Annotated in this window: 47 protein-coding genes (1 of these 47 only partly in view); 15 read left to right on the top strand and 32 right to left on the bottom strand. The window is 69.5% G+C overall.

Annotated elements, in window-relative coordinates:
• On the bottom strand, nt 1-408 hold the start of the coding sequence (locus IAI58_RS12600; protein ID WP_207445454.1) for a cytochrome ubiquinol oxidase subunit I. Its footprint begins 1,161 nt before the window's first position; 408 of the gene's 1,569 nt are visible here — the first part of the coding sequence; it begins with the start codon at nt 406-408; the stop codon falls past the left edge of the window.
• An 85-nt stretch (nt 409-493) separates the two neighbouring features.
• On the opposite strand from IAI58_RS12600, the gene cydD reads away from it, so the two are divergent.
• Together cydD and IAI58_RS23295 are read left to right on the top strand one after the other, a co-directional pair.
• Nucleotides 494-2,221 (top strand): thiol reductant ABC exporter subunit CydD, encoded by a 1,728-nt coding sequence (cydD, locus tag IAI58_RS12595; RefSeq protein WP_237182203.1) that lies wholly within the window; start codon nt 494-496, stop codon nt 2,219-2,221.
• A gap of 6 nt (nt 2,222-2,227) precedes the next feature.
• Nucleotides 2,228-3,874, top strand: coding sequence for an amino acid ABC transporter ATP-binding/permease protein (locus tag IAI58_RS23295; RefSeq protein WP_272874766.1), 1,647 nt, complete (start codon nt 2,228-2,230; stop codon nt 3,872-3,874).
• Nucleotides 3,875-3,899: 25 nt separating this feature from the next.
• On the opposite strand, the gene IAI58_RS12585 is transcribed toward IAI58_RS23295, so the two are convergent.
• The 5 genes from IAI58_RS12585 to IAI58_RS12565 all read right to left on the bottom strand — a co-directional run bounded on the left by IAI58_RS12585 (nt 3,900) and on the right by IAI58_RS12565 (nt 10,458).
• Entirely contained in the window at nt 3,900-4,913 is a 1,014-nt protein-coding gene (locus IAI58_RS12585; protein ID WP_207445455.1) for an NAD-dependent epimerase/dehydratase family protein, read from the bottom strand.
• Between the two features lie 5 nt (nt 4,914-4,918).
• Complete coding sequence (locus IAI58_RS12580; protein ID WP_207445456.1) at nt 4,919-7,165, bottom strand: glycosyltransferase family 4 protein; 2,247 nt, start codon at nt 7,163-7,165, stop codon at nt 4,919-4,921.
• A gap of 105 nt (nt 7,166-7,270) precedes the next feature.
• Nucleotides 7,271-8,299, bottom strand: a complete 1,029-nt coding sequence (locus tag IAI58_RS12575) for a potassium channel family protein (RefSeq protein ID WP_207445457.1) — start codon at nt 8,297-8,299, stop codon at nt 7,271-7,273.
• A gap of 51 nt (nt 8,300-8,350) precedes the next feature.
• Nucleotides 8,351-8,857 (bottom strand): cupin domain-containing protein, encoded by a 507-nt coding sequence (locus tag IAI58_RS12570; RefSeq protein ID WP_207445458.1) that lies wholly within the window; start codon nt 8,855-8,857, stop codon nt 8,351-8,353.
• A 38-nt stretch (nt 8,858-8,895) separates the two neighbouring features.
• On the bottom strand, nt 8,896-10,458 hold the full coding sequence (locus IAI58_RS12565) for a D-aminopeptidase (RefSeq protein WP_207445459.1): 1,563 nt from the start codon (nt 10,456-10,458) through the stop codon (nt 8,896-8,898).
• A gap of 215 nt (nt 10,459-10,673) precedes the next feature.
• Between IAI58_RS12565 and IAI58_RS12560 the strand changes: the two genes are divergently transcribed.
• Complete coding sequence (locus tag IAI58_RS12560) at nt 10,674-11,315, top strand: PEP-CTERM sorting domain-containing protein (protein ID WP_207445460.1); 642 nt, start codon at nt 10,674-10,676, stop codon at nt 11,313-11,315.
• Nucleotides 11,316-11,329: 14 nt separating this feature from the next.
• On the opposite strand, the gene IAI58_RS12555 is transcribed toward IAI58_RS12560, so the two are convergent.
• Complete coding sequence (locus tag IAI58_RS12555; RefSeq protein ID WP_207445461.1) at nt 11,330-12,097, bottom strand: tRNA1(Val) (adenine(37)-N6)-methyltransferase; 768 nt, start codon at nt 12,095-12,097, stop codon at nt 11,330-11,332.
• 110 nt (nt 12,098-12,207) lie between these two features.
• Here IAI58_RS12555 and IAI58_RS12550 point away from each other — a divergent pair, with 110 nt between their 5' ends.
• The gene (locus IAI58_RS12550; RefSeq protein ID WP_207445462.1) at nt 12,208-13,227 is read left to right on the top strand and encodes a polyprenyl synthetase family protein; all 1,020 of its coding nucleotides are present in this window, start codon (nt 12,208-12,210) and stop codon (nt 13,225-13,227) included.
• Nucleotides 13,228-13,321: 94 nt separating this feature from the next.
• Here IAI58_RS12550 and IAI58_RS12545 read toward each other — a convergent pair whose 3' ends face one another.
• From IAI58_RS12545 to IAI58_RS12455, 19 genes are all read right to left on the bottom strand, one after another.
• The gene (locus IAI58_RS12545) at nt 13,322-13,981 is read right to left on the bottom strand and encodes a hypothetical protein (RefSeq protein ID WP_207445463.1); all 660 of its coding nucleotides are present in this window, start codon (nt 13,979-13,981) and stop codon (nt 13,322-13,324) included.
• A 50-nt stretch (nt 13,982-14,031) separates the two neighbouring features.
• Complete coding sequence (locus IAI58_RS12540; RefSeq protein WP_207445464.1) at nt 14,032-14,481, bottom strand: hypothetical protein; 450 nt, start codon at nt 14,479-14,481, stop codon at nt 14,032-14,034.
• A gap of 288 nt (nt 14,482-14,769) precedes the next feature.
• Entirely contained in the window at nt 14,770-15,525 is a 756-nt protein-coding gene (locus tag IAI58_RS12535; RefSeq protein ID WP_207445465.1) for an SDR family oxidoreductase, read from the bottom strand.
• A 74-nt stretch (nt 15,526-15,599) separates the two neighbouring features.
• Nucleotides 15,600-16,349 carry an HD-GYP domain-containing protein gene (locus tag IAI58_RS12530; protein WP_207445466.1) on the bottom strand — a complete coding sequence of 250 codons (750 nt, stop codon included), beginning with the start codon at nt 16,347-16,349 and terminating at the stop codon, nt 15,600-15,602.
• The gene (locus IAI58_RS12525; protein WP_207445467.1) at nt 16,349-17,020 is read right to left on the bottom strand and encodes a response regulator transcription factor; all 672 of its coding nucleotides are present in this window, start codon (nt 17,018-17,020) and stop codon (nt 16,349-16,351) included. Before IAI58_RS12525 ends, IAI58_RS12530 begins: the two co-directional genes overlap by 1 nt.
• Nucleotides 17,021-17,131: 111 nt before the next feature.
• Nucleotides 17,132-20,077, bottom strand: a complete 2,946-nt coding sequence (locus tag IAI58_RS12520; RefSeq protein WP_207445468.1) for an ATP-binding protein — start codon at nt 20,075-20,077, stop codon at nt 17,132-17,134.
• Between the two features lie 181 nt (nt 20,078-20,258).
• The gene (locus IAI58_RS12515; protein ID WP_237182204.1) at nt 20,259-21,323 is read right to left on the bottom strand and encodes a family 8 glycosyl hydrolase; all 1,065 of its coding nucleotides are present in this window, start codon (nt 21,321-21,323) and stop codon (nt 20,259-20,261) included.
• Nucleotides 21,324-21,516: 193 nt separating this feature from the next.
• A complete protein-coding gene (gene treY, locus IAI58_RS12510) occupies nt 21,517-24,159 on the bottom strand; it encodes a malto-oligosyltrehalose synthase (RefSeq protein ID WP_207445470.1) in 2,643 nt (880 codons plus the stop codon).
• 82 nt (nt 24,160-24,241) lie between these two features.
• A complete protein-coding gene (malQ, locus tag IAI58_RS12505; protein WP_207445471.1) occupies nt 24,242-26,278 on the bottom strand; it encodes a 4-alpha-glucanotransferase in 2,037 nt (678 codons plus the stop codon).
• Nucleotides 26,275-28,059, bottom strand: a complete 1,785-nt coding sequence (gene treZ / locus IAI58_RS12500; protein WP_207445472.1) for a malto-oligosyltrehalose trehalohydrolase — start codon at nt 28,057-28,059, stop codon at nt 26,275-26,277. The genes malQ and treZ overlap by 4 nt, the downstream gene beginning before the upstream one ends.
• Nucleotides 28,056-30,182 carry a glycogen debranching protein GlgX gene (gene glgX / locus IAI58_RS12495; protein WP_207445473.1) on the bottom strand — a complete coding sequence of 709 codons (2,127 nt, stop codon included), beginning with the start codon at nt 30,180-30,182 and terminating at the stop codon, nt 28,056-28,058. Before glgX ends, treZ begins: the two co-directional genes overlap by 4 nt.
• A 7-nt stretch (nt 30,183-30,189) precedes the next feature.
• Entirely contained in the window at nt 30,190-32,355 is a 2,166-nt protein-coding gene (glgB, locus tag IAI58_RS12490; protein WP_207445474.1) for a 1,4-alpha-glucan branching protein GlgB, read from the bottom strand.
• Nucleotides 32,348-35,650, bottom strand: a complete 3,303-nt coding sequence (gene treS, locus IAI58_RS12485) for a maltose alpha-D-glucosyltransferase (protein WP_237182205.1) — start codon at nt 35,648-35,650, stop codon at nt 32,348-32,350. The genes glgB and treS overlap by 8 nt, the downstream gene beginning before the upstream one ends.
• Before the next feature lie 2 nt (nt 35,651-35,652).
• The gene (locus tag IAI58_RS12480) at nt 35,653-38,751 is read right to left on the bottom strand and encodes an alpha-1,4-glucan--maltose-1-phosphate maltosyltransferase (RefSeq protein WP_237182206.1); all 3,099 of its coding nucleotides are present in this window, start codon (nt 38,749-38,751) and stop codon (nt 35,653-35,655) included.
• 107 nt (nt 38,752-38,858) lie between these two features.
• Entirely contained in the window at nt 38,859-39,500 is a 642-nt protein-coding gene (locus IAI58_RS12475; protein WP_207445475.1) for a PA2169 family four-helix-bundle protein, read from the bottom strand.
• A gap of 169 nt (nt 39,501-39,669) precedes the next feature.
• Nucleotides 39,670-39,954, bottom strand: a complete 285-nt coding sequence (locus IAI58_RS12470) for a hypothetical protein (RefSeq protein ID WP_207445476.1) — start codon at nt 39,952-39,954, stop codon at nt 39,670-39,672.
• 25 nt (nt 39,955-39,979) lie between these two features.
• Nucleotides 39,980-40,189, bottom strand: coding sequence for a hypothetical protein (locus IAI58_RS12465; RefSeq protein WP_207445477.1), 210 nt, complete (start codon nt 40,187-40,189; stop codon nt 39,980-39,982).
• Nucleotides 40,190-40,276: 87 nt separating this feature from the next.
• Entirely contained in the window at nt 40,277-40,579 is a 303-nt protein-coding gene (locus IAI58_RS12460) for a con-10 family general stress protein (protein WP_237182207.1), read from the bottom strand.
• 205 nt (nt 40,580-40,784) lie between these two features.
• Complete coding sequence (locus IAI58_RS12455) at nt 40,785-41,078, bottom strand: hypothetical protein (RefSeq protein WP_207445478.1); 294 nt, start codon at nt 41,076-41,078, stop codon at nt 40,785-40,787.
• 200 nt (nt 41,079-41,278) lie between these two features.
• Between IAI58_RS12455 and IAI58_RS12450 the strand changes: the two genes are divergently transcribed.
• Nucleotides 41,279-41,704, top strand: coding sequence for a PRC-barrel domain-containing protein (locus IAI58_RS12450; RefSeq protein WP_207445479.1), 426 nt, complete (start codon nt 41,279-41,281; stop codon nt 41,702-41,704).
• On the opposite strand, the gene IAI58_RS12445 is transcribed toward IAI58_RS12450, so the two are convergent.
• Complete coding sequence (locus IAI58_RS12445; RefSeq protein WP_208775952.1) at nt 41,665-42,270, bottom strand: sigma-70 family RNA polymerase sigma factor; 606 nt, start codon at nt 42,268-42,270, stop codon at nt 41,665-41,667. The genes IAI58_RS12450 and IAI58_RS12445 overlap by 40 nt on opposite strands.
• Nucleotides 42,271-42,461: 191 nt before the next feature.
• Here IAI58_RS12445 and IAI58_RS12440 point away from each other — a divergent pair, with 191 nt between their 5' ends.
• Nucleotides 42,462-42,662, top strand: a complete 201-nt coding sequence (locus IAI58_RS12440; protein WP_207445481.1) for a hypothetical protein — start codon at nt 42,462-42,464, stop codon at nt 42,660-42,662.
• Nucleotides 42,663-42,681: 19 nt separating this feature from the next.
• Here IAI58_RS12440 and IAI58_RS12435 read toward each other — a convergent pair whose 3' ends face one another.
• Nucleotides 42,682-43,689, bottom strand: a complete 1,008-nt coding sequence (locus IAI58_RS12435) for a sensor histidine kinase (RefSeq protein WP_207445482.1) — start codon at nt 43,687-43,689, stop codon at nt 42,682-42,684.
• A 236-nt stretch (nt 43,690-43,925) separates the two neighbouring features.
• Here IAI58_RS12435 and pstS point away from each other — a divergent pair, with 236 nt between their 5' ends.
• The 6 genes from pstS (at nt 43,926) to phoB (ending at nt 49,226) form a co-directional block, all read left to right on the top strand.
• The gene (gene pstS, locus IAI58_RS12430; RefSeq protein WP_237182229.1) at nt 43,926-44,978 is read left to right on the top strand and encodes a phosphate ABC transporter substrate-binding protein PstS; all 1,053 of its coding nucleotides are present in this window, start codon (nt 43,926-43,928) and stop codon (nt 44,976-44,978) included.
• Nucleotides 44,979-45,066: 88 nt separating this feature from the next.
• Nucleotides 45,067-46,038, top strand: a complete 972-nt coding sequence (gene pstC / locus IAI58_RS12425) for a phosphate ABC transporter permease subunit PstC (RefSeq protein ID WP_207445484.1) — start codon at nt 45,067-45,069, stop codon at nt 46,036-46,038.
• Nucleotides 46,035-46,928 (top strand): phosphate ABC transporter permease PstA, encoded by an 894-nt coding sequence (gene pstA / locus IAI58_RS12420; RefSeq protein ID WP_207445485.1) that lies wholly within the window; start codon nt 46,035-46,037, stop codon nt 46,926-46,928. Before pstC ends, pstA begins: the two co-directional genes overlap by 4 nt.
• A gap of 8 nt (nt 46,929-46,936) precedes the next feature.
• Nucleotides 46,937-47,758: a phosphate ABC transporter ATP-binding protein PstB gene (gene pstB / locus IAI58_RS12415; RefSeq protein WP_207445486.1), complete on the top strand. Its 822-nt coding sequence runs from the start codon at nt 46,937-46,939 to the stop codon at nt 47,756-47,758.
• A 15-nt stretch (nt 47,759-47,773) separates the two neighbouring features.
• Nucleotides 47,774-48,496, top strand: a complete 723-nt coding sequence (phoU, locus tag IAI58_RS12410) for a phosphate signaling complex protein PhoU (RefSeq protein WP_207445487.1) — start codon at nt 47,774-47,776, stop codon at nt 48,494-48,496.
• A 19-nt stretch (nt 48,497-48,515) separates the two neighbouring features.
• The gene (gene phoB, locus IAI58_RS12405; protein ID WP_408906189.1) at nt 48,516-49,226 is read left to right on the top strand and encodes a phosphate regulon transcriptional regulator PhoB; all 711 of its coding nucleotides are present in this window, start codon (nt 48,516-48,518) and stop codon (nt 49,224-49,226) included.
• Nucleotides 49,227-49,279: 53 nt separating this feature from the next.
• Here phoB and IAI58_RS12400 read toward each other — a convergent pair whose 3' ends face one another.
• The 3 genes from IAI58_RS12400 to IAI58_RS12390 form a co-directional block, all read right to left on the bottom strand.
• Nucleotides 49,280-49,666 (bottom strand): DoxX family protein, encoded by a 387-nt coding sequence (locus tag IAI58_RS12400; protein ID WP_207445489.1) that lies wholly within the window; start codon nt 49,664-49,666, stop codon nt 49,280-49,282.
• A 114-nt stretch (nt 49,667-49,780) separates the two neighbouring features.
• Complete coding sequence (locus IAI58_RS12395; protein WP_237182208.1) at nt 49,781-51,535, bottom strand: ABC transporter permease; 1,755 nt, start codon at nt 51,533-51,535, stop codon at nt 49,781-49,783.
• A complete protein-coding gene (locus IAI58_RS12390) occupies nt 51,522-52,547 on the bottom strand; it encodes an ABC transporter substrate-binding protein (RefSeq protein ID WP_237182209.1) in 1,026 nt (341 codons plus the stop codon). The genes IAI58_RS12395 and IAI58_RS12390 overlap by 14 nt, the downstream gene beginning before the upstream one ends.
• Before the next feature lie 177 nt (nt 52,548-52,724).
• On the opposite strand from IAI58_RS12390, the gene IAI58_RS12385 reads away from it, so the two are divergent.
• From IAI58_RS12385 to IAI58_RS12375, 3 genes are read left to right on the top strand one after another with little or no spacing between them, the layout of a single operon-like run.
• Entirely contained in the window at nt 52,725-53,513 is a 789-nt protein-coding gene (locus tag IAI58_RS12385; RefSeq protein ID WP_207445491.1) for an enoyl-CoA hydratase/isomerase family protein, read from the top strand.
• Nucleotides 53,514-53,543: 30 nt separating this feature from the next.
• The gene (ydiJ, locus tag IAI58_RS12380) at nt 53,544-56,591 is read left to right on the top strand and encodes a D-2-hydroxyglutarate dehydrogenase YdiJ (protein ID WP_207445492.1); all 3,048 of its coding nucleotides are present in this window, start codon (nt 53,544-53,546) and stop codon (nt 56,589-56,591) included.
• A 15-nt stretch (nt 56,592-56,606) separates the two neighbouring features.
• Nucleotides 56,607-57,305: a ribonuclease activity regulator RraA gene (locus IAI58_RS12375; RefSeq protein WP_207445493.1), complete on the top strand. Its 699-nt coding sequence runs from the start codon at nt 56,607-56,609 to the stop codon at nt 57,303-57,305.
• 39 nt (nt 57,306-57,344) lie between these two features.
• Here the strand turns inward: IAI58_RS12375 and IAI58_RS12370 are convergent, their stop codons facing one another.
• Nucleotides 57,345-57,614, bottom strand: a complete 270-nt coding sequence (locus IAI58_RS12370) for an HU family DNA-binding protein (RefSeq protein ID WP_120636854.1) — start codon at nt 57,612-57,614, stop codon at nt 57,345-57,347.
• Nucleotides 57,615-57,671 lie beyond the last annotated feature (57 nt).

Raw genomic sequence — 57,671 nt, 5'->3', positions numbered from 1 at the left:
CAGCGCCACCATGAAGGTGGCGAAGAGGTGGCCGAGCTTGCTCAGCCGGTCCCAGCCGAAGAACATCAGCCCGACGAAGGTGGCCTCCAGGAAGAAGGCCATCAGCCCCTCGATCGCGAGGGGGGCGCCGAAGATGTCGCCGACATAGTGCGAGAAGTAGGACCAGTTCGTGCCGAACTGGAACTCCATCGTCAGTCCGGTGGCGACGCCGAGCACGAAGTTGATGCCGAAGATCGTGCCCCAGAACTGCGTGATGGTGCGCCAGATCTGGCGCCCCGTCATCACGTAGACGCTCTCCATGATGACGAGCATGAAGGCGAGCCCCAGGGTCAGGGGCACGAAAAGGAAGTGATACAGCGCTGTCAGCGCGAACTGTAGTCGTGATAGGTCGACGACACCGGGATCCATGGCTTGCTCCGCCGTTGCAGCGCCGCACCGGACAAGGGCGCGGTTTGCTCGGCGCGCTTGTTACGTGCAGTTGCCCGGCACCGCCTTGACCTTGATCAAGGCATTGCGAGGCCGCCGCGCCTATGTCTCCGCCATGTCCCAGCCCACCCCCGACAAGCAGACCACCGCCCGGCGCCGCGCCTGGCTCCGGACCGCATCGCGCGAGGGGGGACGCTGGAACGCCGTGGCTTCCGGCCTGCTCTGCCTGGACGGGCTGGCGGCCATCGGCTTCGCCGCCGCGCTGGCCTATGGGCTGAATGCCCTGGCGGCGGTGCCGGAGCAGGGGCTGGCGCCATTGGTGCCCTGGCTGCTGCTGGGCCTGGGCGCGGCGCTGGCGCGGGGGCTGCTGGGCAAGCTTTCGATCCGCGCCGGGGCGGAGGCCGCGCGGCGCGCCAAGACGGCGCTGCGCCGCCGGGTGGTGGTGGCCAGCCTCGCCATCCCGCCGGGGCAGCGGCCGGCCACCGGCGCCCTGCTGCATGCCTCGGTGGATGAGGTGGAGGCGCTGGACGGCTACCTCGCCCGCTTCCTGCCGGCCCGGCACGCTGCGGCGCTGGTGCCCTTCATCATCCTGCTGGCGGCGGCCTGGGCCAGTCCGGTCAGTGCTGCCATCCTGCTCTTCACGCTGCTGCCCTTCGTCCTGGCATTGGCCCTGGCCGGCGGCGCGGCGGCGGATGCGCAGCGGCGGCAGTTCTCAGCCCTCTCGCGCCTGTCCGAACTCTTCGCCGACCGCGTGCGCGCGCTGCCGGTGCTGCTGGCCTTCGGGGCCGAGGAGCGGGAGGCCGGCCGGCTGGGCCGCGCGGCCGATGAGCTGCGGCGGCGCACCGTGGGCGTGCTCCGCATCGCCTTCCTCTCCTCCGGCGCGCTGGAATTCTTCGCCGCGCTCTCCGTGGCGCTGGTAGCGGTCTATGCCGGCTTCAACCTGCTGGGCCTGCTGCCTTTCCCGGTGCCGGAGAAGCTGGACCTGACCCGCGCCTTTTTCGTGCTGGCGCTGGCGCCGGAATTCTACGCGCCCATGCGCCGCCTGGCCGCCGCCTATCACGAGAAGCAGGCGGCCGAGGTGGCGGCCGACCGGCTGATGGTGCTGGAGGATCTCGCCCGCGCCCCCACTGGCGCGGCGCCGGTCCTGGACCGGGCGCCCGAGATACTCTTCCAGGGCGTGACCGTCCGTTATCCCGGCGAGGACCGGCCGGCCCTGTCCGATTTCAATCTGCATGTCCGCCCTGGGCAGGTGGTGGCGCTGATGGGCCCCAGCGGCGCCGGCAAGAGCACCGTGCTGAACCTGCTGCTGGGCCTGGCGCCGTTGACGGAGGGCGAGGTGCTGGTGGACGGGCTGGCGCTTTCCGAGGCCGGGTCCTTCGCGCCGTCCATTGCCTGGATGGGGCAGGCGCCGCTGATCATCCCCGGCAGCCTGGGCGAGAATATCGCCCTGGCCCGGCGCGACGCACCGCTAGAGGCCTTGGCCGAGGCGGCCGAGCAGGCCGGGCTGGGCGCGCTGCTGCGCGGGAGGCAGGGAGGGCTGGACGCGCGGCTGGATGAGCGCGGCAGCGGGCTTTCGGGTGGCGAGCGGCGGCGGATCGCGCTGGCGCGGGCCCTGCTGAAGCCGGCACCCATCCTGCTGCTGGACGAGCCCACCGCGCACCTGGACGCCGCCGCCGAGGTCGCGCTGATCGAGACGATCCGCCGCGCCGCCTGGGAGGGCCGCCGCACCACCCTGATCGCCACGCATTCCGAACGGCTGGCCGCCATGGCCGATGCCGTCATCCGACTGGATTGACGCCAGATGTCCACGCCGCTTCGCCATATCCTCGCCGCCGAATGCGCGCGCCAGCGGCCGCGCCTGATCCTGGCCGGCCTCTTCGCCGCGCTGGTCTCCATCGCCTCCGTGGTGCTGCTGGGGCTTTCCGGCTGGTTCATCACCGCCGCCGCGCTGGCGGGCCTGGCCGGGCAGGCCGCCGTCATGGCCTTCAACTACATGCTGCCCAGCGCCGTCATCCGCCTGCTGGCCATCATCCGCACCGGTAGCCGCTATGGCGAGCGGCTGGTGGGGCATGACGCGGCGCTGCGGGCGCTGGCGCGGCTGCGCCCGGCGCTGTTCCGGGGGCTGGCGGCTTCGCCCCCCGCCACCGCGCTGGCCCTCTCCACCGGAGAGGCGACGGCGCGGCTGGTGGGCGATGTGGACGCGCTGGAAGCCGACCTGGTGCGGCGCTCCGCCCGCTGGGGGATGCTGGCTTCGCTGCTTTCGGGCGTGGCGCTGCTGCTGCTGGCGGGCGTCGGGCCGGCCCTGGCCGCCGCGCTGGCGCTGGCGCTGGCGGTGGCGGGCGCGTGGCGGCTTTCCCTGCGGCTGGAGGAACGGGGGCGGGAGGCCCAGCGCGCCGCCGGCCGGCTGAAGGACGAGCTGGCCATGCTGCTCTCCGCCGCGCCGGAACTGCGGGCCTATGGGCTGGAGGGATGGGCCGCGGATCGCGCGGCGAGCCGCAGCGGCGACCTGGCCCTGGCGCAGCGGCAAGCGACGGCCGGCTCCGGCTGGTTCGAGCTGCTGCAGGCCGGGATGACCGGCACGGCGGCGGTGGCGGCCCTGGCATTGTCGGACCCGGCCAACCTGCCGATGGCGGCGCTGGCCGCCCTGGGCGCGGCCATGACCGTGGACGGCGCCGCCGGCTTCATCCGCGCGCTGGAGCGTCGGGGCAGCGTGCGGGAGGCCGAGGCACGGCTGGAGACCATGCTGCGGCCGGACGAGGCGGCGGAGCAGGTGCCGGGCCGGACGATGGCCTACCCGCCTTCCATCGGCCTGAAGGCGCCGGCCGCCTTCCTGCGGCCAGGCACGGTGGCGGGGCTGGTCGGCCCTTCCGGCTGCGGCAAGACGAGCCTGCTGGAGACCCTGCTGCATCTGCGCGAACCCAGCCCCGGACAGGTCTGCCTGGGCGGCATGGACCTGGCGGAGTTGCACGCCGGGGCCGCCCGCCGCTGCTTCTCCCTGGCGCCGCAGGACGCGGCGCTGCTGGCGGGCAGCGTGCGGGACAACCTGCTGCTCGCGGCGCCCGAGGCCGACGAGGCGGAGATGTGGCGCGCGCTGCGCGACGTGGCGCTGGAGGAGCGGGTGGCGCGGCTGCCCGGCGGCCTGGACTGCTGGCTGGGCGAGAATGGCGCGCGCCTCTCGGGCGGGGAACGCCGCCGGCTGGTACTGGCCCGCGCCCTGCTGCGCCCCGCGCCCTGGCTGCTGCTGGATGAGCCGACGGAGGGGCTGGATACCGCGACCGAGACGCTGGTCCTGCAACGGCTCCGGGCGCGGCTGGCCAAGGAGGGGCGTGGCGCGCTGATCGTCACGCACCGGGCCGCGGCGCTGGAGATCTGCGACACGGTGGTCCGCTTCGACCCGGCCATGCCCGCCGGCCGGACGGCACAGGCGGAGCTGGTCGGCGCGGGTTGAGCGGGGTCCGCCGGAAGGGAAGCGCCTAGCGGATCTGGTGGTACTGCCGGAACCACTCGACGAAGCGCCGCAGACCTTCCTCCAGCGGCGTGCGGGGCGCGAAGCCGATGGCGGCGCGGAGGGCGGAGACATCGGCCCAGGTGCGCTCCACATCGCCGGGCTGCATCGGCAGGTCGCGCCGGTTCGCCTTGCGGCCCGTCAGCTTCTCCAGGATCGCCAGGAAATCATCCACCTTCACCGGCGTGTCATTGCCGATGTTGAAGATGCGGTGCGGCGTGGCGGGGGCGACGCGGCCGGGTTCGTCAGGCTCGGCGGGCGGGCGCGTGGCCAGGAGGGCGATGGCCTCGACGATCTCGTCGATATAGGTGAAGTCGCGCCAGAGCTGGCCGTGGTTGAAGACCGTGATCGGCGCGCCGGAGAACAGCGCCTTCGTGAAGCTCCAATAGGCCATGTCCGGCCGGCCCAGCGGGCCATAGACCGTGAAGAAGCGCAGGCCCGTGGCGGGGATACGGTAGAGATGGGCATAAGTCTGCGCCATCAGCTCATTCGCGCGCTTGGTGGCGGCGTAGAGGGAGACCGGCTGCTCCACCGCGTCCCGCTCGCTGAAGGGCACCTTGGTATTGGCGCCATAGACCGAGGAGGAGGAGGCATAGACGAGGTGACGCACCGGCGTCTCCCGCGCGGCCTCCAGCACCTCCAGGAAGCCATCGAGATTGGCGGCGGCATAGGCGCGCGGATTCTCGATGGAATAGCGCACGCCGGCCTGTGCCGCGAGATGCACGACATAGTCCGGCTTCGCACCGCGCCAAAGGCCGGAGAGCGCGCCGGCTTCGGAAAGCTCCAGCTGATGGAAGGAGAATTGCGGATTCGGCCGCAGCCCGTCCAGCCGCGCCTGCTTCAGCGCGGGGTCGTAGTAGGGGTTGAGGTTGTCGCAGCCGGTGACGCGCGCGCCCTCGGCCAGCAGGCGGTGGCACAGATGGGCGCCGATGAAGCCCGCCGCTCCGGTGACCAGCACATGCGCACCTGAAAGGGATGTCATCTCGCTCACTCCGGCCTCACGCTTGCGAAGTTCAGGTTTTCCAGGAAGGCCAGCCGGGCGAGGTGGTCGTCCTGCCGGCACAGCATGAAGCCGCGCAGCCCGATGCCGAGGCGCCTGGCCTCGCCCTGCCGCAGAGCGTGGAGCCCTTCGCCGCTGTCGATTTCCGCTTCCAGCACATGGGCGGCGGTGGCGGGCAGGTCGAAGACGCAGGTGGCGCTCTCCTCCGCCCGGAAGGGCAGCGTGAACAGCGTGGCCGGACCCCCGTCGCTGCTGAAGCGCAGCCCGATCTCCATGGCCCGGGCGGGGGCCTCCATCTCCAGGTAGAGGCGCAGCGGCGCGCCGGCGGCCCCGTCCGGCAGCGGCAGGCGCAGGGTGGCGATGCCGGCGGCGCAGGAGACGCCCCAATCCTCCTGCGGGTACCAGCCCGGGCCTTCCCGCACCAGGTCGGCCATCACGGGTTCCAGCGCCAGCTCGGTATTGTCCTGGCGTTGCAGGCCGTAGCGGCGGCCGAGTTCCAGCGCCACGCGGTCCAGCGCCGGCTGCGCCGGGCGGGCGGCCAGAGCACCCAGCGCCTCCAGCGCGTGGTCCCGCACGGCGTCCCAGCTGCGCGGGCGGCCCTTCTGCCGCGCCACTGCCTCCCGCGCCGCGCGGTAGTCTGGGTCCAGCATCAGCCGTTCCAGCGTGGCGGTCAGTTCCGGCAGGCTCTGCGGGGCGAAATAGAGGGCAGCATCGCCACCGGCCTCAGTCAGCGCCGAATGCGCGGGGGTGACGACGATCTTGCCATGCGCCAGCGCCTCAGTGATCGGCAGGCCCCAGCCTTCGTAGTAGCTGTTATAGACGGTGAAGGCGCAGCGGTCGTAGAGCGCGTCCAGCTCCTGATCCGAGACCTGCGGCATCAGCAGCACATGGCCCTGCAGTTCCGGTGCGTTGCGCAGCAGGTTCATCGCCGCCTCGGCATGCCAGCCGGGCTTGCCGACGCAGACCAGCCGCGGCACCGCCTGCGGCCCGTGCTTGCGGATCAGGTTCAGCCAGCCCGTGAAGACCAGCAGGTGGTTCTTGCGGCTCTCCAGCGTGGCCACGAACAGGGCGAAGCTCTCGCCCTCCCGGATCTGGCGCAACGCGGCGAGGCTGGTCTCCGCCGCCGGGCCGGGAGGCGGGAGCAGCCCGCGCGGATCGGCATCCAGCCGCACCACATGGGCAGGCGGGGTGGTGCCGGGCAGCAATGCCTCGATGAAGCGCTCGGTATCGCGGCGCGTATTCTCGGAATTGCAGAGCAGCCCATGGGCATGCAGGCTCAGCGCGCCGAACCAGCGCACATAGTCCTGCACCAGCGGCTTCAGGCAGTGTTCCGGCACGATCAACGGCACGCAGTCATGCACGAAGGGCACGTAGCGCAGCCCGCTCTCCCGCTGCGCCATCCGCAGCACGCGGAAGTAATCCGGCATGCTCCAGGAATTGCCGAGATTGACCAGCAGCGCATCGCGCGGGAACCGCAGCGGCGGCATGTTGTTCACGCGCCGCCGCATGGCGTCGCGCAGCCGCGTCCAGTCGCCATCGGCGGGGTCGGAGCCGGAGGCGGCGAGGTTGCAGAGCCGCAGGAAGCCGTTGCGGTCCACCGCCCGCCAGCAGCGTTCCCGCAGGTCGAAGCAGGCGAGGGTGATGCCCATGCCCGCCGGCGCCCCGGCCAGGGCGCGGGAGACGATGCCGATCTGCACGCGCTGGATGCCCGTGGGCGTGCGGCGGTCGTTGAAGTAGAGAAGGACATCCGTGATGTCGAAGACGAGGTTGATCTGGGTCTTCGCCACAGGCTCGGCCGGCAGGCTCCAGCCAGGTTCGTCGCCCGCCAGCACCGCGCGGTCGGCGGCCTCGACCTCCGGCCCCGTCAGCCATTCGGCGGTGGCATCGGCCTCGCGCCGGGCGTCGCGGTTGCCGGGCGCCATGGCGGCAGCACGGGCATAGGTGCGGGCGGCATCCCGCCAGCGGCCCAGCACCTTCAGGGCATGGCCGATCTGCACCTGCAGGTCGGCATCCTCGGGCGCATGGACCTCGGCATCGCGGTAGCGGGCCAGGGCCTCGGCCACATGGCCGGCTTCCTTCAGGCAATGGCCTTCCTGGACCAGGATCTGCCAGGCATCCGGACGCAGGATCACGAACTGGCGATAAGCCTCGGCCGCCGCCAGCCAGTCGCGCGCGGCGCGGTGGCTGTCCGCCACTTGCAGCAGCGAATCCGGATCTATGAGGGAAGAGGCCATGCCGTGGTCAGCACCCGTTTGCCGGAGGAGCAGGAGCCGACTGGTAGAACAGGGGCGGGACGGGCGCAACGCCGGCCCGGGGCCGCCCAGGGGCGCCCGGCCATCTCATTCCCGGTGGGAGACGATCTCCACGATCGTGTCGCCGGGCTGCAGGCTGCGGATTTCCGGGTCGGAGAAGCTGAAATACCGGTCCTTCCGGTACACCCGCACCCCCAGGCCGGTCTGGATCGCCGTCAATGGCCGGCCGACCTCGTCCGGCGTCACCTGCCGTTCGCGCAGCGAGATGCTGCCGCCGGCGGAGGCCAGGTCCGCGAGGTAGGCGGCGATATGCCGGCCGTTGGTGGAGCCCGCCAGCAGCAGTCCCGCGAAGCTGGCGGGATTGATGACGGTATCCGCGCCGGCCTGCCGGGCCAGTGGCTCGTTGTCCTCGGCGCGGATGACCACGCTGATCGGTACATGCGGCGCCAGCCGGCGGGCCGTCAGCACGATCAGGACCGAGGTATCGTCCCGCCCGGCGGAGACGATCAGCGAGGCGGCGCGGTTGATCTGCACCGCCTCCAGCGTGGCATTGCGGGTGGCGTCGCCCTCCAGCACCGCCAGGCCGCGCGCGGCGGCGGCTTCCAACGCCAGGGTGCGGGGGTCGACGACGACGATGGAATCCGGGGAGGTGCCACGCCGCAGCAGCTCGCTCACGGCCTCCGCCCCGCTGGTGCCATGCCCCGCCACCACGGTATGGCCGCGCAGGTTCCGCTGGATCATGCCCATGCGCCATTTCTCCCAGAGATGTCTCAGAACGAAGTCATAGGCGGTGCCCAGGAAGATCAGCCACAGGAAGAGGCGGATCGGAGTCAGCAGGAGGGCGTCGAAGAGCCGCGCGCGCGTCGTGACCGGGACGATGTCGCCATAGCCCACCGTGGTGATGGTGATCATGGTGAAATAGATGATGTCGGCGAAGCTGACCTCGCCGTCGACATTGTCCCTCAACCCGCTCCGGTCGATCCATTGGATGGCGACGGCGATGGCGATGAGGACCAGCACCAGCAGGATGCGCCAGAGCAGGGATACCCAGACCGGGGCCCGGCTGTTTCGCCGCAGATGCAGGAAAGGGCGGCGGCGGCGCGAGGGGAGAAGCATCGGCTATTCCTACCGCATCCCCGCATGCGCGGGCAGATCCTGTATCCGGCCTCAGCAGGTCCGGGCGGCGCGCCAGATCCTGTCGAGGCCGTCCTGGCGGCCCAGCAGCGGGTCGGCCTCCGGCACCGGCACGGCGGTGATGGCGCGCAGCACCGCCGCGTGCTCGGCCGGGTCGCCGCGGCGGATGTCGTAATCGGCGCCGCCGGGATAGGCGCCGACGACCAGCAGGTCGGGGCTCTGACCCATGTTGCGATGCGCGACCCCGGCGGGGATGACGGCCACATCGCCCGCCCGCAGCGGCACCGTCTGGCCGGAGGGGCCGCCGAAGGCGACCTGCACCTCACCGGCGGCGATGCCGATCACCTCATGCGCGATGCTGTGGAAGTGGTGGTAGTCGAAGATGCCGTCGCGCCAGGCGTTGGACCAGCCATTGGCGGCGAAGGCCCTTTCCATGGCCGCCGCCTCCGGTGGCAGCGCGGCGCGGTAGAGCAGCAGCGGGAGGGGCGAGTTGGGGAAGCGTCCGTCATCGGTGAAGAGCAGCGTCTCGGGCAGGGCCATGCCGGGATAACGCCGTGGCGGCGGGGCGGATGCGGGCGCTAGGCGCGCCGGTAGGTCAGCCCCCGTGCCAGCCAGCAGCCGACCTCCACCTCCGTCACCCGGCCGGCGCCATTCCGGCGGAAGGCCAGGGTCCAGTCGCCGGGCGGGGCGTGATCCAGGGCGCGTGGGCAGGGCAGGGCCCAGAGGTCGGCCGCGATGGGGTCCAGCAACTCCATCCGCCCCTGGCCCAGGAAGCCGGAAAAGGCCCCATAGAGCGCGCCGCCGGCATCCTCGACCGTCAGCTCGGCCTCCAGTTCGGCGCAGCGATAGCGGCCGGCGGCATCCAGCGCCGGGGCGCCGGTGGCGGGGATGAGACGGCTGGACTGGTTCTCCTGCGGGCGCTCCATCCAGAGCCCGTCCCCGGCGGGGCGCAGGCGGGTGCGGGCGGGGCCGGCGGCGGTGCCATTGGCCTGCAGGTCCAGCTTCTCCGGCGAATGGCCGTAGCGCAGCAGAACCTGGCCCTCCGGCAGGGCCTCCACCCGCGCGGAGAGGCCGGTCTCCGGCTCGACATAGGCGCCGGTCCAGGTGGGTGCGGGCAGGCCGGCCGTGGTGGCCGGGGGCAGGTCTTCATCCAGGGCCGCGGCCAGCAACCGCAGCGCCGCCGCATGGGGGTCCGAGAGGTGGTTGAACAGCACCACCACCGAAAGCCGCTCGGAAGGCATATGCAGGCGCTGGCTGCGCCAGCCGCGCAGCGCGCCGCCATGGCCGGTGACGGGCCGGCCCAGCACGGTGCCGCGGCTGAGGCCGAAGCCATAGCTGGCGGGATTGCCATCGGCGAAGGCGGTGGGGGCGGAGAGGCGGTTGTAGAGGCCCTCCGGCTCGTCCCGCGTCGCGTCGATGAAGCGCTCCCAGGCGATCATGTCGTCCAGGCTGGCGCCGATGCCGGCGTCGCCGGTCCAGAGGATGCGGTTCTCGGCGGCACGGAAGCCGCCGGCCTGGCTGCCCTCGTAGCCTTCGGTGCCATCGGGCATCGCGCGGGTATCGGCGGCCAGCAGGGCGGTCTCCATGCCGGCGCGGGCAAAGATCCGCTCGCGCAGCAATTCACCGAAGCCGCGCCCCAGCCGCTCCTGCAGGATGTCGCTGATGAGGCGGAAATTCTGGTTCACATAGGAATAGCGCGTGCCCGGCGCGAAATGCAGGCGGCGTGTGCCGGCAATCAGCCGCGCCGCCTCCGGGTCGCCGAAGGGGGCCTCGACCGGCGAGCCGTGCAGCATGGCGACGGCCCAGTAGTCCCGCAGGCCGGACTGGTTGTGGCAGAGATGCAGCAGGCCGGGCGGGGCATCCTCCAGCAGCGGCAGGCGGGCGCGGAGATCGGCGTCCAGCACCGAGGGATCGGCGAAGCTGTCCAGCAGGAGGCCGCAGGTGAACTGCTTGCTGATGGAGCAGATGCGGAAGAGCGTCCGAGGCGTGAAGGGAATGCGGCGTTCGGCATTGGCCCAACCCCAGCCATGGCGCAGCAGCACCTCGCCCTGCCGCAGCACCGCCACCGCGCCACCCGGACCGGGAAAGGCCTGTGGAAGCGATTGGAGGCAGCGGTCGAGACGCGTGGAGAGGCTGGACATGGCACCCAGTCTCCGGCCCATCAGCAGGGCCGTAAAGAGCTTCGGCGTGACATTCCTGTAAATTTCGCGACGTATATGTAACGTCAAACGAATTTTTACACGTCCCGGAAAATGATGCTGATGATCATCGTTAACGCACTATAAATATTTGATTTTTTAGGCTGGCACGGCTGTTGCTCCAGGCTGCACCACAGTAATTCTGAGTGGAGGTGCCGATGTCTGTCGGTCTGAAGAAAGCCCTTGTTGCCGCGGTCGCTGCTGGAACGTTGAGCCTGGGCACGATCGGTATGGCTGAGGCCGCTGCGGTCCAAACCAGCCGCGCCACCTGGGAGGCAGCCGCCGGCGCCTTCACCGAGACGACGAATTTCAACGGGGATGACTTCACCACCACCTCAAGCCTCTCCCTGCTGGGTAATACGGCGCTTGGCTTCAGCGCCCCGGTGCAAAAGCGCACGGTGGGCACAAGCTGGTCCAGCTGGTCAGGTGGCTATACCGGCACCGTCTTCGCCTATTTTGGCGATACGCTTTCCGTCAATCTCGGTGCCGACCTCACCGGGTTCGGGCTGGAGATCGAGCCGAATGCCTTTGGCATCTATGTCGTCGATGTCCTGCTGGACGATGGCACCAAGATCTCCCAGTCCATCGATGGCATGGGTGGGGCGAAGTTCTTCGGCTGGCTGGGGGATGATGTCCTCGGCTTCACCATCCACGCCGCCGCCGGCGCGAACGGCTTCGCCTTTGGCCGCTTCGTGGAAGGATCGGCCAAGCCGGAGCCGGTGCCGGAGCCGGCCTCGCTGATGCTGTTCAGCATCGCGCTGCTCGGCCTCGGCGTTATCTACGCCAAGCGGCGCCGCTAAGGGCGCGGGCGCGCTTAGGCCTCGCGCATCGCCAGCGGGGCCGCCCCGCGCAGCACGGCCTCGGCATCCCGGGTCCAGCCGGACTCGTCATGAAGCACCAAGCCGGGATGCAGGTGGTCGGGCTGGCGGCCATGCCTGCGCGCCTGCACCAGCACGCGCCGCGCCGGCTGCCCCGCGCGCGGCCAGAGCGGCAGCAGGGAGACGCCGCCGCAGCGGGCACCGCGCAGGGCAATGGCGGCCTCGGCGAAGCGGGCGGCGGGCAGCACGAAGGTCAGAGTGCCTTTATGCGCCAGCGGTGCCGCCAGGGCATCGGCCCAGTCCTCCAGCCCCGGACCGGTGCCGGCATGAGTGGCGCCGGCACGAAGCCGGGTGGGCGGCGCGGTGCCGCCGGGCCAGTAGGGGGGGTTGGCGAAGGCATGGTCCGGGCGCGGCTGGCCGCGCAGCAGGGCGGGGTCGGCGATATCGCCCTCCAGCACCGTTACCCGGTCCGCCCAGCCATTCAGCGCCGCATTATGCCGGGCCAGCTCCGCCAGATCAGGCTCGCGTTCCACCGCCAGCACACGCAGATCAGGCATGCGAGCCAGGAGGCAGAGGAAGACGGCGCCGCTGCCGCAGCCCCCTTCCAGCACCGTCTGCCCGGGCCTGGCGGGGATGGCGGCGGCCAGCAGTACTGCGTCCAGCCCGGCGCGCAGCCCCTGGCGCGGCTGGCACAGCTTCACCCGGCCGCCGAGCAGCGTGTCCTCGGTCGCCTCGCCCGGGGCGATGATCGTCGGCAGCCGCATAGCCTCGGCAACTCCTTGATGTGATTTCAGAAACCAGGCCCTGGACGCTGGCTTGCTGGCGGGGACCCCGCTGGCTATGGTGCCCGCGCAGCGAAGAGGTCAATGCCCGCGTGAGTTCCCCCGCCGTACAAGCCCCGTCCACCACCGGGGAGGATGCGCTGACCGCACTGGTCGCCCTGGTGCGGGAGGATCTGGATGCCTGCAACCGGCAGATCCTGGCGCGGATGCAGAGCCCGGTGCAGCTGATCCCGCAACTGGCCGCGCATCTGATCGCGGCCGGCGGCAAACGCCTGCGGCCCTTGCTGACGCTGGCGGCGGCACGGATGTGCGGCTATCGCGGCGACCGGCATGTGCGGCTCGCCGCCTGCGTCGAGTTCATCCATACCGCCACGCTGCTGCATGACGACGTGGTGGATGAGAGCGACCTGCGGCGCGGGCGGGCCAGCGCCAATGCCGTCTTCGGCAACCAGGCCAGCGTGCTGGTGGGCGATTTCCTGTTCGCCCGCAGCTTCGAGCTGATGGTGGAGGACGGCTCCCTGGAGGTGCTCCGCATCCTCTGCGGTGCCTCCGCCACCATCGCCGAGGGCGAGGTGCTGCAGCTGGTCATCCAGAACGACACCGCCTCGACCGAGGCGCAGTATCTGGACGTGATCGAGGGTAAGACCGCCGCGCTCTTCGCCGCCGCCACGCGCGTCGGCGCCGTGGTGGCCGACCGCCCGCAATGCGAGGCCGAGGCGCTGGACAGCTACGGCCGCAACCTCGGCATCGCCTTCCAGCTGGTGGATGACGCGCTGGATTATTCGGCCGAGCAGGCGACGCTGGGCAAGACGGTGGGCGACGACTTCCGCGAGGGCAAGATCACCCTGCCGGTGCTGCTGGCCTTTCAGCGCGGCGATGCGGAGGAGAAGACCTTCTGGCGCCGCGTGCTGGAGGAGCGTCAGCAGGAGGAGGAAGCGGATCTCCGGCACGCCCTCTCCCTGATGGAGAAGCATGACGCTCTGGCTGATACCATCGCCCGCGCGCGGGAATACGGCGCCACGGCCATCGCCGCGCTACGGGACTTCCCCGACAATGCGGAGAAGCGCGCGCTGGCGGCAGTGGTGGAATTCTGCATCGCCCGCGCGCGGTAGCCCGGGACGGCGATACCGGTCCACACATGAAAAGCCCCGGCACTGGTCCGGGGCTTTCCTGTTTCAGGGGCGGCGGCGGGATGCCGCCGGACCGTCAGACGCGCGGATGCGGGATGCCGCCCGGCGCCAGCGGGTCGCTGATGGAGCCGGCGACAGGAGTGGGGTTACGGGTCACGCTGTCGCGGTCCGTCGCCACGTCATCCTTGTAGCCATCCCAGCCGCTGGCGCGGTAATCGGCCTCGCGGTTGCGGATATCGACCGGGTTGTGCCGCGCCAGGATGCTCTCGGCTTCCGCCGCGCGGGCATCATTGGTCCGCACCGTCACCAGGCTGCCACCCCGGCGCACGCCTTCGGCATAGATGGGGGCATCGGCCTCGCTGACGCCGAGGCCGGTCAGGCTGCCCACCAGGCCTCCCGCCAGCGCGCCGGCACCCGCGCCGGTCAGCGCCGCCACCAGCGCGCCGGCCGCGACGATTGGGCCGATGCCGGGGATGGCGATGGCACCCAGGCCGGCCGCTAGGCCAGCGCCGCCGCCGACCAGGGTGCCCAGCGTGGCGCCGATGCCGGTGCCGGACGTGGTCTTGTCGGCCGCGTCGTGATGCGTGGCGGTCGTATCCGTCAGGCCGGTGTTGTCGGCATTGCTCGCGACGATGCCGAGATCGTCATGTGAGAAGCCAGCCGCTTCCAGATCGCGCACCGCGGCGAGCGCGTGCTCGCGGGTGTCGAACATCCGGGTGATGATCTTGTCCTGCATGGAGTTCTGCCTTTTCTGAAAGGGGTCGCGGGTGGCGGAGCGGGCGCGCCTCAGCGCGCCGCGCTATCCCCGGTGACCACCTTGCCCTGGAAATCGAGGCCGACACTGGCCTCCGTGCCGTTACGCATGGCGCGGCCGCGCCACACGCCCTGGTCGTCCTTCCGCAGCTCCTTCACATCGGTGTAGCCGGCTTCCTCGATGCGGCGGCGCGCCTGGCTCTCGGTGAAGCTGTTGGCGCCGGCGGCGGGGGTCGTCGTGGTCGGCGGGCGGCTGTCGCTGCCGGTGGCGCCGGTATTATTGGTCGTGCCCATCGGCGTGCCGGTGGCCGGCGGGTTCATGCCGGGCGCGGTGGTGGTGCCTGTGCCAGTGCCGGGAGTGGCCGGGGCCATGGTGCCCTGGCTTGGCGCGGCGCCCGTCGTGCCCTGTTGAGACTGCGCCATGGCAGCCGGGGCGACGAGAAGGGCGGCGGCAAGTGCAATGGTCGTCGTGCTGGCTCGCATACTGGTCTCCCTGTTCTTGCCGGCGAATAGAAGCGCCGGATGTGCCAGGGTAATGCTTGGAACCCGCTTGCGTTTTCATCTGAGACGATGGAAAATATTATAAATCTGCTAAGTTGTAGTTTTTGCTGCTCCGCTTCAGCTTGGGTTACCAAGCCTGTCCCAGGCATAGCTCCATGTGGCCTGGCTGCGGGATCTTCAGGCGTCAGGAATGGGGCAGTGCCTGTCTTGCCTGCCCCAATTCCCCTGATGCCGGGGGGAGCGGCTCCCGCGCCCCCCCGTTCCCCGCTCTCAGCCGCGGCCCACGAAGGGCATCTGGGTCGCCATGATCGTCATGAACTGCACATTGGCGTCCAGCGGCAGGGAGGCCATGTGCAGCACGGCCTCACCGACATGGCGCACATTCATGCGCGGCTCCACCATCATCGTGCCATTGGCCTGCGGCACGCCCTTGGACATGCGCTCCGTCATCTCGGTGGCGGCATTGCCGACGTCGATCTGGCCGCAGGCGATGTCCCACTGGCGGCCGTCCAGGCTCAGCGACTTGGTCAGGCCGGTGATGGCATGCTTGGTCGCCGTATAGGGCGCCGAGAAGGGCCGCGGCGCATGGGCGCTGATGGAGCCGTTGTTGATGATGCGGCCGCCGCGCGGGTTCTGGTGCTTCATCATGCGATAGGCCGCCTGGGCGCAGAGGAAGGCGCCGTTCAGGTTGGCGGCCACGGTGCCGAACCAGTCCTCCAGCGCGATCTCGTCGAAATCCACGGCGGGGCTGCCACGGCCCGCATTGTTGAAGAGCAGGTCGCAGCGGCCCCACTTCTGCTGCACGGCCCGGAACAATGCATCGACCGAGGCAGGGTCGCCCACATCGGTCGGCACGGCCAGGCAGCGGGCACCGTCCGGCCCGGCGGCCTCGATGGTGGCCTGCAAGGCATCGGCCCGGCGGCCGGCCAGCGCGACGCTCCAGCCCGCGCCCAGCAGCGCCAGCGCGGCGGCGCGGCCGATGCCGCTGCCGGCGCCCGTGACGACGGCGATCTTGCTTTCAGTCATGTGGTTCTGTCTCCCTATGGCGGTTCCCGCGACAACCTGCGGCGCCGCAGGGGCGCAGGCAAGTCGCGCACCGCCTACCAGGGGCAGGGTGGCAGCCGCAGCGCGTGTTCCAGGCGGTGGGACAGCAGCAATCCCTCTCCCGCGCGGGGCTTCCAGCGGCCGGGGGCGGCATCCAGCCCCAGCTCCTGGCGGAAGGCAGGACCCAGGCCCTGCACCAGCAACTGGGCGAAACGGGGGTCGAACTGGGTGCCGGAGCAGGCTTCCACCTCGGCTAGGGCTTCGGCCACCGTCAGGCGCGGACGATAGGCGCGGCCCGGCTCGATCATGGCGACGAAGGCATCCGCCACGGAGACGGCGCGCGCTAGCGGCGAGAGCATCTTGCCCGGCCGGCCGCTGGGATAGCCGCCGCCGTTCCAGCGCTCATGATGATCCCGCGCGACGAGGATCACCTCCTCCGGGAACCGGAGCGCGGCCAGGGTCTCGGCGCCCGTCACCGGATGGGCGCGGATGGCTTCCAGTTCCGGCCGGCTCAGGCCACGGGGCGCGCTGAGCAGCGAAGCCGGCAGGAAAAGCTTGCCGAGGTCGTGCATCAACCCCGTCGCCACGATCAGCGCCGGGTCCCCCAGCGTCGTGCCGGCGCAACTGGACATGGCCAGCAGCACGGTGGCGACGCGAATGGAGTGATCGGCGCTGGGCGCGTGGTGCCGGCGCAATGCCGCCAGGAGCCGGAGACTCTGGCGGGAGAGATCGCTATCGGCGACCGAAGCGGGGATGTCGGTCTGCGGTATCCGTTCCAGGGTCGGATAGGGAACGGTGGCCGACATTACCATACCAGGCGATAGCCGCGCCCGCGCACCGCGGTGATCTGGATGCGTCCGCCGGAGACCTGTTGCAGCTTCTGCCGCAGGGAGGAAGCGAACTGGTCCACGCCGCGCTGCTGCGGTTGCAGGGCATAGCCCAGTACCTGCTGGGCCACGATCTCGCGGTCTGCCACCCGGTCCGGCGCCTGGAGCATGATGCTCAGCAGCCCGGCCTCGGCCCCCGTCAGGCGGCGTTCCACGCCATCCCGCCCCAGCAGGCGCTGGCGATTGGGGTCCAGCACCACGCCGGCGGCTTCCAGCAACTCGCCGCCGGTCTGCTCCGGTTCATCCAGCCGGCGCAGGACGGCGCGGACACGGGCGGTCATTTCCCGCATCGAGAAAGGCTTGGTCAGGAAGTCATCCGCGCCAAGCTCCAGGCCCAGCACGCGGTCGACCTCCGAGTCCCGGCCGCTGAGGATGACGATGCCGCGGTCCCGGCGGCCGGCCAGCTCCCGGACCATGTTCAGGCCATTGCCGTCCGGCAGTTCGAGGTCGATCAGAACGACGCGGGCGCTGGAGAGGCCGACGGCGCGGGCGGCGCTCATGCTGCCGGCGATCTGCACGGAGAAGCCATCCCGCTCCAGCGCACGGCCGAGGGTCTCGGCCAGGGCTTGGTCGTCCTCGACGAGCAGCAAAGCGGTTCTCCCGCCCGCCTGGCCCGGGAGATGATCCTGGGACGGCAGGGGCATGGCTGCCGAAGGTGCGGACAGGGTGTCCATGAAGGAAATGATAGCGAAGCTGCGCGGTTACACCAACCCCTGCGTGTGCTCCGCCCCAAATTTCAGCGTGATATGTGCGGGCGAGGTATCCAGCAGTTGCCTCAGCTGGTGCGCCAGCACCGCGCCGTTGAGCGGCTTGGCGAGCAGCGGCATGCCGTTCACCTCCTCCATCTCACGCAGGGCATAGCCGGAGATCAGCAGGACACGCATCGCCGGCAGCCGCTGCCGCAGCAATTGCGCCAGGCGTGGGCCACTGATGCCGCCGGGCAGGATGACGTCGGACAGCAGCAGGTCCGGGCGCAGCCCGTCATCCAGTGCCGCCAGCGCCTGGGGGCCGCCTTCCACCGCCGTGACCCGATAGCCCAGCGCGGAGACCTGCCGCGCCAGGGTCTGCCGCAGGGCGGCCTCGTCCTCCACCAGCAGCACGCTTTCATCGCCACGGGGCAGGGGAGGCTCGATGGCCTCGGGCACCGGCTCGGGCGTCCAGGCCTCGGGCAGTATCAGCGCGACATCGGTGCCCTGGCCGGGGATGCTGGTCAGCTGCAGGAGCCCCCGATTCTCCCGCGCGAAGCTGTTCACGCTGACCAGGCCCAGGCCCGCGCCATGATCGGCGCCCTTGGTGGAGAAGAAGGGCTCCAGCGCGTGTGCCATCACCTCCGGCGTCATGCCGGTTCCGGTATCGCTGACGGTCAGGCGCAGGAAGCGGCCGGGCCGTGCGTCCGGCACCTCCAGTAGCGCCCCCGCATCCAGCTCCACCGCCTCCAGCGTCAGCGTCAGCGTGCCGCCGTCCGGCATGGCATCGCGGGCATTGACGGCAAGATTGATGATGGCGTTCTCGGCCTGCTCGGGAACCAGGCGCAGGCGGGGAAGATCCTGCTGCATCTTCCGGACATCCAGGCGCACCTTGGCGCCGAGCAGCCGCCGCAGCAGCGGCATCAGGCGGTCCACCAGCTCCTCCGGCGCCACCTCGCGCGGCGTCACCTCCGGCTGATGGCCGGCGAAGGCCAGAAGCTGGCGCACAAGCGTGCGGCCGCGCTCGGCCGCGTCGCGGATCAGCACGGCGGCATGGCGGGCGCCGGGGTCGTGCTCCAGGTCCTCCTCCAGCATCTCGGCATTGCCGGCGACGACGGTGAGGAGGTTGTTGAAGTCGTGCGCGACACTGCCGGCCAGCCGGCCCACGGTCTCCATCCGCTGGCTCTGTCGCATCCGATACTGGTTGCGGCGGGCTTCCGTCACCTCCCGGAAGAAGACGGCCACGCCGTCGGCGGCGGGGAAGGCATAAGCCTCGAACCACCGCTGCGGCGCCTCCAGGTGCTGCTCAAACTCCAGCGGCTGGCCGCGCGAGGCGACGGTCTGCAGGTTTTCGAAGACCTCCAGTTCCGTCAGCTCGGGGTAGAGGTCCCAGATGGGCTGGCTGAGGACCTCCTCCCGCGTGCGCCCGGCCAGCCGCAGCGCGGCGGTATTGGCGTAGGTGATGCACCAGCTGGCGTCGAGCGCCACGAAACCGTCGCTGACGGCCTCCAGCAGGCGTTCCACCCGCTCCCGCGCGCTGCCGGCTTCCTCGGCGGCGCGATGGGCGGCGGCGATCAGCCCGCGGTTGCGGATGGCGATCTCCGCCAGCCGGGCGAATTGCGCCAGCATCGCCTCTTCATCGGCCTGGAAGCCTGCCTCGTCGCCCGGCGCGGCGGCCACGGATAGCGCGCCCAGGGGCTGTCCCTGCTCGTCCCGCAGGCCGATGCAGGCGCGGGCGGGCAGCCCGTCGGCGCCGGCGGGCCAGATGCGCGGCGCCGCCTCGGCGGCACGTTCGCGGTCGGTGGCCCAGCGCTCCAGCCTGTCCAGCATCGGGGCGGACAGTCCATGGCGTGGCGCGAGATTGATGACCTGCTGCTTGCTGGATTGTTCCTGCCGGTCGCCGTCATGCAGGGTGACGCAGGCGAAGGGGGCGCGCAGCGCCTCCCGCGTCAATTGGCTGACATGGCTGAGCAGGGCTGGCAATTCCGAGACGGCGGCGATGCCGGCGGAGCCGCGCGCCAGCTGTTCCAGACGCGTCGTCGCGGCGGCCTGGGCATCGAGGCGGCGCCGCGCCTCGCGTCCGACCAGCAGCATGCCGAGGCCGGCGGCGGCGATGGCCAGCAGGGTCAGGCTGCCGCCCATCCAGGCGCGGCGGGTCCATTGCACCATGGCGCTGTCGTCGCCCCGGCCGAAGGCGACAACCGCAGGGTAGCCCGGCACCGGCCGCCAAGCGGTGAAGCGGCGCTGGTTATCGATGGGGGAGACGACCCGGCCGTTCCAGCCCTGGTGGGGCTGCGGCCCGAGGGCGACGGTGGCGGCGTCTCGGAAGTCCTGGCCCACAGCCTCCGGCGGGGCGGCCGGGATGCGTGTCACCAGCCGGCCATCCTGGTCCAGGAGAGCGACGATGTGGTCGGCGCCCAGGTCCAGCTGGGCATAGAGCCCTTCCAGCAGCCGCAGCGGCAGCAGGGCCAGGACGACGCGGTCGTCGGGAAGAAGCTGCGTCAATGGCAGGACCGGCCCGTTGACACTGCGGAGTGGGGTGCCCAGCGTCAGTTGCCGCGACGCCGCCACCGCTGTCACCGCGCCGTGCTGGAGGCCGGCCAGCCGCCTGTGCCCGGCGGCGGTGGCGAATTCGATGCTGCCATCCGGCCTCAGCACCGCCAGCACCACGCCGTCCTGTAACGCGCTTTCCCGCGTCGCGAGGGCCAGGGAGACATCATCCGGCGGTGCCTGGCTGGCCATGAGCTGCGCGAGGCCCAGCACCGCCCGGTCCAGCCCACCCAGCAGCGCGCTGGCCTGGACGGCCATGGTATCGGCGAGCAGTCCGACCTCGCGCAGGGCCTGGCGTTCTGTCGCGGCGCGGTCCATGGCCAGGGACACGGTCACACCGCCGGCCAGAAGCAGCGCCGCCAAGCCGAGGGCGGCCGGGCCGAAGCGGCGGGAGAGAGAGGTGCTGCCCAACCAGCCTCGCCGGGCACCACGCCGTGCCGCCCAAGGCTGAATCATGGCGGCGGAATGTCTGACAGAGGGAGCCGTTCGTCGGCGGCGGCTGGCATTACGATCCTGACGATAAAGCCTTTGCTGCGGTTTTTGACGCCGGGGCGGCCATTCCACAAGGCGGGCGTGATACGCGGCCCTCCGCTCAACTGGTCAGCGGGAGCCGTTCCTCCAGGGCGATATGGGAGAGGACGGTCAGCGCCGCTGCGTAATAGTCCTGCGCCTCCGCCACACCCGGCAGGGCCACTGGCCCCGGGGTGGTCGCCGCCGCCAGACGGGCGATGGCGCGATGTGCCGTGCCGAGCGGATAGGGGGCTGGCCTGTCGCCTAAAAACTCGGTCCAGGCGGGCTGATAGGGATGGGCCGGCGTGGTCCAGAAATCGACGGCGGCGCGGGCCGCGGGCTCCAGTGACAGTCCTCCCCAGGCCAGGAAGAGCGGCACGCGCATGGCGTCATAGGAAAAGCGCGGCGCCCAGCCCGGCGCCGGGGAAGGGGGGCCGCCGTGCCGGGACAGGCGCAGCCAGTCCGCCGGCAGGCCCCAGCGGCCGAAGCGCGCATCCCGCAGCAGCGTCAGCCCATCCTCGTAGAGGTTCATCCAGGGGCCGCCCGACCGAGCGGTCCCGGCGAGGTCGGCGAGGGCGGGAAAGACATAGTAGGATGGGTTCACGACGACGGCGTCGCGATGCTCGAAGCCGAAGGAGGCTGGCAGCAGCAGGGTGCGGCCATCCACCTGGCGGACGCAGAGCCGGGCCAGGTCGGCGCAGATGGCGGAGGAAAGCTGCCGCAATTCCGGCCTTTGCCAACGGCGCGCCGCACGGGCCAGTGCCCAGGCGATGAAAAGGTCGCCGTCGCTGGCATTGTTGGTGTCCTCGACTGCTATCACGCGGTTGGGCACCCAGCGCCAGGCGTAGAGCGAGTCGCCGGAGCGGCGCAGGTTCCGCTGGGTCCAGGTCAGGAGGCGGTCGAAGGTGGCGCGGTCGTCATGCGCTTCCGCCATCAACATGGCCCAGCCCTGGCCCTCGGAATGGGAGATACCGCCGTTGCCGGTATCCACGACGCGGCCATTGGCTGCCACGAAGCGTTCGCGGAAGGCGATCCATTCGCCCAGGCACGGCCCCCGTCCCACGGTGGCGACATTCGTGCTGGGCAACTCCGCATGACCCGGCGTGCGGGCGGTGCTCCAGACCGCTGCCGCAGTCAGTCCCGCCAATCCCCGCCTCGTAAACCTGCCCACCATCGGATGGTCCTAATTAAGCGGTGTCGAAGGTTTCCGTTTCAGCTTCGCATATGTCAGGAAGATTTACACCCGTTCTGCACGGTTAGCGTGCAAAGCTTAATGAAGCACATGCTGTTTTCAGCCAAGATGTTTTGATTGTAGAAGCACTTCTTTCACAATTACGTGATCATGCGCCGCGGCGGAGCACCAGCAGAGGTAGCTCCTCCTCCCAGGATTCGAGGCCGAGGCTTTCTCCGGCATCGACCCGGCGACCGCTGAAGACGCAATGCCATTGCTCCCCGGCCCGCATCAGCGGCAGCCAGGTGCCGGCCCAGCTTCCCTTCGGGAAGGCAGGAGTGCCGGCACCGCCGAGCAGTGTGGCCGAACGCAGCGGCACCGCCATCAGCAACTGCCGACCCTCATGCTCCCGCAGGAAGGCGAGCACGGAGTCGGCGCGGGGCCCCACTGCCTCCAGCGGCTTGTAGCTGCCGTGGTGGAACAGTTCCGGCCATTCCGCCCGCAGCCGCAGCAACCGGTGGATGACGGCCTGCTTCACGCGCCCGTCCCGCCACTGTGGCAGCAGGGCAGCAGGGCTGGCATCGGTGTGCAGCGATGCCATGCGCGCCCCGAAATCGACGGGGCGGCGGTTGTCCGGGTCTACCAGGCTTTCATCCCAGTACTCGGTGCCCTGGTAGAGGTCCGGCACGCCCGGCGCGGTCAGGCGCAGCGCCACCTGCGCCAGACCTTTCACCGCCGCCGCGGGGGCGATGCGCTCTGCGAAGCCGGCGATGCCGCGCAACAGCTGTGGGGACGTCGTGATATCCAGCACCCCTTCCAGGAAGGTACGGGAAGCCGCCTCATATTCCTCGTCCGGCATGGACCAGCTTGAGCGGCGCTTCTCCTCCCGTATCGCTTTCTGCTGCCAGCCGGCCAGCCGCCCGATCCAGTCCTCGATACCCGCCCGGTCCTCCGGGTTGAGGTCCAGCGGCCAGGAGGCGGCCAGCATCTGGAAGAGCATGGCGGCATCGCCATCCTCGGGCGCCGGGCCGCTTTCCAGGAGGCGGCGCAGCGGGGTGCTGGCACCCATCCAGCCGCGCAGGGTGGCGGCCCATTCATCCGCGATCTCCGAGAGCGCGGCTAGGCGCATCCGCACGTCTTCGCCGCGCTTGTGGTCATGCGTGGCGGTCGCCAGCAGCGCGCCGGGGTGCTGTTCCAGCCGCCGGTGGCAGGCGGCGTGGAAGCTGTTGGGTGGGAGCGAGAACTGGCCGGGATGCGAGCCGACCTCGTTGCGGGAAAGCAGGCGGCCGTAGCGGTAGAAGGCGGTATCCTCGACCGATTTCGCGGCGGTGGGAGAGGAAAGCTGCTGGAAGCGCGTGCGGGCCACCAGCCGCAAACGGCGCTGCTCCGGCGGCAGGTGGCGCAGCGGCTCCTCGGCCAGCCAGAGATGCAGCAGCTCCAGCACGGGGTGGTCGGAGAGCGGCAGGTTGGCGCGTGCCGCGCCGATGGCGCGCAGCATGACCGTGGCATCCTGCGAGGTCGGGCGGCTGGCGCGGGCATAGATGCGGTAGACCGGGAAGTGGACCAGGATCTCGGTCAGCACCCGCCGGATGGTGGCCAGTGGCACGTCGCGCGTCATGATGCCGGCGCGCGCGATGCGGTGCAGGGCGCGGGCGCAGGCTTCCCGCTCGGCGGCCAGGTTGTCGCGCAGGATCTGCCGGCGTGCCAGGCGTTCCTCGGCCGGGAAGTCGCGCCCGCTGCCGGAGACGTCCCGCCAGAGCTGGGAGAGCGTGGCCTCGCCGGCAGGGTCGTGCAGCAGAGCGGAGACCTGATCCATGAAGTCGTAGCCGGTGGTGCCATCCACCTTCCAGTCGGCTGGCAGGGCCTCCCCGGGCGCCAGGATCTTCTCGACGACGATACAGGGCTCGACCCGCGGCGCCTCGGGCGGGCGATGGCGGGCCGCCGCGGCCATGCGGCGGCGCAGCTTGCGGCAATAGGCGCCGGGCTGGGACAGGCCATCCACATGGTCGATGCGGAGGCCGTCGATCAGCCCCTCCGCGTAAAGGCGCAGGATGACCTCGTGGGTTTCGTCGAAGACTTCGGGCACCTCGGCCCGCACCCCGGCGAGGCTTGTGACATCAAAGAAGCGGCGCCAGTTGATCTCCTCCGAAGCGAGCTTCCAGTGCGCCAGCCGGAAGTGCTGCCGCTCCAGCAGTTCATGCAACCTGGCGCGGCCGGATTCGCTGGAGGGATCGAAGGATTCGAGATCTGCGAGCGTCGCTTCCACATCCTCAGGACGGATGGGGAAGAGATTGTCGAAATAGTCCACGGCGAGGCCGGTCGGCCCCTTGCGGACCAGCTTCAACTCACCCTCCGTCAGTGCCTCCCCATATGGGCGGCCGAGGAAGGGGGCGAGCATCTTGCCGCGCAGTTCCGGGTCGTCGGACTGCCAGTCGATATCGAAGAACTGCGCGTAACGGCCCTCCGGGCCATGGGCCATGACATCCAGCCAGACCGGATTGTCGTCGCCGCCCACGCCCATATGGTTGGGGACGATATCCAGCAGCAGGCCCATGCCATGCTGCCGCAGCGCCGCCACCAGCCGCCGCAGGGCGGGCTCGCCCCCCAGTTCGGGATTCACATGCCGGTGGTCCGTGGTGTCGTAGCCATGCGTGGACCCGGCGCGGGCCTGCAGGATGGGCGAGGCATAAAGATGGCTGATGCCGAGTGAGGCCAGATAGGGCACCACCGGAATGGCATCATCCAGCGTGAAGCCTGAATGGAACTGCAGCCTCGCCGTCGAGCGCGGGATGCTAGTTATGGGCTGCGTCATGCCGGGACAAACTCCTCACCGCTGCTGCATGACGCGCCGTTGCTGCGCGGGTTGCAACGAAACGGTGTAAAGGCACGGCGCGCTACTCCGCGCGCCGGGCCCGGGCCAGGCCGCGCAGGCGGCGCTCCACCGCCGGGTCGGCCAGCATCCGGTCCACCGGCTGCGGGAAGCGGCGCCGCCAGTTGGGATGCTGGTCGGTGGTGCCGGGCAGGTTGGGCTGTTCCACCGCCGCCAGGGCATCCTCCAGCGGCAGCAGGGCCAGCTGGCAGGCGGCGCGGCCGATATGCGCGGCGGCGGCATCGGCTACCGTGGCGCCATCCTCCTTCTCCGGTAGCTCGCCCTGCGCCACGCCAGAGGCGCGGAAGGCGGACCATAGCGCGCGGCGCTCAGCCTGCCGGTTCTCCTCCTTCTCCAGCGGCTTCAGGTCCAGCTTCCGCCGCCACTCCATGTCGCGCCCCTCCCACCAGCCGGCGACGGTGGCGAGGTCGTGGGTGGAGGTCATGGAGACGGCGCCGGTTGTCCATTTCTGCGGCGCGGTGAAGCGCTTGCCCTGCTTCTCGAACCACAGCACGCGCATGCCGGCGAGGCCCGCCTTCTCCAGCCGGGGCCGGAACCCGGCGGGAACGGTGCCGAGATCCTCGCCGATGACGATGCCCTGGTTCAGGTGTGACTCCAGCGCCACCAGCCGCAGCATGTCCTCCAGCGGGTAGCGCAGATAGGCGCCGTCGCGGGGGCTGGCGCCCCCTGGCACCAGCCAGAGGCGGCGCAGGCCCAGCACATGGTCCAGCCGCACGCCGCCGGCATTGCGGAAGGCGGCGGCCAGCATTTCCCGGAACCCCGCGAAGCCGGACATGCGGAGCCCCTGTGGCGAGAAGCTGGTGATGCCCCAGCCCTGGCCGCGCGCGTTGAAGAGGTCCGGCGGCGCGCCGATCTCGACCTGCTGCAGGATCTCCGCCTGGCGGCTCCAGGCATCGCTGCCGCCGCCATCGACACCGACGGCGAGGTCGGCGATCAGGCCGATCCGCATGCCGCCCTGGCGCGCGGCGCGCTGCGCGGCGGCGAGGCCGCGATCGGCCAGCCATTGCAGGAAGGCGTGGTACTCGACCTCCGCCGCGTTCTCCTCGGCGAAGCTGGCAACGGCGGGGCTTTCGGGGTCGCGCAGCGCGGCCGGCCATTCGCGCCAGTGCCAGCGGCCATCGGCGAATTGCCGGGCGTGCAGCGCCTCGAAGACGGCGTGGCGTTGCAGGGAGGCGCCGCCCTCCGCCCGGAAGGCATCGAAAGCCTCGCGCGAGGACTGCGGCGCGCTGCGGGTGAAGGCTTCATAGGCATCGCGCAGCAGGGCGATCCGGGCGCGGGCGGTGGCGGGCCAGTCCACCAGCTCCAGCGCCTCCAGCCGCTCCAGTTCGGCGGCCAGCTCGGGCGGGGGGGCAAAGGGCTCGCCCAGGATGTCGCCGCGCGCCGCGTGCCGCACATCCAGCCGGGCGCGGGAGGAAGGGGCATAGGGGCTGAAGCGGCTCGGATCGGCCGAGAACTGCGCATGCACCGGGCTGATGGCGATGGCATCGGCCCCCAGCGCGGCCGCGGGACCGGCGAGGCCCTCCAACGCGGCATAGTCGCCCACGCCCTGGGGCGTGCCGCGCCGCAGGGAATAGATCTGCGCCGTTAGTCCCCAGGCGCGGCCTTCCGGGCAGGCGTCGGTGATGCGGTGGCCATGCTCGGGGGCCACCGCCAGCACCAGCTGCCGCGCGCCGCATTCCAGGGTGTAGTAGCCGGGCGTGGTGGGCGCGGTGATGCGGGCGCCGCCCGGCATGGCTTCGGCCTCGCCCTCGGCGCCGGTGCCATCGGCGGCTTCGATGCGGTAGCGGCCGGGGGCGATCCTCAGCGTGACGGGCGCGCCGGCCTCGGCCGTGACCAGGGGCGGGCGCAGCCCGCGCGTGGCCTGGCGATGCGCGGCCAGGCTTTCCTTCACCTGCGCGTCACTGGCGGCGGGCAGGCCCAGCGCGCCCAGCAGCACGCGCAGCGCATCGGGCTCCACCGTCATTGGCTTGCCGGCGGCATCGCGCCATTCGGCCATCAGCCCGGCGGCGCGCGCCAGGCTTCGCAGCGCGGCGTCACTCACCACAGGGTCTCGGCGATGCGGGTTTCGGTGGCCAGCCAGGCAATGGCGCCGAAGCCGCCCAGGCCCCTGGCTTCCAGCGCGGCCGCCAGCCCGCCGCGCGATTCGGCCAGCAGGGTGCCGGGGCCGGTGGGGCAGGGGACGGAATCCGGGCCGAACTGCGCGGCGATGGTCAGCACCGCGCCATCGCCCAGGCGCCACTGCACCCGCACGCCTCTCTCGCCCAGCGTCTCGGCGGCGAGCGAGGTGGTGCCATCCAGCCGCTGCGCCAGCCGCTCCCGCCGCTGGCGCAGCAGGGCGGCGACGAATTCCTCGACCTCGACGTGCCGGGGGTCCATGCGCTCGGCCGGGTCGGGGCGGCTCATGGTGAAGGTGGCGGGGTCGTTGGGGTCCGGGATCTTCTCCCGCCGCGCCGGGTCGGCGAAGGCGGGGAAGCGGGCGAATTCCTTCCGGCGCCCCTCCCGCACGGCTTCCGCCAGCCCATCATCGGTGAAGCCGGTGAAGAAGAGGAAGGGGCGCTTGCTGGCCCATTCGTCGCCCATGAAGAGCATGGGGATCTGCGGCGAGAGCAGCAGCAGCAGCAGCGCCGCCCGCACGCCCTCGGGCGGGGCAATCTGGGCGATGCGCTCGCCCATGGCGCGGTTGCCAACCTGGTCATGCGTCTGAAGCGCGTTGACGAAGGCGCTGGGCGGCAGATGGGCGCTGGGCTTGCCGCGCTGGTGGCCGAGATTCTTCGAGATCTGCCCCTGGTAGACGAAGCCGGAGGAGAGCGCGCGGGCCAGCTTGTCCGCCGTATCCTCGGCATAGTCGATGTAATAGGCGTCGTGCTCGCCGGTCAGCAGGACGTGCAGGCAATGGTGGAGGTCGTCGTTCCACTGCGCGTCGAAATGTGCTTCCAGCAGCATGGCGTCGTTGCGCTCGTTCTCCAGCACCAGATGCACATGGCGGCCCGCGGTGGCCTCGCGGATGCGGGCGGAGAGCTCGGGCAGGAAGCTGTCATCCTCGATGGCATGCACGGCATCCAGCCGCAGCCCATCGAAGCGGTATTCCGCCAGCCAGTAGAGCGCGTTCTCGATGAAGAAGTCGCGCACCTCGCGGCGGGTGAAGTCGATCGACTGGCCCCAGGGATTGGCCTTGTCCTGGTGGAAGAAGGCGGGGGCGATCGCGCCCCAGTAGTTACCGGAGGGGCCGAAGTGGTTGTAGACGACATCGAGCATGACCGAGAGGCCATGGCCATGCGCCGCGTCCACCAGTGCCTTCAGGTCGTCCGGCGTGCCGTAGGTCTCGTCCGGCGCATAGGGCAGCACGCCGTCATAGCCCCAGTTCCGCAGGCCGGCGAAGGCATTCACCGGCATCAGCTCGACGGTATTGACGCCCAGCGCCGCCAGCCGCGGCAGGTCGTCGATGATGCCGCGGAAACCGCCATAGAGACCGGCATGCAATTCATAGATGACGGCGCGCGGCCAGGGCTGGCCCTTCCAGTCCGGCTGCTGCCACTGATAGGCGCCGTGGTCCACCACCAAACTCCAGCCATCCACGTCGCCATGCTGGGCGCGGGAGGCAGGGTCCGGAACTTCCATCCCATCACCCAGGCGATAGCGGTAGCGGGCGCCGGGCGGGGCCTCGGCCTCCGCCTCCCACCAGCCATCCGCGCCCCGGTGCATGGGGATGTCGTCCTGCCCCTGACGCAGCAGCGTCAGGCTGTCCTGGCCAGGCGCCCAGAGGCGGAATCGGGCCTTGCCGCCGCCGGTGGGGATGGCCCCGAAGGAGAAGCTGGTGGTCATGCCGGGTCCGCATCCTCTTGCCCGACGAAGGCCACCAGCAGCCGGGCGGACTGCCGCTCCACACGCTCCGTCGCGCGTTGGACAACGCGCGCCTGGGCCTTGGGTTCCGCGCTGTCCAGCACCATCCGCCAGTGCGTGCCGCCGGGCAGTGCCGGCCGGGGCAGCGTGAAGAGGCGCGCCTCGGGCGAGCCGTTTACCAGCAGCAGCGTGACCTCCACGCCGCCCTCGACGGCGGCGGCGCGGCGCATGGCCAGCACGCGCCCTTCCGCGTCGCCCCAGACTTCCGGGCGCATGGCCGCCCCATGCTCGTCGAACCAGGCGAGATCGGCGACGCCGGGCAGCGGCATGTCCTGGCCGTGCAGGAAGCGGGCGCTACGCAGGGTGGGATGCGCGCGGCGCAGCGCGGCGGCCCGGGCGAAGAACTGCGAGAGCTCGATGCCGTCCTCGCTCGCCGCCATGCTCCAGTCAAACCAGGAGATGTCATTGTCCTGGCAATAGGCATTGTTGTTGCCCTGCTGCGTCCGGCCGAACTCATCCCCACCCAGCAGCATGGGCGTGCCGTGGCTGACCAGCAGCGTCATCAGCATGGCGCGCTTGATCCGCTCCCGCTGCGCCAGGATGACGATATCCCGGGTCGGGCCCTCCACGCCCCAGTTGGCGGAGAAATCCTCGTCATGGCCGTCGCGGTTGTGCTCGCCGTTGCGCAGGTTGTTCTTCTCGGTGAAGGAGACGAGGTCCTGCAGCGTAAAGCCGTCATGCGAGGAGACGAAGTTGATGCTGGCCCAGGGCCGGCGACGGCGGCGGTCGAACAGTTCGGATGAGCCGGCGAGGCGGGCGGCAAGATCGGGCCGCGCGCCGGCATCACCGCGCCAGAAACGGCGGATGTCGTCGCGGAAGCGATCGTTCCATTCCGAGAAGCCGGGCGGGTGGTTGCCGAGCTGATAGCCGCCCGGGCCGATATCCCAGGGCTCGGTGATGAGCTTCAGCCGCGACAGCACGGGGTCCTGCCGGATGGCGTCGAAGAAGCCGGAGCCGGGATCGAAGCCCGTGCCCTCCCGTCCCAGGGTGGTGCCGAGATCGAAGCGGAAGCCGTCGACGCGGAAGGAGGTGGCCCAATAGCGCAAGCTGTCCATCACCATCTGCAGCACCCGGGGGTGCGAGAGGTTGACGGTATTGCCGCAGCCGGTCTCGTCGATATAGCGCCGCTCGTCGCCGGGCCGCAGGCGGTAGTAGCTGGCATTGTCGATGCCGCGCCAGGAGAGGGTGGGGCCCATCTCATCGGCTTCGCAGGTGTGGTTGTAGACAACGTCCAGGATCACCTCCAGGCCCGCGGCATGCAGGCGGCGGATGGCGACGCGGATCTCATCCGTCGAGCCCTGGGAGAGGTAGCGTGGCTCCGGCGCGAAATAGGAGAGGGGGGAATAGCCCCAGTAGTTCCTCAGGCCCTTCTCCACCAGGAAACGGTCCTGCAGGAACGCCTGCACCGGCAGCAGTTCCACCGCCGTGACGCCGAGCTTCTGGAGGTGCTCGATGACCCGCGGGTCGGCCAGTGCCGCGAAGGTGCCGCGCTCCCGCGGCGCCAGGTCGTCGCGCAACACCGTGAGGCCGCGCAGATGCGTCTCGTAGATCAGCGTGCGGTCCCAGGGCACGGCGGGCGGGCGGTCGTCGCCCCAGTTGAAGGCGTCGTCCGTGACGATGGCCTTGGGCATGGCTGCCGCGGAATCCCGCCGGTCAAAGCTGAGGTCGGTGCGGCCGGTATGCGCGCGGTAGCCGTTGAGCGCATCCGTCCAGCGCAGGCTGCCCTGCAACTGCCGGGCGTAGGGGTCGAGCAGCAGCTTGTTGGGATTGAAGCGGTGCCCATGTTCCGGCCGGTACGGACCATAGGCGCGGTAGCCATAGATCAGGCCGGGCCGCACCTCCGGCAGATAGCCGTGGAAGACCTCGTCCGTGCATTCCGGAAGTTCGAGCCGCGCGACCTCCTTCCGGCCGGCGGCATCGAAGACGCAGAGTTCGACTTTCTCCGCATGGGCGGAGAAGAGGGCGAAATTCACCCCCAACCCGTCCCAGGTGGCCCCAAGTGGATCGGGCCTTCCCGGCAGAAGCCGGTCAGCAAGCAATGGCAAAACCGAATTACCCCGCAGGCGTCAGGATGATCGTGGCCAGCGGCGGCAGGGTCAGGGTCAGGGACGCCGGATGGCCATGGGAGGCTTCCTCGGCCCCCCGCACCAGGCCGCCATTGCCCAGATTGCTGCCACCGTAGATGGCGGCGTCGGAGTTGAAGATCTCCTTCCACTCGCCCGCCACGGGCACGCCGACGGTATAGCCTTCCCGCGGGACCGGCGTGAAGTTGCAGACCACCAGCACCGGCGTCTCGCCCTCCTCGCCCATGCGGATATAGGCGAAGACGCTGTTGGCGGCGTCATCGATGACCGACCAGGCGAAGCCTTCCGGCGAGCTGTCCCGCTGATACAGGGCGGGGATCTGCCGGTAGAGCCGGTTGAGGTCGCGCACCAGGCGCTGCACGCCGGCATGGCGCGGGTCGTCCAGCAGGTACCAGTCGAGGCCGCGGTCGTGGTTCCATTCCCGCTCCTGCGCGATCTCTCCGCCCATGAAGAGCAGCTTCTTGCCGGGATGGGTCCACATGAAGCCGAAATAGGCGCGGAGATTGGCGAATTTCTGCCATTCGTCGCCCGGCATCTTGCCGAGCAGGGAGCCTTTCCCGTGTACCACCTCGTCATGTGACAGCGGGAGCATGAACTTCTCGGAGAAGGCATAGACCAGGCCGAAGGTCATCTCGCCATGGTGGTGGCGGCGATAGAGCGGGTCGGTCTGCATGTAGTGGAGCGTGTCGTGCATCCACCCCATGTTCCATTTGAAGTCGAAGCCGAGCCCGCCCTCATCCGCCTTGCGGGTGACGCCCGGGAAGGCAGTGCTCTCCTCCGCGATCAGCAGGCGGTCCGGGCAGCGCTGCTGGATGACGCGGGAGAGTTCCTGCAGGAAGGCGATGCTCTCCAGATTCTCGCGCCCGCCATAGATGTTGGGCACCCATTCGCCTTCGTTGCGGCTGTAGTCGCGGTAGAGCATCGACGCCACGGCGTCGACGCGCAGCCCGTCCACGCCGTAGCGTTCCAGCCAGTGCAGCGCGCTGCCGATCAGCAGGTTCCGCACCTCCCGCCGGCCAAGATTGTAGATGAGGGTGTTCCAGTCCCTGTGGAAGCCTTCCTTCGGGTCGGAATGCTCGTAGAGCGGCGTGCCGTCGAACATGGCGAGGCCGTGCTGGTCGGACGGGAAATGCGCCGGCACCCAGTCCAGGATGACCCCGAGCCCCGCCTCATGGCAGCGCTGCACCATGCGGGCGAAATGCTCGGGGGGGCCGAAGGGCGCATGCGGCGCGAACTGCCCCAGCGGCTGGTAGCCCCAGGAGCCGCCGAAGGGATGCGCCATGATCGGCAGGAACTCGAGATGGGTGAAGCCCATCTCCACGGCATAGGGGATAAGCTTGTCGCCCAGCTCCTCCCACCCCAGCGCCATGTTGCCGTCGCCGCGCGCCCAGGATGAGGCGTGCACCTCATAGACCGAGATAGGCTCGACGACATGGTTGACCGGCCGGCTGCGGCGCGGCGGCACTGGGATGGCAGCGACATCGGCCACCACGGAGGCGGTGGCGGGCGGCGGTTCCACCTGCCAGGCGAAGGGGTCGGATTTCAGCGGCAGCAGATTGCCCTGCGGGCCCAGCAGCTCGTATTTGTAGACGGCGCCAGGGGCGAGGCGGGGGATGAACAATTCCCAGATCCCGGCCTCATACCGCTTCCGCATGGGGTTGCGGCGGCCGTCCCAGGAGTTGAAATCGCCGACCACCGAGACGCGCCGCGCATTCGGCGCCCAGACCGCGAAGCGGACGCCGGGGGCGCCGTCGATGGTCATGGGCTGGGCGCCAAGGCAGCTGGCGATATCCTGGTGCGTGCCTTCACTGAGCAGATAGAGGTCGAAGTCGCTTAGCAGCAGCCCGAAGGAATACGGGTCCTCCGTCTCCTGGATCTCGCCATTGCCCCAGTCGATGCGCAGCACATAGGGCCCGGGCGGGATCATGCCGGCGAAGAGCCCGGCCTCATGCACCGGGCGCAGCGTGGTGACCTGGTCGCCGCTGACGGCCTGCACGCCCATGGCACCGGGCATCATCACGCGCAGCTCCCGGCCATGCCCGGTCTCCTGCGGGCCCAGCACGGAAAAGGGGTCGCCATGGCGCGCCTCGACCAGGGCGGAAATGGCACCGGGGTCGAGATGCTGATCAGCCATGGTGAGCGTCCCTTTCGATGATACGGCGTCCCAGATCTTCCAGCCCTTGCAGCGGAATGCCGATCCAGCTTGGCCGGTTCGCGATCTCGTAGCAGACCTCGTACGCTGCTTTCTCGATCAGGAACAGGTGGAGCAGCGCGGATTCCGCCTCCGGCTGTGCCCAGCGCCGCGGCGCCGCGTCATGCACGGCGCGATAGGCCTCCAGGAATTCCTGGGCGGCACGGGTGCGGAAATTCTCCAGCATCGGCCCGCGCCGCTCCGCGGCAGCGCCGGAGGTGGCCGCCTGGCCTGTGCTGGCCGTCGCTACCGCGTAGTCGATGGAACGCAGCAGCCCAGCGACATCCCGCAGAGGAGAGGTCTTGGCGCGCCGCTGCTCCAGCGTCTTGGCGGGCTCGCCCTCGAAGTCGATGATATAGGCGTCGCCCTGCACCACCAGGACCTGGCCCAGATGGAAGTCGCCATGGATACGGGTGCGCAGCGCGCCGGGCGCGGCGGCTGCCAACCCGTCCAGCGCCGCCATCAGCTTTTCGCCGTTGCTGGCCAGCCAGGCGGCGCGGGCGGTATCCTCCTCCCGCTCCCAGGATCTGATCCGCGACAGGCCCTGAAGCGCCGCGGCGAGTTGCCTGCGCGCGCTCTCGGCCCAGCCGGAGACCTCCTCCTGCCCGGCCAGTTGCGGCGCGAAGGCATCGTCCTCCGAATCCTCGGCGAGCACGGCATGCATCTCGGCCAGGCGGCGGCCCAGCGCGGCCGCGAAGACGCTGTAGCCGGAGAAGGTGTCCTTCTGCTCCTCGGCCGAGGCCTCGGTCAGCGCCATGGACTCCACGGCGCGGTGCAGGAAGTTCAGGGTCCAGCCCCAGCCGTCGCCCTGGTTCCGCACGAAGCCCTGCACCACCACCAGGGTGCGCGGCGTGCCGTCCGGCGTGACGCGCACCACCTCGCCCAGCAGCGGCGCCGTCTGGGCGAAGCCGCGCTCGGTCAGGTAGCGGGTCATCTCCGTCTCCGGATTGATGCCCTCCGTCACGCGCCGCACCAGCTTCAGCACCGCGTTCTCGCCCAAGATCAGGGAGGAATTGGACTGCTCGGCGGAGAGACGGCGGATCTCCGCATCGCCTGGGATGGAGGAGAGGTCGAATTGCGAGGTCGGCAGGAAGCGGATCTCGCCCTGCTCCAGCGGGATGACCCTGCTTTCAGCCAGGTCGCGCAGCACGGCGAAGGGCATGGCATCCAGCGCGAAGGCGTCCGTCAGCAGGCCGATGCGGCGGCCGCGGCGGATGCGCGCCAGGGCGAGCTGCTGCGGCAGGGCCGCGCTGCTCTCATCTTCCCAGACCACGCCGAGGGGAAGGAAGTAGCGCGCGCGGCCGTCGCCGGCGGCGGCTTCCACCTCGGCCAGTATCATGTCGGCGGTTTCGGTCTTCAGCACTTCGGCGAAGGTCAGGACCGGTGCGGCATCGCTGCCCTTGCCGGAATACCAGCGTCGGCGGCCGAGATACTGCGGCAGGGCGTCATGCTCCAGCACGCGGCGGGGGGCGGGGGCCAGCACCTCCGTTAGACTGTTCCTCATGACGAGGGTGGAGAGTTCGGACATCGGCTCTGGGGCCGGTGTATGCCAGGTGGGCAAGGCAGCCTCCGTCGCCAAAAGGAACCAATAAAAGCCGTAATGCGGCAGCGTCAGCAGGTAGGTGAGCTGCCCGATCGGCGGGAAGGACGCGCCACCGATCAACTCCACCGGCACGCGGCCGGCGAAGGCCGAGAGGTCCAGCTCCACCGCCTGGGCGGTGCGGGAGAGGTTGCAGACGCAGAGGATGGTCTCGCCCTCGTATTCGCGGAGGAAGGCGAGGATCTTGCGGTTGCCGGGATAGAGATAGCCGAAGCTGCCGCGGCCGAAGGCCTTGTGGCGCTTTCGAACCGCCAGCATGCGCCGCATCCAGTTCAGCGGGGAATGCTGGTCGATGGCCTGCGCTTCGACATTGACCGCCTGGTAGCCGTAGATCGGGTCCATGATGGCGGGCAGCACCAGCGCCGCCGGATCGGCGCGGGAGAAGCCGCCATTGCGGTCGGGCGACCATTGCATGGGCGTGCGCACGCCGTCGCGGTCGCCGAGATGGATGTTGTCACCCATGCCGATCTCGTCCCCGTAGTAGATGACGGGCGTGCCGGGCATGGAGAGCAGCAGGCTGTTCATCAGCTCGATCCGCCGCCGGTCGCGCTCCAGCAGCGGCGCCAAGCGGCGACGGATGCCGAGATTGATGCGCGCGCGGCGGTCGGAGGCATAGGTCTCCCAGAGATAGTCACGTTCCTTGTCCGTCACCATCTCGAGCGTCAACTCGTCATGGTTCCGCAGGAAGATGGCCCACTGGCAGTTCTCAGGAATGGCCGGAGTCTGGCGCAGGATGTCCGTGATGGGGAAGCGGTCCTCCTGCGCCATCGCCATGTACATGCGCGGCATCAGGGGAAAGTGGAAGGCCATGTGGCATTCGTCGCCGTCGCCGAAATACTGCTGGGTATCCTCCGGCCATTGATTGGCCTCGGCCAGCAGCATGCGGTCCTTGGAATGCTCGTCCAGCGCCGCGCGGATGCGCTTCAGGATGACATGCGTGCCCGGCAGGTTCTCGTTATTGGTGCCGTCGCGCTCGATCAGATAGGGGATGGCATCCAGCCGCAGCCCGTCGATGCCGAGATCCAGCCAGAAGCGCATGACATTCAGCACTTCCTCCAGCACCGCCGGGTTGTCGAAGTTCAGGTCCGGCTGGTGGCTGTAGAAGCGATGCCAGAAATAGGCCTGGGCCACCGGGTCCCAGGTCCAGTTGGATTTCTCGGTGTCCAGGAAGATGATGCGCGTGCCTTCGTATTTCTGGTCGGTGTCGGACCAGACGTAGAAGTCGCGTTCCGGCGTTCCCGGCAGGGCGTTGCGGGCGCGCTGGAACCAGGGGTGCTGGTCGGAAGTGTGGTTGATGACCAGCTCGGTGATGACACGGATGCCGCGCGCATGCGCCTCCTCGATCAGGAGGCGGACATCATCCATCGTCCCGTATTCCGGGTGGACGGAGGTGTAGTCGGCGATGTCGTAGCCGTCGTCCCGGCGGGGCGAGGGGTAGAAGGGCAGCATCCAGATGGCATCGACGCCGAGTTCGGCGATATAGTCCAGCTTCTCGATCAGCCCGGGAATATCTCCGACGCCATCGTTGTTCTTGTCGAAGAAGGACTTGATGTGCAGCTGGTAGATGACCGCGTCCTTGTACCAGAGCGGATCTTCCGGCATGGCGTCGGTGACGGTGAGGATATTGGCGTCGGGCATGGTCAGGCCTTGTCGGCGGCGCGCAGGCGCCAGATGGCGAAGGGCAGTCCGGAATTGGGGTCGAGGCGGAGGTGGCGGTGTGTGCCTTCCCAGCGCTCCTCGTCGAAGCCGCCAGGCATCAGGTTCTCGACCGCCAGCGGGGCGCCGCCGGGCAGGCCCATCGCCCATTGCGGCAGTTCCATCCAGGTCTCCACCGCGTTGCGGGGGTCCATGGAGATGGCCACCAGCATGGCGTTCTCTCCCTCAGCCGTCTGCTTCACGAACAGCAGGATGTTCTCGTGCTGCGAGTTCAGGAAGGTGGTGCCGAGATGCGTGTGCAGCGCCGGATTTTCCCGGCGGATGCGGTTGAGCTCCGTGATCTCGGCCTTGATGTTGCCGGGGCGGTCGTAGTCCCAGACCTTGATCTCGTACTTCTCGCTGTCGAGGTACTCTTCCTTGCCCGGCTTTACCGGTGTGGCCTCGCACAGCTCGAAACCGTTATAGACGCCCCAGAGGCCGGAGAGCGTCGCGGCCAGCGCGGCGCGGATCAGGTGGCCGGGGCGGCCGGTCTGCTGCAGGAATTCCGGATTGATGTCCGGCGTGTTGACGAAGAAATGCGGGCGGAAGAAATCGCGCACCGGGGGCTGGTTCAGCTCCTGCAGATACTGCTGCAACTCCCACCGTGCGTTGCGCCAGGTGAAATAGGTATAGGACTGGCTGAAGCCGACTTTGGCCAGGCGATACATCACCTTGGGCCGCGTGAAGGCTTCCGAGAGGAAGACCACTTCCGGCGCGCGGGCACGCACCTCGCCGATCATCCATTCCCAGAAGGGCAGGGGCTTGGTGTGCGGGTTGTCCACGCGGAAGAGCTTCACGCCCTCCTTCACCCAGAAAAGCACGACATCGCGCAGCGCGATCCACAGCGCCGGCATGGAGGCGGGCTTGTAGAAATCGACGTTGACGATGTCTTCGTATTTCTTCGGTGGATTCTCGGCGTAGCGGATGGAGCCGTCCGGGCGCCAGTCGAACCAGTCCGGGTGGTCCTTCAGCCAGGGATGGTCCGGGGAGCACTGGATGGCGAAATCCAGCGCCAGTTCCATTCCGTTATCGGCCGCCGCCTTCACCAGCGCGCGGAAATCCTCCAGCGTGCCGAGTTCCGGGTGCAGCGCGTCATGGCCGCCGTCTTCGGAGCCGATGGCATAGGGGCTGCCTGGATCGCTGGGCTCCGCCGTCAGGCTGTTGTTGCGGCCCTTGCGGTTCTTCTGGCCGATCGGGTGGATCGGCGGGAAATAGAGCACGTCGAAGCCCATAGCGCGGATGGAGGGCAGGCGGGCGATCACGTCATGAAAGGTGCCGTGACGATCCGGGTCTCCGCTCTGCGAGCGTGGGAAGATTTCATACCAGGATGCGAATCCGGCCTCGCGGCGTTCCACCTCCAGCGGCAGCGGGGGCTCCTGGCGCACGCGGAAGGGACGCGCATCGGCGGCGCGCATGGCGGCGACGGTGCGCGGCAGGGTGAACAGCGCCACCGCCTGGTCATGCGTCGCGCCGGGCTCGTTCTCCAGCACCATGGCGAGGTCGCCGCCCTGGTCCGCCAGGCGCCCCGCGGCGGCCCGCAGCAGTTCCATTCCTTCCTGACGCTCCAGCGAGACATCGATGCCGGCGGCATGCTTCTTCGTGATCTCATCCACGAAGGCGGCATAGACATCGACCCAGGCTTCCACCGTGTAGAGGTGGCGGCCGATACGGTCGGGGACGAAGCTGGCCTGCCAGACATCGTTGCCGGCGGCCGTCATCGGAACCTCGCGCCAGGCATCCTCATCCGCGGGACGCCACAGCAGCCGGACGGCGATCTTGGTATGGCCGTCGGTGAAGACATCCGCTGTAACCGTCACCGCCTGTCCAACCGCCCGCTTCACGGCGAAGCGACCGGCATCCACGGCGGGGGCGATGTTCTCGATGGCGATACGCGGGGCCTCGGTCGCGTCCTCCGCGGCGGCGGTACCTTCCGGAAGTGGCAGGCGCACGGGCGAGGATTCATGAATGGGCACGATGCGAACCTCCGCGGGAGCCAGGAGCATACGGCCCCCGGTATCGAGCAGATCAGGCGGTAGGGTGCCGGGCCGGGACAGGAGCCCCAGTGTCTGGCTGGCTGCCAGCGGCCGCGGCCGGGTGAGGGAGGCATTGGCCACCACCAGGGCGCGGCCGGCCGCGCCCTGGCGCAGCAGCGCGACCGGCGCATGCGGCGCCGAGAGCAGGCGGCTGACCGTTCCCTGGGTGACTGCCGCAGACATGCGGCGTTCCTCGTTGGCGTGCCGGACCGCCTCGGTCAGATCGAGGCGCGGGGCGGTGCCCTCGGCGGGAAGCCGTGAGCCTCGGTGCACGTCGCCGACCTCCATCCCCGCCGGCAGAAGCCAGCCGGCGCCGGAAAAGGCGGCGAGACGTATGGCCCGGCGCAGTCCGCTCATGGCTTCCCGGCGGTCGCTCCAGCGGTTGGCCAGACGCTGGCCGCCCGGTAGTTCCGCCAGGGCCAGCAGAGGCAGACCGGCGGTCCATTCGGCGGCGCCCTGCTCCAGGACATCGGCCCATGGCAGCAGAGGTGCGGCGGCATCGAAGCCGGCTTCGGCCAGTCCCAGCTGGGGGCCGCTGACGCAGGCCACCAGCAACGCCTCGGGGCTGGCACCTTTCACGGCGGCCACGAGATTGTGAAGCACCTCGGGGCCGGTCCAGTCGGGCAGAAGGCAGAGAAAGCCTTCCACACCCTCCCCGGCAGCCTGGATCATCCGGCTTTCCCAGGTTTCCAGCCAGCGCTGCGCGTCGGGCGAGGCAGCCGGGCGGTGCAGTCCGGGGAAGCGCGGGTCAGGCGGCGCGGTGGGATCGGCGGCCCGCACCTCCGTCATCGGCATGGCCAGCAGCAGCCGTAGCCCGTGGCGCCGCGCCAGCCCGCTCATCCCGGGCAAGGGGTGGTCCAGGCAGAGGCTGTCGAAGCCCAGTTCCTTCGCCCGCCCGGCTGCCTGTTCCAGCATGGCGGGATCGGCGGGGGCGATGTGATAGATGGCGCCCGGCAGCAGCGGCGGGCGGGCAGGTGCGGCACCCCCGGCCTGGGTTTGCGGCGGCGTCATGTCCGGCACAGCCGGGCCGGGGAGGGACGGCAGCCATAGGGAATGGTCACGCTGATCCTCGTTTGCTCGCCATTATCTCTGGTGCGGCACGGCCCGGGGCTGGGCGTTCAGCGGCGTGGGCGCAGCAACCGGGCCGTCAGCGCCGAAACCGCCGTGACGACCACCGCCGAGAGGATCGGGTTGCTGGTGATGGGCCTGGTCAGCCGGTCGAAACGCGCCATGAAGGAAGTCCCGGCGGCGTGGGCGGGGGCTTCGTCTTCCTCCAGCATCGCTTCGTAGCGGTCGCCCGTGGCGCGCACCTGGCGGAAATGACGCTTCAGAAGCTGGCGCGCATCGGACGGCAGTTCTTCGGACAGCGCGTCGGCATAGGCGCTTTCCAGGATGGATTCACCACGCACCACCTCGCGCAGCACACGGGCGCGGCCACGGCCGAAGAGCTTGCCCTGCAGGTCCAGCACCACGCGATGCACGCCGCCGAGGGTGCTGCCCTCAGGCTGAGGCGTCACGCCGAGGCGCGTCAGAAGCTCGTCCAGCTCCTCCGCCATGTTGGCGCGTTTCTCAGCGAGTTCCGTGAACTCGATGCGGAGGAAACGATCGGAAGTCTGGCGGCGGCCGGTGTCATAGCCGCGCTGGCTGTCATGCAGATGCGCACCAAGCATTGCCAGAACTGCCTGCCGGCCGCTGGGGATGCCCTGTTCCATCCGCTTCTCTAGGCCAGAGACGATGGAGGCCGTCTTGGAATCCGTCATGGCGCTGTTCCCCTCGCTTCCTGGTCACGTCGGTCGCCGCGGCAGCTGCCGGCCGTGGCCCTGGCTGGGACAACGACGCAGAAGCGAAATCGTTGACGCGGCCGGAGCAGAAAAGCGGGGGCGTAACAGGGAGTGGCGCGCCGGCGGGGGCGAAGCCGCCGGAGTGGGATCAGTGGCGCGGCTTGTGAAGGATATCGGCCCGGCCGTACTGGCCCTCGGGCAGATCCTCATTGGCATCGGCGGGCACGGGCTTGTCGATCGGCTCGTTGCGCTCGGGGGTCTCGGGCGGCTGCGGCGTCGGCTCCGAAGGAGCCTCGGCCCGCTCGGGCGAGGAGCCCGAGGCGGGCTGGCCGGGCGGTCGCTTCACTTCCGGCGGATCGACACGGTCGTTCGGGCGCGCTTCGTTGGTATCCTGGCGGATGCCGGAAGGCGGGTTGTCGTTCACGGGCTTCATGGGTGGTTTCCTGGCTTGCCGGCCATCAGCCGGCGGCGAGGCGCAGCTTAGGCGGTCCGGACTGACCGGCCGGTGGCTGGCGCGGGAGATTGTCCACGTCCAGCACGGAGCGGGCCTCATTAGCCGGTGTACGGCGCATGAGGCGTTCGGCCAGCGCGGCGCGCAATGCGTAGGAAGGACTTTCTGCCTCGCCGCGCAGGGTCACGGATTTCGGCAGGCACGCGGAAGCCAACATTACCCTCAGATTCCCCCGATCGACCGCCGGGGGCCTACGGCCACCCGGCGCACTCAAAGCGAATGGGCCGGCGGCTGGCCCTGTTTTCTATTCAGCCGGCTTGTCGGCCGATGCGCGCAGGGCCTTCTGTTCCCGATTGCCCTGTGTGGCCTGGCCGCCTTTGCGCCCGGCCTGTGCCGCGAGTTCCCGATTACGGGAAAAGGAGCGGGATTCGGCCTGCACGCTTTGGCCGCCCTTCCGGCCTGCTTCAGCCGCTAGGGCCGGATCCTGAGCGAAACTACGCTTCGAGGCCGGCACGCTCTGGCCACCCTTCGAGGCGATGTCGCGCTGCTTCTCCCGGTCCATCGAAGCAAATCCTTGCTTGCCGCCGCCGCTACGGGTTGAAGCCATGATGATGGTCCTTTCCTGCTATTCCCCCGGCCGGAAGGCGGCCTGGTATTGGATAAACCGGTCGATCAAGGCCAAGTTCCCGCCATAAAACCACTTCCGGCCTGCCGTTCCGCGTTTCGTTCCCCCGAAAGCGGCATGACGGCCTGCCGTATCCCGGAACGCGGACGCGGCCATTGGGTTGCGGCCGGCGCAAAATTTTCTGCGGTCAGGTCCAGACTGCGACGAGGATCATCGCGACGACCGCCAGCGCCAGGGAAATGATGAGCACCCAGCGGACATGGCCCAGCGTCTTGCCCTGCCGCGCGTCGGTCGCGCTGATGGGCCGTTCCGGCATCGGGGCATGACGGTCCGTGGTGCGGGGCTGGACGGCGCCTTCCCGCGTGGTGGCATTGGGCCCGATGCCTTCCTGCGGCGCGCTGCGCGGCGCCTCGCTGGCCGGGTCGGGATTTGGGGTGCCGGCCGCTGGGGTGCCACTGGCCGGAACACGGGTGTCGGACATCGGTCGCATCCTCTCTGTGAATGAGGGGCTTTCCCTCGCGCGGGGTGCCCGGAGGGCGGCGTGTTGCCACCTGCTGCCAGGAAGAAGCCTGCCGCCCTGGTGAAGTTTCACCCGGCTCGCGGGGAAGCGGGGCGCGGAACTCCGGTTGCCTCCAGCGGTTTCTTCTCCGTGCATCGCTTGGGATGTAGGAGGATGCGCTGATGAGCACGAACCGGCCCCAGGGTTACATGCCCGCCGACGGGTCGGCCCCTTTGGCCCGCGACGAGACTCTGTCCCTGATCTCCGCCGACAAGGTTGGGGGTACCCCAGTGTTCGGTGCAGATGGTCATCGCCTCGGCACCATCGAGACGCTGATGATCGACAAGATCAGTGGCAGGGTGGAATACGCCGTCCTGTCCTTCGGCGGCATTCTCGGCATCGGGGCACGGCATTACCCGCTATCCTGGCAGCACCTGCACTACGACGATGCGCTGGGCGGCTACATCATCCCGCTGGTCGAGCAGCAGCTGTGCGAGGCGCCTTCCTTCGATCCGGGGGAAGCGGTGGATCTGGCGGACACCGCCTGGGGCGAAAGGGTCCACAGCTACTACGGGCCCTCGGTCTCCGGCACCCGGGTCGGGTTCTGAGGGTCGAGCTGCGCCGGCTCCAGCCGCCGGCGTTCCTCGGATGCGGGGGTGCGGTGGAAGCGCTCCCGCTTCGTCCCGGATTCCGATTCCTGCTCCAGCAGGTGGTAGAGCGCCATGCGCGCGCGGTGGACACGGCTTTTCACGGTGCCAACGGCGCAGTCGAGCACTTTCGCGACATCCTCGTAAGGCAGGCCTGAGCTGGCCACGAGGGTGAGGATGGAGCGGTGGTCTTCCGGAAGCTTGTGAAAGATCCGCTGGAAATCTGCCAGTTCCAGTCCTTCCTCCTGCCTGGCGGAGGTGGGAAGCTGCTCCATCTCCGCGTCGTCCATGTCACGGGTCTGGCGCCGCTTGGCGACGAACTCGTTCAGGAAGCGGTTGCGGAGGATGGTGAAGGCCCAGGCCTTGAAATTGGTGCCCGGCTGGAAGCGATCGGCCGAATGCATGATGCGGACCACGGTATCCTGCACCAGGTCATCCGCGTCGTGCCGGTTGCGGGTGAGTGACCGTGCATAGGCGCGGAGATCGGGGAGGCAGGCAACGATGTCGTTCTCTATCCAACTCGTCACAGGCCTGCTTTCCGCCACGGATATTGTTGAATTGGTGCTGTTACGAACGTCCGCTGATCGAGGGAGTTGCTGGCGCAGGCTGGTGCGAGGCCGTCAGGGCAGTGCCTGCAACCCCGTCTGATGCCGGATGTTGCCTTGAACGAAGACGGCCTGACAGGCAGGCCGCGCCAGCGGAATCAGGGAGTGCAGAGATGAGCGCCAACAAGCCGGGCAGCCAGCCAGGAACCCGAGGGCGGCAGGATGGCAAGCCCACCGAGGGCGATGCCGACCGGACCAAGGAGAGCGTCCTGGAGAAGTCGCTGGAGGATAGCTTCCCCGCCAGCGACCCGCCCTCCACCGGCAGCCCGAACAGCAGCATCGGCTGGGAGACGCCGGACGAGAAGAAGGACTGACGCCGTGCCCGCCGCGCCCTCAGTGAGAGAGTGTGGCGGGGAAGCGGATCTCGAAACAGGTGGGGTGCTCGGCGACCGCCAGCTCCCCTTCCAGCTGCTGGGCGCAGGAGCTCACCAGCAACATGCCGAAGCCGCGGTTCAGCACCGTATCCCGGTTCTCGATGCCCTGGCCGTCATCGCTGACGGCCAGGATGATTTCGTCACCATCCCGCCGCAGGATGACGCGCACCACCCCCGCCCGGCCGGCCGGAAAAGCATGCCGCAGGGCGTTGGAGACGAGTTCGGAGATCGCCAGCCCCAGGGGCAATGCGTATTCGCCGGGAAGCTCGATGCTCTCGGCTTCCACGACGATGCGGATATCGGCGCCGTCGATCTGCGCCTCACCCAGCCGGCCGCAGAGCTCACGGATGTAGCGGCTGAGCTCGACATGGCCGATATCACGGTTGCGATAGAGGCTCTCCTGCAGGGCCGACATGCCCTGGATACGCAAGACCGTCATGTTCAGGATCCGGCTGGCGATATCGTTACCAGCCTTCCGGGCCTGGAGGCGCAGGAGGCTGCCGACCAGCTGGAAGTTGTTCTTCACCCGGTGCGTCAGCTCATGCTGCAGCAGCTCCTGGCGCTTCATCTCGGCCCCGACTTCCTCCCGCATCAGGGCAAGCTCCTTCTCCTGGGCATCCCCCCGCGCCAGAAGAGCCCGCCCCGCCCGGCCGAGCAGGAGGCCGGTGGCGGCCAGCAGCAGCAGTACCGTCAGCCCCGGCGCCATGGCCAGCGGCGGGTTCAGCCCGCGGCCGGCGAGGCGCATGGCGTCGATGCCGGCGGCCAACAGCACCAGCAGCCCACCGGCGATGCCGCCGAAGCAGGAGGCCAGCACCGCCGCCGGCGCATAGAGTATGGGGGCCAGCGTGTCCGGCATGAGGGGCAGGGCGGCGCGGCAGGCCAGCGTCACTGCCAACATGCCCAGCGTCAGTACCAACCCACCCCGCATCGGCGACAGCCGCAGCGCCCGTTCCAGCCAGCCTTGCAAAAACGCTCCCATTTTCCGGTTGGCCACCGCCGACACGCGGCACCGGCGGCATTGCTGCGGTTGTTTCAGCAAAAGCGTGGCGCGCCGGCAAGCCCGGCCCAGGAGGGCGGGCTGTCATGATAGCTTCATCGAATTGCAATATAACGGTCGCTGGGGGCCCTTAGAAGGCCACCAGTCCGGAAGCCCAGTCCCGCGCCCCGCCGTGGACGCTGCCCGGCCGAGATGAACGGAGAGACCTGGTGAGCAACCGCCTTCTTGCCCTGGCCGCCGGCCTTGTGATCACCATCAGCATGACTTCCTCCGGCCATGCCCAACAGGCGACTATCACTGGTGCAGGCGCCAGCTTCCCGAATCCTCTCTACCAGAAATGGGCGGAGGCGGCGAAGGAGGGGACAGGTATCCAGCTCAACTACCAGTCCGTGGGTTCGGGCGCCGGCCAGTCGCAGATCCGGAACCGCACTGTCGATTTCGGCGCCTCCGACGCGCCCATGACGGCGGAGCAGCTTCAGGAAACGAAGCTGATGCAGTTCCCCTCCACCATGGGCAGCATTGTCGCGATCGTGAACATTCCGGGGGTGGAGAGCAACAGCCTGCGCCTGACCGGCGAGCTTCTCTCGGACATCTACCTCGGCAAGATCACCAAGTGGAACGACCCGAGGCTGGCGGAGCTGAACCCCGGCGTCCCGCTGCCGAACCTGGCCATTGCCCCGGTCTACCGGGCCGACGGTTCCGGCACGACCTTCGTCTGGGTCTCCTACCTCTCGGCCGTCTCGCCCGACTTCCAGAAGCGGGTGGGCGTGGGCACCTCGGTCCGGTGGCCGACCGGCGCGGGCGCGCGCGGCAATGAGGGCGTCGCCGGCACGGTCCGCAATGTTCGCGGCGCCATCGGCTATGTCGAATACGCCTACGCGCATAGCAACAACCTCGTCACCACCCAGCTGCGTAACAAGGCCGGCCAGTTCGTGACGCCGACGCCCGAGAGCTTCCAGGCCGCCGCCGCCAATGCCGACTGGAGCGTGCCGGACTTCGCGGCCACGGTGGTCGATACCCATGGCGAACAGTCCTGGCCGATCGTCACGCCGACCTTCATCCTGGTGCCGACCGATCCAAGGGACGCCACGCGCGCCCAGAACGTGATGAAGTTCTTCGACTGGGCGTATAAGAACGGTGACCAGATCGCGGCCTCGCTGGACTATGTCCCGCTGCCGGAAGCGGTGGAGAACGCGGTGCGCGCCGCCTGGGCCGAGCGGATCAGGGCGGATGGCAAGCCGGTCTGGCCGGCGAACTGAACCGAGCCTTCCCAGGACGGTTTCAGGGCGGACGGGGACCGGTTAGGTTGCCCGCCCGCCCGAACATGAACGAACCGGAGCCCCAGCCTTGCAGCAGGCCGCAACCCTGACCGCCGCGCCACTGGCGCGCGGCACCCGCCGCTCCGGCGCGCTGGGCGATGTTATCTTCGCCGCCGCCTGCAAGGGGGCGGGCATCTTTGTCCTGCTGCTGCTCGGCGCCATCATCGCCGGGCTCTTCATCGGCGGCTGGGATGCCTTCCGGACCTTCGGGCCCGCCTTCATCACCGGCACCGACTGGGACCCCGTGCAGGAGGTCTTCGGCGCCGGCGTCTCCATCTACGGCACCGTCGTCACCGCCGTCCTGGCGCTGGTCATGGCCGTGCCCGTGGCCTTCGGCATCGCCTTCTACCTGACCGAGCTGGCGCCCGTCTGGCTGCGCGGCCCGGTGGGCACGGCGGTGGAGCTGCTGGCGGCGGTGCCCTCCATCATCTATGGCATGTGGGGCTTCTTCCTGATCGTCCCCTTCATGTCGATGCACTTCCAGCCGGCGCTGATCGACACGGTGGGCGAATGGCCCGTGATCGGCGCGCTCTTCTCCGGCCCCCCCTTCGGCACCGGCATCTTCACCGCCTCCCTGATCCTGGCGATCATGGTCCTGCCCTTCATCGCCGCCGTAATGCGCGACGTCTTCAACACCGTACCGCCGGTCTACAAGGAGAGCGCCTATGGCCTGGGCTGCACGACCTGGGAGGTCGTGCGCAACGTGGTGCTGCCCTATACCCGCGTCTCCGTGGTCGGCGGCATCATGCTGGGCCTGGGGCGCGCGCTGGGCGAGACCATGGCGGTGACCTTCGTCATCGGCAATGCCAACCGCATCTCCACCAGCCTCTTCGGCCCGGGCAATACCATTGCCTCCCTGATCGCTCTGGAGTTCGGCGAGGCGACGATGGGCAGCCTGAAGCTCTCGGCCCTGCTGGGCCTGGGCTTCATCCTCTTCGTCATCTCCTTCATCGTGCTGGCGCTCTCGCGCCTGCTGCTGCGCCAGAGGGTGGCGAAATGAGCACCACCATGCACGCCCATCCCGTGCCCGGCCGGCCCAAGGACCCGCGTGCCTCGGCCGCGCTGGGCCGCCGCCGCCGCCGCGTCGACATGGCCATCCGCCTCGCCTGCTTCGCCGCCACGGCGGTCGGGCTGATCTTTCTGGTCTCCATCCTCGGCACGCTGCTGGTGAAGGGCTCCTCCGCCTTCTCCCTGCATGTCTTCACCGATGTCACGCGCCCGCCGGGCTCCAATGGCGGGCTGCTGAACGCCATCATCGGCAGCCTGATCCAGACCTTCATCGGGACCGCGATCGGCACGCCCATCGGGCTGCTGGTCGGCACCTACCTGGCGGAATACGCCAAGGGCTCGGCGCTGGGCCATGCGGTCCGCTTCGTCTCGGACATCCTGCTCTCGGCGCCCTCCATCCTCATCGGCCTCTTCGTCTATCAGCTGCTGGTGGTGCCCTTCGGCGGCTTCTCCGGCTGGGCGGGCGGCGTGGCGCTGGCCATCATCGTCATCCCCATCGTGGTCCGCACCACCGAGGACATGCTGCGCCTGCTGCCGGACACCCTGCGGGAGGCCGTGATCGGCCTGGGCGCGCCGAAGTGGAAGATGGTCACCCTGGTCTGCTGGCGCGCCGCCGCCTCGGGCATCATGACCGGCGTGTTGCTGGCGGTGGCCCGCGTGGCCGGTGAAACGGCGCCGCTGCTCTTCACCTCCCTCGGCAACCTCAACTGGTCAGTGAACCTCTCGGCGCCGATGTCCAGCCTGCCGCTGACCATCTACGCCTATGCGGGCTCCCCCTACGAGGACTGGATCGCGCTGGCCTGGGCCGGTGCGCTCATCATCACGCTCGGCGTGCTCGGGCTCAATATCGCGGCGCGCAGCCTGCTGCGCCGCCGGAAGTGAGGCACAACATGGACAGCACCACGACCCGCCCGGCGGCACCCACCATCACCGCGGCACGGCCGGCCGAAGCACTGGCCGAGGCCCGGCTGCAGGTTCGCGACCTGGATTTCTACTACGGCGCCAACAAGGCTTTGAAGGGGATCAACCTGGACCTGCCGGCGCGCCAGGTGACGGGCATGATCGGGCCCTCCGGCTGCGGCAAATCCACCCTGCTGCGGGTGCTGAACCGGATGTACAGCCTCTATCCCGGGCAGCGCGCCACGGGGCAGGTGCTGATGGACGGGCAGAACATCCTGGACGAAAGCATCGACATCAATGCCCTGCGCTCCCGCATCGGCATGGTGTTCCAGAAGCCGACACCCTTCCCGATGACGATCTACGAGAACATCGCCTTCGGCATCCGCCTGCATGAAAGCCTCTCGAAGTCCGAGATGGATGAACGGGTGGAATGGGCGCTGACCCGCGCCGCCATCTGGGGCGAGGTGAAGGACCGGCTGAACACCTCGGCCATGGGGCTGTCGGGCGGCCAGCAGCAGCGCCTCTGCATCGCCCGCACCATTGCCGTACGGCCGGAGGTGATCCTGCTGGATGAGCCGACCTCGGCTCTGGACCCCATCAGCACGATGCGGATCGAGGAGCTGATCGACGAGTTGAAGCGTGATTTCACCATCGTCATCGTCACCCACAACATGCAGCAGGCGGCGCGCTGCGCCGACCAGGTGGCCTTCTTCTACCTGGGCGAGCTGGTGGAGGTGGCGCCGGCGGAGCAGATGTTCACCGCGCCCCAGCAGCAGCGCACCCAGGACTACATCACCGGCCGGTTTGGCTGAGCCAGGAGACGGGACATGCCCAGCGAACAGTCCGAGCATATCGTGCGCTCCTATGAGGAGCAGCTGAAGAAGCTGCGGGAGATGGTGGCCCGCATGGGTGGGCTGGCCGAGCGCCAGGTGGCCGACTCCGCCTATGCGCTGATCCGCCGCGACACCGAGCTGGCGAAGCAGGTGATCGGCCGCGACGGCGAGATCGACCAGCTGGAGCGCGACATCGAGAACTTCTGCGTCCGGCTGCTGGCGCTGCGCCAGCCCATGGCGGGCGACCTGCGCTTCATCATCGCGGCCATGAAGGTCTCCAACGCCATCGAGCGGATCGGCGACTATGCCCGCAACTGCGCCAAGCGCGCCGTGGTGATCAGCCAGCAGCCGCAGATCGGCGGCTTCGGCGGCTTCCAGTATATGGCGCAGCTGGTGCAGCAGAACCTGAAGGAGGCGATCGACAGCCTGGTGAATCAGGATGCCGTCGCGGCCGAGAGGGTCTGGGCGGCCGATGCCAATGTGGACGAAGTCTATAACGGCATCTTCCGCGAGCTGCTGACGCATATGATGGAGGACCCGCGCAACATCACCTCCGCCACCCACCTGCTGTTCGTCGCGAAGAATTACGAGCGCATCGGCGACCACGCGACGAATATCGCGGAGACGGTCTACTACGCCGTGCGCGGCGGCGTGTTGCCGGAAGAAAGGCCGAAGGGCGATACCTCGCCCTTCGCCGTGGTCCCTCCGCGGGTCTGAGGCCGCAGCCATGGCGGAGATGAACCCTGCCGCGGCAGGCCGGCCAACCATCCTGGTGGTTGAGGACGAGGCCCCGCTGCTGACCCTGCTGCGCTACAACCTGGAAAAGCAGGGCTTCCGGGTCGAGGAGGCGACGGACGGGCAGGAGGCGCTGCTGCGCGTGGCCGAGGCCCCGCCCGACCTGATCCTGCTGGACTGGATGCTGCCGGCGATCTCCGGCCTCGAGGTCTGCCGCCAGCTGCGCCGGAAGGCGCCGACGCGGGACCTGCCGATCATCATGGTGACGGCCCGCACCGAGGACCAGGACGCCGTGCGCGCCCTGGACATGGGTGCCGACGACTATATCGCCAAGCCCTTCGTGATGGACGCGCTGATGGCGCGGATCCGGGCGCTGCTGCGGCGTTCCGCCGGGGTGGGGGCTAGGGGCGTGCTGGCCTGGCGGGACATCGCCATGGACCAGGACGCGCACCGCGTCACGCGCGCCGGGCGGGCGCTGCATCTGGGGCCGACGGAATACCGGTTGCTGGAATTCTTCCTGCAGCATCCCGGCCGCGTCTTCTCGCGGGAGCAGCTTCTGGACGGTGTCTGGGGCCGGGACATCCATGTGGAGCCCCGCACCGTGGACGTGCATATCCGCCGCCTGCGGAAGGTCGTGAATGGCGAGGGCGAGCTGGACGTGATCCGCACGGTACGCAGCGCCGGCTACGCGCTGGATGTGGAGCCGCATTGACCGCGGCTTCCCGGAGCGGAACGGGAAAGGGGGCCTCGCGGCCCCCTTTTTCGTCAGCGCCGGTTGATGGCAAAACTGCCCGGCCCGGCGGCGGCCAGGTAGAGGAAGACGAAGCAGTACAGGATCGCCGCGTCGCCGCCGTTCAGTAGCGGATAGAAGTTGCGGGGCGCATGGGCCATGAAATAGGCGAAGGCCATCTCGCCGGAGAGGATGAAGGCGACTGGGCGGGTATAGAGGCCCAGCAGTACCATCACGCCGCCGACCGCCTCCAGCACGCCGGCGACCCAGTAGAGCGTGAACATCGCCGGCAGCCCGCTTCCGGGCGGGGCGGGAAAGCCGAAGAGCTTCTGCGTGCCATGCTCGATGAAGAGCAGCGCTGCGACGATACGCAGCAGGGCCAGGGCATGTGGCGCCAGGCCGGCCGGGGTGAAAGATGCCATTGCTTGGGTCCTCGTGAGGATCAGGGGAGCCGGCCGGATTCCCCGCCCTGGCTTCGAATGGAAGAATGAGCCGCTGGTGTTTGTTATGGAACCGAATCGGAAGTCACGCTCGCGTCATGGACGCCAGGGCAGGGTTCCCGGCGGCAGGCGGCGGCCAAGCAGGCTGGCCAGCCCCATCAGCCCGGCCACCAGCAGCAGCGAGAGGCAGGAGACGGCGGCGGCCTGGGGCGATTGCCCGCCATCCTGCAGGTTGAAGATCAGCACGCCGAGCGTCTGCGTGCCCGGCCCGTGCAGCAGGCTGCTGACCGTCACCTCGTTCACCGCCAGCAGCATCACCAGCAGGGCGCCGGCGGCCAGGGCCGGCGCCAGGGGCGGCAGGTGGATGGCCCGCAGCCGCAGCAGCAACCCGGCGCCGAGGCCTCGCGCCGCCTCCTCCAGCGCCGGGTCCAGCCGCGCGGCAGCGGCGGCCACCGGGCGGAGCGCCAGGGTCTGGAAGCGTGCCAGATAGGCGAAGAGGATCAGCCCCAGCGTGCCATAGATCACCCCGCCTCCGGGCAGGCCGAGCACCAGCAGGATGGCGGCCACGGCCGTGCAGGCGCCGGGCAGGGCATAGGCCAGATCGGTCGCCATGGCTGTGGCGCGCACGGCGCGGTGCCGTAGCGCCAGCGCCACCGGCAGGGCGGCCAGCGACAGCACGATGGCCGCCGTGCCGGAGAGCAGCAGCGAATTGCCCAGCGCCGCGAGGGTATGCGCGCCGGGTGCCAGAGCGGCGGAGAAGTGTCGCAAGGTCAGGCTCTCCGCCGTCAGCGCCATGCCCATGGCGGGCACCAGGGCGGAGACCAGCAGCGAGGCCATCGGCCAGGCCAGCACCGCCGCCAGATAGAGGCCGAGCGGCAGCAGCAGCAGCCGGTCCAGGCCCGTGGCGGGCAGGGGGTCGAAGGCGCGGCCGGATTTCCAGCCGCCGCTGCGGCCGGCCAGGATCTGGGCCAGGAGCCCCGGCAGGGTCAGCGCCGCCAGCAGCAGGGAGAGAGCAGCAACCTCGGACAGCGCCGCCGGCCCGGTGGCCGAGAGCCGCTGCCAGATCAGCACCGTCAGCAGCGGGTAGCGGCCGGGGATGCCCAGCAGCGCGGCGATGCCGAAATTGCCGAGCGCGGAGATGAAGGCGAGCCCGGCGCCGGCGAGCAGCCCGGGCAGCAGCAGCGGCCAGATGGCCATGCGGAGCGCCCGCCCTGGGCTCGCGCCCAGGCCCCGCGCGGCGGAGAGCACCTCGCCCGGCAGGCGGCGCACCAGGGCGGCGAGCGCCAGGAAGACCAGAGGTGCCCCCTGCACGCCCAGCAGCAGGATGATGCCACCCGGCCCATAGAAGGGGTTCTGCGAACCCAGCGGCGGCGCCAGCCCCAGCGAGACCAGCAGGGGAGAGGCAGGGCCACTGGCCTGGATGAAGGCAAGGGCCATGATCTGCGGCGGCACCAGCAGCGGCAGGATGCAGAGGAAGATGAGCGTCCGCCGCGCCGGCACTTCCCGCAGCAGCAGCAGCCCCGCCTGGGCGCCGCCGATGGCCGTGGCCAGCAGCGCCGCGCCGCCGGCCACCAGCAGGCTACGCCCGGCGGCCTGCCAGATAGTGGCATCCTGCGTCAGGGTGGCGAGCGCCGGCCCGGCGGCCTCGGCCAGCAGGCGGGCTGTGGGGGCCAGGCCGACCGCCGCCAGCCAGGCGATGGCCAGCAGTGCCAGCAGGGGCGGCGGGGTCAGCCGGAAAAAGCGCGAGCTTGGCCGTGGCCCGGCGTCGCCGCGCCCGGGCACGGGGGCCGCCGGCACCGCCGGCAGCGGAGCGACGGCGGCCGGGGCTTCGCGGAGGCTACTGTCCGACAAGCTGGTTGAAGCGGCGCAGCGTCTCATCCGCCTCCGCCGCCGCGCGTGCATTATCGAGCGGGAGCAGCTTCACGCTCTTCGGGTCCGGGAAGCCGGGGGGCGGCGCCACATTCGGGTCGGCGGGCAGGAAGCCCTGGCTGGACGCCAATTCCTGACCTTCCTTCGACAGCAGGAACGAGATGAAAGCGGCGGCGGCCTGCGGGTTGCGGCTGTTCTTCAGGATGGCCGCGGGTTCCGTGATGGCGGAGACGCCATCCTCGGGAAAGATGAAGCGCACGGGCGCGCCCTTCGCGGCCTCGCGGATCGGCATGTAGTCCACGACGATGCCGAAGGCGCGCTCGCCCCCCGCCACGGCCTGCATGACGGCGCCATTGCCACCGCGCGGCTGGATGCCAGACCTGGCCAGCTTCTCCAGATAGTCCCAGCCCAGCCCGGCATTCTGCACCAGCGCCTGGATATGGATGACGGCGGCCCCGGAGACGGCGGGGGAGGGCATGGCCGTCAGGTTGCGCGCCTCGGGCCGCAGCAGGTCCGCCCAGGTCTTCGGCGTGAAGGGCGCGCGACTATTCATCACGATGCCCGTGGTCATCAGCTTGGTGCCGAAAAAGGTGCGGTCGGGGTCGTGCACGGCGGCGGGGGTGGCGCCGGTCTGCACCTCCGGGCTTGGCCGCAGCAGGCCTTCCTTCTTCAGCCCCTCGAAGGTCAGGCTGTCTGCCAGCAATAGGACATCAGCGCGCGGGCTGCCGGCGGCGATCTCGGCCCGCAGGCGGGGCAGGATCTGGCCAGTGCCGCCGCGGATCCAGTCCACCGTCACGCCCGGGTGGCGCTTGCGGAAGGCCTCCACGGTCGCCGCCGCGTCGGGCTCGAGCTGGCTGGTGTAGAGCACCAGGCTACCGGAGAGCGGTGCCTGCTGGGCTTGTCCCGTGGCCGGCAGCGCGGCCGTGGCGATGAGGGAGGCACCCAGGAGCAGGAAACTGGAGCGGCGCATGAGGTCGTGATCCCAGCCTGTCATGATTCCGGCGTCTCACTAGCGGGCAAGGGCCCCCAAGGGCAGGGGGCGAAGATGAAGATTCCATGATTGTAGACCATGGCAGAGTTCATGGCGCCGGATTTACAGCAGCCTGAGCCGATCCTATAGCGGAGAGGCGGCTGGCCCCGCCGGCCCCAGCAACAGCGAGGGAGAGGGCAAGTGGACGGCCAGGACGATATTCTGTTCGAGACGCTGGAGGGCGGCATCCGCCGCGTCACCTTCAACCGCCCCCAGGCACGCAATGCCTTCACCTTCGCCATGTATGAGCGGCTGGCCGCCTTCTGCGATGAGGTGGCGGAGGACAGGTCGGTCCGCGCCATCATCCTGACGGGTGCGGGGGAGAAGGCTTTCGCCTCCGGCACCGACATCAACCAGTTCCGCGCCTTCAAGACGCCCGAGGACGCGATTCAGTATGAAGAGCGGATCGGCCGGATCGTGTCGCGGCTGGAGGCCTGCCCGAAGCCGATCATCGCCGCCATCGCCGGCGCCTGCACTGGCGGCGGTGGGGCCATCGCGGCCTCCTGCGACATCCGTATCGGCGCCTCCAACGCGAAGTTCGGCTTCCCGATCGCGCGGACGCTGGGCAACATCCTTTCCATGGGGGCCTTCTCGCGCTTGGTGGCCCTGGTCGGGCCCTCCCGCGTCAAGGAAATGATCTTCACCGCCCGGCTGATCGAGGCCGAGGAAGCGAAGCAGATCGGCCTATTGCACGAGGTGGTGCCCGAAGTGGCGGACCTGCCCGCCCGGGCCGAGGCCCTGGCCCGCACCATCGCCGCCAATGCGCCCCTGACGCTGCGCGCCACCAAGGAGGCGATCGCCCGCCTGCGGCCGCAGATCAGCTCGGAGGAAGGGCGTGACCTGATCCTGATGTGCTACATGAGCCAGGATTTCCGTGAAGGCATGGACGCCTTCCTCAACAAGCGAAAGCCGGAGTGGAAGGGCGAATAGCCCGCCCTCCTGCCCCGAGAAGGCCGCCTGATGATTCCCCGACTTGGCCAACTGCCCGAGCCCGCCGCACCGACCGTCGCCTTTCTGGATGAGTTGCGGCTGCGGGGTTTCACCGGCGACATCGACACCGCCTTCGGCGGCCGGCTGGTCATGGCGACAGATAACTCGATCTACCAGCGCCAGCCGCAGGCCGTGGTCTATCCGCGGGATGTGGAGGATCTGCGGCGGATCGCCCGCGTCTCGGGCGATCCGCGTTTCGCGGGCGTGGCCTTCGCGCCGCGCGGCGGCGGCACCGGCACCAATGGCCAGTCGCTGACGGATGACATCGTCGTCGATGTCTCCCGCCACATGAACCGGCTGTTGGAGGTGAATGTGGAGGAGGGCTGGGTGCGCGCCGAGCCCGGCCTGGTGAAGGATGCGCTGAACGCCGCCATCCGGCAGCACAACCTCTTCTTCGCGCCAGAATGTTCCACCAGCAACCGCGCCACCATCGGCGGCATGGTCAGCACCGATGCCTGTGGCCAGGGCTCCTGCCTCTATGGCAAGACGCGGGACCATGTGCTGGCGCTGGATGTTGTGCTGCTGGACGGCACGCTCTGGCATTCGGCGCCGATGGACGAGACGGCGCTGCGGCAGGCGGCGGCGCGGCACGACATGGTGGGCGCCATCCACCGGGTGGTGGACGGTATCGCGCGGGAGCAGGCGCAGTTGATCGCCGAGCGCTTCCCGCCGCTGAACCGTTGCCTGACCGGCTATGACCTCGCGCATATCCGGGACGGGCAGGGGCGGTTCGACCTGAACTCCGTGCTCTGCGGCTCGGAAGGCACGCTGGCGATGATCGCCGAAGTGAAGCTGCGCGTGCTGCCGATCCCGAAACATTCCGCGCTGATCAACCTGCGTTACGACAGCTTCGATGCCGCGCTGCGCGATGCGCGGCGGCTGATGGTGCTGGGCGCAGCGTCGGTCGAGACCATCGATTCCAAGGTGCTGGGCCTGGCGCGCGGCGACGTGGTCTGGGAGGGCGTGCGCGACTTCTTCCCCGACGATCCGGAAGGCGCGGCCCCCGGCATCAACCTGATCGAGTTCGTCGGCGAGAGCACCGGGGAGGTGCAGGCGAAGCTGGCGGTGGTGGAGGGGCGGCTGGCCGATGAAGGCCGCAGCATGGGACGCCGCGGCCACACGGTTGCCTGGGATGCGGCGAACGAGCGCATCCAGTCCATGCGGAAGAAGGCCGTGGGCCTGCTGGGCAACATGCAGGGCGATGCCCGCCCCATCCCCTTCGTCGAGGACACCGCCGTCCCGCCGGAGAACCTGGCCGACTATATCGCCGAGTTCCGCGCGGCGCTGGACCGTCGCGGGCTGGCCTATGGCATGTTCGGCCATGTCGACGCAGGCGTGCTGCATGTGCGGCCGGCGATCGACATGAAGGCCGAGGGCGCGGAGCGGATGATCCGCGAGATTTCCGACGAGGTCTTCGCGCTGACCCGGAAATACAACGGCCTGCTCTGGGGCGAGCATGGCAAGGGCGTGCGGTCGGAATATGTGCCGGAGGTCTTCGGCCCGCTTTATGAATCCCTGCAGGCCATTAAGGCCGCCTTCGACCCGCGCAACCAACTGAACCCCGGCAAGATCGCCGCGCCGGATGGCGAGGCGCTGCTGGCCATCGACAAGGTGCCGACGCGCGGGCAACTGGACCGCACCATCCCCGCCGCCACGCGCGCCGCCTATGACGAGGCGCTGCACTGCAACGGCAATGGCGCCTGCTTCAACTACGACCCCGACGACGCCATGTGCCCCTCCTTCAAGGCGACGGGGGACCGGCGGCATTCGCCCAAGGGGCGCGCCTCGCTGTTCCGGGAATGGCTGCGGCGGCTGTCCGATGCGGGGGTGGACCCGGTGGCGGAGGCGCGGCGGATGCGTGCGGCCTCCCCCTGGGCCGGCGCCTTCACGCGCTTCGTCAATTCCCGCGATGGGGAGCAGGATTTCTCCCACGAGGTGAAGGACGCCATGGATGGCTGCCTCGCCTGCAAGTCCTGCTCCGGTCAGTGCCCCATCAAGGTGGATGTGCCGACCTTCCGCGCGAAGTTCCTGGAGCTGTACCACACGCGCTATGCGCGGCCGCTGAAGGACCACCTGATCGGCCGGTTGGAGACGATGCTGCCGCTGGGCGCGCGCTTCCACCGCGTGGCCAATGCGGTGATGGGCAGCAGCTTCGGCCGGGCCGCCGCGCGCCGGGTCGGGCTGGTGGATGCCCCGCTGTTTTCTGGCATCGACCTCTGGGCCGAGGCCACGAAGCGCGGCGTGCGGCGTGCGACGCCGGTGGACCTGCGCGCGATTCCCGCCGCCGACCGTGACCGGCACGTCGTGATCGTGCAGGACGCCTTCACGAGTTATTTTGAAACCGGTCTGGTGCTGGACCTGCTGGACGCGCTGCTGGCGATGGGCTTCACGCCCTGGCTGGCGCCCTACCGCCCCAACGGCAAGCCCTTGCATGTGCATGGCTTCCTCGGCCGCTTCGGGCGCCAGGCGGCGGAGAATGCGGTGATGCTGCGCGCGCTGGCCGATACCGGCGTGGAGCTGGTGGGGCTCGATCCCTCCATGACCCTGACCTACCGTGCCGAATATGTCGGCGCGCTCGGCGCGGAAGCGCCGAAGGTCAGGCTGCCGCAGGAATGGCTGGCCACCCGCCTCGCCTTGCTGCCGCGCCTGCCGGAGGCCGAACCGCTGCTGCTGCTGCCGCATTGCACCGAGCGCACGAATGCGGTGGCCAGCCTGAAGGACTGGCAGGCCGTCTTCTCGCATCTCGGTGCGCCGGTTCGTGTGCTCTCCTCCGGCTGCTGCGGCATGGCCGGCACCTATGGGCACGAGGCCGAGCACCGGGAGATCTCGGAGCGGCTCTATGACATGGGCTGGCGGCAGAAGGTCGCGGCGCATGGCGGGCGGCTCATGGTGACGGGTTATTCCTGCCGGTCGCAGATCAAGCGCTTCGATGGCCTGCGCCTCGACCATCCGATCCAGGCGCTGCTGCGCCGGCTGCGCCAGGTGCCAGCCGAGGCAGTGCTGGAAGACGTAGCCTGAAACAGGGGAAAACTGATGGACGCGGCGATCAAGGCGACACTCGAAGGCATTTCCACCGCCACACTGACGACGGTGCTGCTGAAGAAGGGACTCCGCAACGTGTGGATGCGCGGCACCAGGCCGTTGCGTGAGGGGCAGCCGCGCATCGTCGGCCGCGCCTTCACGCTGCGCTTCGTGCCGGCGCGCGAGGACCTGGCGACTCCGGAATCCTGGTCCTCCCCCATCTCCACCCGCGCCGCGATCGAGGCGATGCCGGAAGGCTGCGTGGCGGTAGTGGACGCCATGGGCGTGAAGGATGCCGGCATCTTCGGCGATATTCTCTGCGCCCGCATGGCCAAGCGCGGCGTCGCGGCGCTGGTCACGGATGGCGTGGTGCGCGACGTGGCGGGGGTGCTGGGCACGGGCCTGCCGGTCTGGTGCAGCGGCGCGGCGGCCCCGCCCTCGGTCGCCGGGCTGACCTTCGTGGCCTGGCAGCAGCCGATCGGCTGCGGCGGCGTGGCCGTCTTCCCGGATGATGTCGTGGTGGTGGACCAGGATGGCGCGGTGCTGATTCCGCAGGCGCTGCTGGAGCAGGTGACGGAAATGGCCGCCGAGCAGGAGCGGCAGGAGAACTGGATCATGGGCGAGGTGGAAGCGGGTGCTTCGCTACCCGGCCTCTATCCGCCCAACGCCGAGAACAAGGCCCGTTACGAGGCCAGCAAGAAAGCCAAGTAAAGCGGGACGGGCGGGCCGGAAGGGCCCGCCCGAACGGCCTCAGACCGCCTTCTTCAGATTCGGCGAGGCCTTGAAGCGCACCGTCTTGCCAGCCTTGATCTTCACCGGCTCACCCGTGCGGGGGTTCATGCCCTTGCGGGCCTTGGTCTTGCGCACGGTGAAGGTGCCGAAGCTCGGCAGGGTGAAGCCGCCCTTCTTCTTCATTTCCTTGACGATGGAGGCGACCAGGTCGGCCGCGGCCTGATTGGCGGCAACGCCCGTGCAGCCGATCGAGTCCTGGATGACCTGGGCAAGGAATGCTTTCGACATCGTGTGTGCGACTTTCTGTGTGGTTGAGGCGCTTTTTGACTGGCGCGGGAATTTCTC

The sequence above is a fragment of the Roseomonas marmotae genome (assembly GCF_017654485.1).
GTDB classification, from domain to species: Bacteria; Pseudomonadota; Alphaproteobacteria; order Acetobacterales; family Acetobacteraceae; genus Pseudoroseomonas; species Pseudoroseomonas marmotae.
Note: the sequence above shows the minus strand (reverse complement) of the source record. Positions and strands in the feature narration are given on the sequence as shown.

What these genes read in the sequence shown, in the direction of transcription:
- phoU (WP_207445487.1), top strand. Translation starts at nt 47,774, where the DNA reads ATGCCCAGCGAACAGTCCGAGCATATCGTGCGCTCCTATGAGGAGCAG.
- ydiJ (WP_207445492.1), top strand. Translation starts at nt 53,544, where the DNA reads ATGATTCCCCGACTTGGCCAACTGCCCGAGCCCGCCGCACCGACCGTC.
- IAI58_RS12390 (WP_237182209.1), bottom strand. Translation starts at nt 52,547, where the DNA reads ATGACAGGCTGGGATCACGACCTCATGCGCCGCTCCAGTTTCCTGCTC.
- IAI58_RS12475 (WP_207445475.1), bottom strand. Translation starts at nt 39,500, where the DNA reads ATGACGGATTCCAAGACGGCCTCCATCGTCTCTGGCCTAGAGAAGCGG.
- IAI58_RS12535 (WP_207445465.1), bottom strand. Translation starts at nt 15,525, where the DNA reads ATGACTGAAAGCAAGATCGCCGTCGTCACGGGCGCCGGCAGCGGCATC.
- treZ (WP_207445472.1), bottom strand. Translation starts at nt 28,059, where the DNA reads ATGACCACCAGCTTCTCCTTCGGGGCCATCCCCACCGGCGGCGGCAAG.
- IAI58_RS12530 (WP_207445466.1), bottom strand. Translation starts at nt 16,349, where the DNA reads ATGTCGGCCACCGTTCCCTATCCGACCCTGGAACGGATACCGCAGACC.
- IAI58_RS12440 (WP_207445481.1), top strand. Translation starts at nt 42,462, where the DNA reads ATGAGCGCCAACAAGCCGGGCAGCCAGCCAGGAACCCGAGGGCGGCAG.
- IAI58_RS12565 (WP_207445459.1), bottom strand. Translation starts at nt 10,458, where the DNA reads ATGTCCAGCCTCTCCACGCGTCTCGACCGCTGCCTCCAATCGCTTCCA.
- pstB (WP_207445486.1), top strand. Translation starts at nt 46,937, where the DNA reads ATGGACAGCACCACGACCCGCCCGGCGGCACCCACCATCACCGCGGCA.
- IAI58_RS12580 (WP_207445456.1), bottom strand. Translation starts at nt 7,165, where the DNA reads ATGGCCTCTTCCCTCATAGATCCGGATTCGCTGCTGCAAGTGGCGGAC.
- IAI58_RS12570 (WP_207445458.1), bottom strand. Translation starts at nt 8,857, where the DNA reads ATGGCCCTGCCCGAGACGCTGCTCTTCACCGATGACGGACGCTTCCCC.
- IAI58_RS12450 (WP_207445479.1), top strand. Translation starts at nt 41,279, where the DNA reads ATGAGCACGAACCGGCCCCAGGGTTACATGCCCGCCGACGGGTCGGCC.
- IAI58_RS12465 (WP_207445477.1), bottom strand. Translation starts at nt 40,189, where the DNA reads ATGTTGGCTTCCGCGTGCCTGCCGAAATCCGTGACCCTGCGCGGCGAG.
- treS (WP_237182205.1), bottom strand. Translation starts at nt 35,650, where the DNA reads ATGCCCGACGCCAATATCCTCACCGTCACCGACGCCATGCCGGAAGAT.
- pstA (WP_207445485.1), top strand. Translation starts at nt 46,035, where the DNA reads ATGAGCACCACCATGCACGCCCATCCCGTGCCCGGCCGGCCCAAGGAC.
- IAI58_RS23295 (WP_272874766.1), top strand. Translation starts at nt 2,228, where the DNA reads ATGTCCACGCCGCTTCGCCATATCCTCGCCGCCGAATGCGCGCGCCAG.
- phoB (WP_408906189.1), top strand. Translation starts at nt 48,516, where the DNA reads ATGAACCCTGCCGCGGCAGGCCGGCCAACCATCCTGGTGGTTGAGGAC.
- IAI58_RS12470 (WP_207445476.1), bottom strand. Translation starts at nt 39,954, where the DNA reads ATGAAGCCCGTGAACGACAACCCGCCTTCCGGCATCCGCCAGGATACC.
- IAI58_RS12370 (WP_120636854.1), bottom strand. Translation starts at nt 57,614, where the DNA reads ATGTCGAAAGCATTCCTTGCCCAGGTCATCCAGGACTCGATCGGCTGC.
- IAI58_RS12480 (WP_237182206.1), bottom strand. Translation starts at nt 38,751, where the DNA reads ATGACGCCGCCGCAAACCCAGGCCGGGGGTGCCGCACCTGCCCGCCCG.
- glgB (WP_207445474.1), bottom strand. Translation starts at nt 32,355, where the DNA reads ATGGCTGATCAGCATCTCGACCCCGGTGCCATTTCCGCCCTGGTCGAG.
- IAI58_RS12400 (WP_207445489.1), bottom strand. Translation starts at nt 49,666, where the DNA reads ATGGCATCTTTCACCCCGGCCGGCCTGGCGCCACATGCCCTGGCCCTG.
- IAI58_RS12560 (WP_207445460.1), top strand. Translation starts at nt 10,674, where the DNA reads ATGTCTGTCGGTCTGAAGAAAGCCCTTGTTGCCGCGGTCGCTGCTGGA.
- IAI58_RS12375 (WP_207445493.1), top strand. Translation starts at nt 56,607, where the DNA reads ATGGACGCGGCGATCAAGGCGACACTCGAAGGCATTTCCACCGCCACA.
- IAI58_RS12455 (WP_207445478.1), bottom strand. Translation starts at nt 41,078, where the DNA reads ATGTCCGACACCCGTGTTCCGGCCAGTGGCACCCCAGCGGCCGGCACC.
- IAI58_RS12540 (WP_207445464.1), bottom strand. Translation starts at nt 14,481, where the DNA reads ATGCGAGCCAGCACGACGACCATTGCACTTGCCGCCGCCCTTCTCGTC.
- IAI58_RS12460 (WP_237182207.1), bottom strand. Translation starts at nt 40,579, where the DNA reads ATGGCTTCAACCCGTAGCGGCGGCGGCAAGCAAGGATTTGCTTCGATG.
- IAI58_RS12585 (WP_207445455.1), bottom strand. Translation starts at nt 4,913, where the DNA reads ATGACATCCCTTTCAGGTGCGCATGTGCTGGTCACCGGAGCGGCGGGC.
- treY (WP_207445470.1), bottom strand. Translation starts at nt 24,159, where the DNA reads ATGACGCAGCCCATAACTAGCATCCCGCGCTCGACGGCGAGGCTGCAG.
- IAI58_RS12545 (WP_207445463.1), bottom strand. Translation starts at nt 13,981, where the DNA reads ATGCAGGACAAGATCATCACCCGGATGTTCGACACCCGCGAGCACGCG.
- IAI58_RS12575 (WP_207445457.1), bottom strand. Translation starts at nt 8,299, where the DNA reads ATGCTTCTCCCCTCGCGCCGCCGCCGCCCTTTCCTGCATCTGCGGCGA.
- IAI58_RS12555 (WP_207445461.1), bottom strand. Translation starts at nt 12,097, where the DNA reads ATGCGGCTGCCGACGATCATCGCCCCGGGCGAGGCGACCGAGGACACG.